This window comes from Mesorhizobium sp. P2_B5 (assembly GCF_056404775.1).
Genome location: NZ_JBFUDJ010000004.1, coordinates 166992 through 221134 on the forward strand (window position 1 = coordinate 166992; position 54143 = coordinate 221134).

General features: G+C 63.7%; 57 protein-coding genes and 2 pseudogenes (1 of these 59 only partly in view). 22 read left to right on the plus strand and 37 right to left on the minus strand.

The annotated features are described in order from the left end of the window. Together AC1D1N_RS16450 and AC1D1N_RS16455 are read right to left on the minus strand one after the other, a co-directional pair. Nucleotides 1–832, minus strand: partial view of a class I SAM-dependent RNA methyltransferase gene (locus AC1D1N_RS16450; protein WP_477349739.1) — the 5' portion only. 404 nt of this gene lie to the left of the window's left edge; only the first 832 of its 1236 coding nucleotides appear in the window; it begins with the start codon at nucleotides 830–832; its stop codon lies beyond the left edge, outside the window. Next, on the minus strand, nucleotides 829–1593 hold the full coding sequence (locus AC1D1N_RS16455) for a TlyA family RNA methyltransferase (protein ID WP_477349741.1): 765 nt from the start codon (nucleotides 1591–1593) through the stop codon (nucleotides 829–831). Before AC1D1N_RS16455 ends, AC1D1N_RS16450 begins: the two co-directional genes overlap by 4 nt. Before the next feature lie 278 nt (nucleotides 1594–1871). Between AC1D1N_RS16455 and AC1D1N_RS16460 the strand changes: the two genes are divergently transcribed. Both AC1D1N_RS16460 and AC1D1N_RS16465 read left to right on the plus strand, forming a co-directional pair. Continuing rightward, nucleotides 1872–2285: a GFA family protein gene (locus tag AC1D1N_RS16460; protein WP_477349743.1), complete on the plus strand. Its 414-nt coding sequence runs from the start codon at nucleotides 1872–1874 to the stop codon at nucleotides 2283–2285. A gap of 43 nt (nucleotides 2286–2328) precedes the next feature. Next, a pseudogene (locus AC1D1N_RS16465) lies at nucleotides 2329–2728 on the plus strand (GFA family protein). Here the strand turns inward: AC1D1N_RS16465 and AC1D1N_RS16470 are convergent. The 8 genes from AC1D1N_RS16470 to AC1D1N_RS16505 all read right to left on the minus strand — a co-directional run bounded on the left by AC1D1N_RS16470 (nucleotide 2725) and on the right by AC1D1N_RS16505 (nucleotide 9418). Next, complete coding sequence (locus AC1D1N_RS16470) at nucleotides 2725–3009, minus strand: hypothetical protein (protein ID WP_112563868.1); 285 nt, start codon at nucleotides 3007–3009, stop codon at nucleotides 2725–2727. The pseudogene AC1D1N_RS16465 and the gene AC1D1N_RS16470 sit on opposite strands and share 4 nt — an antisense overlap. Before the next feature lie 209 nt (nucleotides 3010–3218). After that, a complete protein-coding gene (dxs, locus tag AC1D1N_RS16475) occupies nucleotides 3219–5132 on the minus strand; it encodes a 1-deoxy-D-xylulose-5-phosphate synthase (RefSeq protein ID WP_477349746.1) in 1914 nt (637 codons plus the stop codon). Between the two features lie 109 nt (nucleotides 5133–5241). Beyond that, nucleotides 5242–6162 (minus strand): pirin family protein, encoded by a 921-nt coding sequence (locus AC1D1N_RS16480; protein ID WP_477349748.1) that lies wholly within the window; start codon nucleotides 6160–6162, stop codon nucleotides 5242–5244. A gap of 10 nt (nucleotides 6163–6172) precedes the next feature. Further along, entirely contained in the window at nucleotides 6173–6439 is a 267-nt protein-coding gene (locus AC1D1N_RS16485) for a DUF2277 domain-containing protein (RefSeq protein WP_112563862.1), read from the minus strand. A gap of 45 nt (nucleotides 6440–6484) precedes the next feature. Next, a complete protein-coding gene (locus AC1D1N_RS16490; RefSeq protein ID WP_142866766.1) occupies nucleotides 6485–6736 on the minus strand; it encodes an exodeoxyribonuclease VII small subunit in 252 nt (83 codons plus the stop codon). A 3-nt stretch (nucleotides 6737–6739) separates the two neighbouring features. Continuing rightward, nucleotides 6740–7666 carry a histone deacetylase family protein gene (locus AC1D1N_RS16495; RefSeq protein ID WP_477349750.1) on the minus strand — a complete coding sequence of 309 codons (927 nt, stop codon included), beginning with the start codon at nucleotides 7664–7666 and terminating at the stop codon, nucleotides 6740–6742. A gap of 71 nt (nucleotides 7667–7737) precedes the next feature. Beyond that, nucleotides 7738–8715, minus strand: coding sequence for a hypothetical protein (locus tag AC1D1N_RS16500; RefSeq protein WP_477349752.1), 978 nt, complete (start codon nucleotides 8713–8715; stop codon nucleotides 7738–7740). A gap of 94 nt (nucleotides 8716–8809) precedes the next feature. After that, entirely contained in the window at nucleotides 8810–9418 is a 609-nt protein-coding gene (locus AC1D1N_RS16505) for a TetR/AcrR family transcriptional regulator (RefSeq protein WP_112563854.1), read from the minus strand. A gap of 119 nt (nucleotides 9419–9537) precedes the next feature. On the opposite strand from AC1D1N_RS16505, the gene AC1D1N_RS16510 reads away from it, so the two are divergent. Then, nucleotides 9538–10761, plus strand: coding sequence for an MFS transporter (locus AC1D1N_RS16510; RefSeq protein WP_477349754.1), 1224 nt, complete (start codon nucleotides 9538–9540; stop codon nucleotides 10759–10761). Between the two features lie 336 nt (nucleotides 10762–11097). Here the strand turns inward: AC1D1N_RS16510 and ribB are convergent, their stop codons facing one another. Then, entirely contained in the window at nucleotides 11098–12198 is a 1101-nt protein-coding gene (ribB, locus tag AC1D1N_RS16515) for a 3,4-dihydroxy-2-butanone-4-phosphate synthase (RefSeq protein ID WP_352560106.1), read from the minus strand. 115 nt (nucleotides 12199–12313) lie between these two features. Continuing rightward, complete coding sequence (gene aroC / locus AC1D1N_RS16520; protein WP_477349756.1) at nucleotides 12314–13420, minus strand: chorismate synthase; 1107 nt, start codon at nucleotides 13418–13420, stop codon at nucleotides 12314–12316. Nucleotides 13421–13604: 184 nt separating this feature from the next. On the opposite strand from aroC, the gene AC1D1N_RS16525 reads away from it, so the two are divergent. Next, nucleotides 13605–13859 carry a DUF1344 domain-containing protein gene (locus AC1D1N_RS16525; protein WP_112563844.1) on the plus strand — a complete coding sequence of 85 codons (255 nt, stop codon included), beginning with the start codon at nucleotides 13605–13607 and terminating at the stop codon, nucleotides 13857–13859. A gap of 200 nt (nucleotides 13860–14059) precedes the next feature. On the opposite strand, the gene AC1D1N_RS16530 is transcribed toward AC1D1N_RS16525, so the two are convergent. The 3 genes from AC1D1N_RS16530 to AC1D1N_RS16540 all read right to left on the minus strand — a co-directional run bounded on the left by AC1D1N_RS16530 (nucleotide 14060) and on the right by AC1D1N_RS16540 (nucleotide 16884). Continuing rightward, complete coding sequence (locus tag AC1D1N_RS16530; RefSeq protein ID WP_477349759.1) at nucleotides 14060–14647, minus strand: histidine phosphatase family protein; 588 nt, start codon at nucleotides 14645–14647, stop codon at nucleotides 14060–14062. 46 nt (nucleotides 14648–14693) lie between these two features. Continuing rightward, a complete protein-coding gene (fabI, locus tag AC1D1N_RS16535) occupies nucleotides 14694–15515 on the minus strand; it encodes an enoyl-ACP reductase FabI (protein ID WP_112563840.1) in 822 nt (273 codons plus the stop codon). Nucleotides 15516–15960: 445 nt separating this feature from the next. Then, the gene (locus tag AC1D1N_RS16540; RefSeq protein WP_436258855.1) at nucleotides 15961–16884 is read right to left on the minus strand and encodes a DnaJ C-terminal domain-containing protein; all 924 of its coding nucleotides are present in this window, start codon (nucleotides 16882–16884) and stop codon (nucleotides 15961–15963) included. Between the two features lie 219 nt (nucleotides 16885–17103). On the opposite strand from AC1D1N_RS16540, the gene AC1D1N_RS16545 reads away from it, so the two are divergent. Further along, nucleotides 17104–18531, plus strand: coding sequence for a M20 family metallopeptidase (locus AC1D1N_RS16545; RefSeq protein ID WP_436258854.1), 1428 nt, complete (start codon nucleotides 17104–17106; stop codon nucleotides 18529–18531). A 59-nt stretch (nucleotides 18532–18590) separates the two neighbouring features. Here AC1D1N_RS16545 and AC1D1N_RS16550 read toward each other — a convergent pair whose 3' ends face one another. Next, nucleotides 18591–19052, minus strand: coding sequence for an RT0821/Lpp0805 family surface protein (locus tag AC1D1N_RS16550; RefSeq protein WP_436258853.1), 462 nt, complete (start codon nucleotides 19050–19052; stop codon nucleotides 18591–18593). Nucleotides 19053–19092: 40 nt separating this feature from the next. Here AC1D1N_RS16550 and pdxH point away from each other — a divergent pair, with 40 nt between their 5' ends. Both pdxH and AC1D1N_RS16560 read left to right on the plus strand, forming a co-directional pair. Beyond that, complete coding sequence (gene pdxH / locus AC1D1N_RS16555) at nucleotides 19093–19710, plus strand: pyridoxamine 5'-phosphate oxidase (protein WP_192256275.1); 618 nt, start codon at nucleotides 19093–19095, stop codon at nucleotides 19708–19710. A 56-nt stretch (nucleotides 19711–19766) separates the two neighbouring features. Next, a complete protein-coding gene (locus AC1D1N_RS16560) occupies nucleotides 19767–20399 on the plus strand; it encodes a LysE family translocator (protein WP_436258852.1) in 633 nt (210 codons plus the stop codon). Nucleotides 20400–20495: 96 nt separating this feature from the next. On the opposite strand, the gene AC1D1N_RS16565 is transcribed toward AC1D1N_RS16560, so the two are convergent. From AC1D1N_RS16565 to AC1D1N_RS16590, 6 genes are all read right to left on the minus strand, one after another. After that, nucleotides 20496–21065 (minus strand): hypothetical protein, encoded by a 570-nt coding sequence (locus tag AC1D1N_RS16565; RefSeq protein ID WP_477349762.1) that lies wholly within the window; start codon nucleotides 21063–21065, stop codon nucleotides 20496–20498. After that, a complete protein-coding gene (locus AC1D1N_RS16570) occupies nucleotides 21062–21658 on the minus strand; it encodes a hypothetical protein (protein ID WP_436258850.1) in 597 nt (198 codons plus the stop codon). The genes AC1D1N_RS16565 and AC1D1N_RS16570 overlap by 4 nt, the downstream gene beginning before the upstream one ends. Beyond that, nucleotides 21655–22239 carry a hypothetical protein gene (locus AC1D1N_RS16575; protein WP_477349764.1) on the minus strand — a complete coding sequence of 195 codons (585 nt, stop codon included), beginning with the start codon at nucleotides 22237–22239 and terminating at the stop codon, nucleotides 21655–21657. The genes AC1D1N_RS16570 and AC1D1N_RS16575 overlap by 4 nt, the downstream gene beginning before the upstream one ends. Next, nucleotides 22232–23557 (minus strand): hypothetical protein, encoded by a 1326-nt coding sequence (locus tag AC1D1N_RS16580; protein ID WP_477349766.1) that lies wholly within the window; start codon nucleotides 23555–23557, stop codon nucleotides 22232–22234. Before AC1D1N_RS16580 ends, AC1D1N_RS16575 begins: the two co-directional genes overlap by 8 nt. 208 nt (nucleotides 23558–23765) lie before the next feature. Next, on the minus strand, nucleotides 23766–24521 hold the full coding sequence (locus AC1D1N_RS16585) for a crotonase/enoyl-CoA hydratase family protein (protein WP_477349768.1): 756 nt from the start codon (nucleotides 24519–24521) through the stop codon (nucleotides 23766–23768). A 32-nt stretch (nucleotides 24522–24553) separates the two neighbouring features. Further along, nucleotides 24554–26323 carry an acyl-CoA dehydrogenase family protein gene (locus AC1D1N_RS16590; protein WP_477349770.1) on the minus strand — a complete coding sequence of 590 codons (1770 nt, stop codon included), beginning with the start codon at nucleotides 26321–26323 and terminating at the stop codon, nucleotides 24554–24556. A gap of 437 nt (nucleotides 26324–26760) precedes the next feature. Here AC1D1N_RS16590 and AC1D1N_RS16595 point away from each other — a divergent pair, with 437 nt between their 5' ends. Both AC1D1N_RS16595 and AC1D1N_RS16600 read left to right on the plus strand, forming a co-directional pair. After that, nucleotides 26761–26997 carry a hypothetical protein gene (locus tag AC1D1N_RS16595; protein WP_477349772.1) on the plus strand — a complete coding sequence of 79 codons (237 nt, stop codon included), beginning with the start codon at nucleotides 26761–26763 and terminating at the stop codon, nucleotides 26995–26997. A 183-nt stretch (nucleotides 26998–27180) separates the two neighbouring features. Then, complete coding sequence (locus tag AC1D1N_RS16600) at nucleotides 27181–28293, plus strand: glycoside hydrolase family 25 protein (RefSeq protein WP_477350094.1); 1113 nt, start codon at nucleotides 27181–27183, stop codon at nucleotides 28291–28293. Nucleotides 28294–28305: 12 nt separating this feature from the next. Here AC1D1N_RS16600 and purD read toward each other — a convergent pair whose 3' ends face one another. Further along, nucleotides 28306–29592 carry a phosphoribosylamine--glycine ligase gene (purD, locus tag AC1D1N_RS16605; RefSeq protein ID WP_477349774.1) on the minus strand — a complete coding sequence of 429 codons (1287 nt, stop codon included), beginning with the start codon at nucleotides 29590–29592 and terminating at the stop codon, nucleotides 28306–28308. Nucleotides 29593–29725: 133 nt separating this feature from the next. Continuing rightward, nucleotides 29726–30520: a phytanoyl-CoA dioxygenase family protein gene (locus tag AC1D1N_RS16610; protein ID WP_477349776.1), complete on the minus strand. Its 795-nt coding sequence runs from the start codon at nucleotides 30518–30520 to the stop codon at nucleotides 29726–29728. Between the two features lie 91 nt (nucleotides 30521–30611). Here AC1D1N_RS16610 and AC1D1N_RS16615 point away from each other — a divergent pair, with 91 nt between their 5' ends. Next, complete coding sequence (locus AC1D1N_RS16615) at nucleotides 30612–31523, plus strand: LysR family transcriptional regulator (protein ID WP_112563811.1); 912 nt, start codon at nucleotides 30612–30614, stop codon at nucleotides 31521–31523. Nucleotides 31524–31574: 51 nt separating this feature from the next. Then, nucleotides 31575–32558, plus strand: coding sequence for a 4-hydroxybenzoate octaprenyltransferase (ubiA, locus tag AC1D1N_RS16620; protein ID WP_112563809.1), 984 nt, complete (start codon nucleotides 31575–31577; stop codon nucleotides 32556–32558). Nucleotides 32559–32776: 218 nt separating this feature from the next. Here ubiA and AC1D1N_RS16625 read toward each other — a convergent pair whose 3' ends face one another. From AC1D1N_RS16625 to AC1D1N_RS16635, 3 genes are all read right to left on the minus strand, one after another. Beyond that, on the minus strand, nucleotides 32777–33343 hold the full coding sequence (locus tag AC1D1N_RS16625) for a DUF6101 family protein (protein WP_192256257.1): 567 nt from the start codon (nucleotides 33341–33343) through the stop codon (nucleotides 32777–32779). Nucleotides 33344–33529: 186 nt separating this feature from the next. Beyond that, a complete protein-coding gene (locus tag AC1D1N_RS16630; RefSeq protein ID WP_436258842.1) occupies nucleotides 33530–34960 on the minus strand; it encodes an FAD-binding oxidoreductase in 1431 nt (476 codons plus the stop codon). 9 nt (nucleotides 34961–34969) lie between these two features. Further along, nucleotides 34970–35944 carry an L-threonylcarbamoyladenylate synthase gene (locus AC1D1N_RS16635; RefSeq protein WP_436258841.1) on the minus strand — a complete coding sequence of 325 codons (975 nt, stop codon included), beginning with the start codon at nucleotides 35942–35944 and terminating at the stop codon, nucleotides 34970–34972. Nucleotides 35945–36118: 174 nt separating this feature from the next. Here AC1D1N_RS16635 and AC1D1N_RS16640 point away from each other — a divergent pair, with 174 nt between their 5' ends. Both AC1D1N_RS16640 and AC1D1N_RS16645 read left to right on the plus strand, forming a co-directional pair. Then, complete coding sequence (locus tag AC1D1N_RS16640; RefSeq protein WP_477349779.1) at nucleotides 36119–36592, plus strand: hypothetical protein; 474 nt, start codon at nucleotides 36119–36121, stop codon at nucleotides 36590–36592. A gap of 147 nt (nucleotides 36593–36739) precedes the next feature. After that, the gene (locus AC1D1N_RS16645) at nucleotides 36740–37132 is read left to right on the plus strand and encodes a hypothetical protein (RefSeq protein WP_436258839.1); all 393 of its coding nucleotides are present in this window, start codon (nucleotides 36740–36742) and stop codon (nucleotides 37130–37132) included. 111 nt (nucleotides 37133–37243) lie between these two features. On the opposite strand, the gene AC1D1N_RS16650 is transcribed toward AC1D1N_RS16645, so the two are convergent. From AC1D1N_RS16650 to AC1D1N_RS16660, 3 genes and pseudogenes are all read right to left on the minus strand, one after another. After that, the gene (locus tag AC1D1N_RS16650; protein ID WP_477349781.1) at nucleotides 37244–37585 is read right to left on the minus strand and encodes a hypothetical protein; all 342 of its coding nucleotides are present in this window, start codon (nucleotides 37583–37585) and stop codon (nucleotides 37244–37246) included. Nucleotides 37586–37706: 121 nt separating this feature from the next. After that, entirely contained in the window at nucleotides 37707–40022 is a 2316-nt protein-coding gene (gene glyS, locus AC1D1N_RS16655; protein WP_436258837.1) for a glycine--tRNA ligase subunit beta, read from the minus strand. A 366-nt stretch (nucleotides 40023–40388) separates the two neighbouring features. Next, a pseudogene (locus AC1D1N_RS16660) lies at nucleotides 40389–41326 on the minus strand (IS110 family RNA-guided transposase). 399 nt (nucleotides 41327–41725) lie between these two features. Here AC1D1N_RS16660 and AC1D1N_RS16665 point away from each other — a divergent pair. Continuing rightward, nucleotides 41726–41902 carry a hypothetical protein gene (locus AC1D1N_RS16665; RefSeq protein WP_477349783.1) on the plus strand — a complete coding sequence of 59 codons (177 nt, stop codon included), beginning with the start codon at nucleotides 41726–41728 and terminating at the stop codon, nucleotides 41900–41902. Here the strand turns inward: AC1D1N_RS16665 and AC1D1N_RS16670 are convergent. Beyond that, nucleotides 41899–42819: a glycine--tRNA ligase subunit alpha gene (locus tag AC1D1N_RS16670; protein ID WP_192256837.1), complete on the minus strand. Its 921-nt coding sequence runs from the start codon at nucleotides 42817–42819 to the stop codon at nucleotides 41899–41901. The genes AC1D1N_RS16665 and AC1D1N_RS16670 overlap by 4 nt on opposite strands. A 193-nt stretch (nucleotides 42820–43012) precedes the next feature. Between AC1D1N_RS16670 and AC1D1N_RS16675 the strand changes: the two genes are divergently transcribed. Next, the gene (locus tag AC1D1N_RS16675; RefSeq protein ID WP_477349785.1) at nucleotides 43013–43474 is read left to right on the plus strand and encodes an N-acetyltransferase family protein; all 462 of its coding nucleotides are present in this window, start codon (nucleotides 43013–43015) and stop codon (nucleotides 43472–43474) included. A 51-nt stretch (nucleotides 43475–43525) separates the two neighbouring features. Here AC1D1N_RS16675 and AC1D1N_RS16680 read toward each other — a convergent pair whose 3' ends face one another. The 5 genes from AC1D1N_RS16680 to AC1D1N_RS16700 form a co-directional block, all read right to left on the minus strand. Next, the gene (locus AC1D1N_RS16680) at nucleotides 43526–45304 is read right to left on the minus strand and encodes a tetratricopeptide repeat protein (protein WP_477349787.1); all 1779 of its coding nucleotides are present in this window, start codon (nucleotides 45302–45304) and stop codon (nucleotides 43526–43528) included. A 191-nt stretch (nucleotides 45305–45495) separates the two neighbouring features. Then, nucleotides 45496–45912: a DUF1284 domain-containing protein gene (locus tag AC1D1N_RS16685; RefSeq protein ID WP_477349789.1), complete on the minus strand. Its 417-nt coding sequence runs from the start codon at nucleotides 45910–45912 to the stop codon at nucleotides 45496–45498. Between the two features lie 6 nt (nucleotides 45913–45918). Next, on the minus strand, nucleotides 45919–46518 hold the full coding sequence (locus AC1D1N_RS16690) for a biotin transporter BioY (protein ID WP_477349791.1): 600 nt from the start codon (nucleotides 46516–46518) through the stop codon (nucleotides 45919–45921). A 149-nt stretch (nucleotides 46519–46667) separates the two neighbouring features. Next, nucleotides 46668–47336, minus strand: coding sequence for a GntR family transcriptional regulator (locus AC1D1N_RS16695; RefSeq protein ID WP_477349793.1), 669 nt, complete (start codon nucleotides 47334–47336; stop codon nucleotides 46668–46670). An 88-nt stretch (nucleotides 47337–47424) separates the two neighbouring features. Beyond that, nucleotides 47425–48441: a polyprenyl synthetase family protein gene (locus tag AC1D1N_RS16700; protein WP_112566998.1), complete on the minus strand. Its 1017-nt coding sequence runs from the start codon at nucleotides 48439–48441 to the stop codon at nucleotides 47425–47427. Nucleotides 48442–48663: 222 nt separating this feature from the next. Between AC1D1N_RS16700 and AC1D1N_RS16705 the strand changes: the two genes are divergently transcribed. The 7 genes from AC1D1N_RS16705 (at nucleotide 48664) to AC1D1N_RS16735 (ending at nucleotide 53004) form a co-directional block, all read left to right on the plus strand. Continuing rightward, nucleotides 48664–48888 (plus strand): putative signal transducing protein, encoded by a 225-nt coding sequence (locus AC1D1N_RS16705; protein ID WP_112567065.1) that lies wholly within the window; start codon nucleotides 48664–48666, stop codon nucleotides 48886–48888. After that, complete coding sequence (locus AC1D1N_RS16710; protein ID WP_436258831.1) at nucleotides 48888–49682, plus strand: tRNA1(Val) (adenine(37)-N6)-methyltransferase; 795 nt, start codon at nucleotides 48888–48890, stop codon at nucleotides 49680–49682. Before AC1D1N_RS16705 ends, AC1D1N_RS16710 begins: the two co-directional genes overlap by 1 nt. Before the next feature lie 178 nt (nucleotides 49683–49860). Continuing rightward, complete coding sequence (locus AC1D1N_RS16715) at nucleotides 49861–50718, plus strand: S49 family peptidase (RefSeq protein ID WP_112567001.1); 858 nt, start codon at nucleotides 49861–49863, stop codon at nucleotides 50716–50718. Between the two features lie 82 nt (nucleotides 50719–50800). Then, nucleotides 50801–50986: a hypothetical protein gene (locus AC1D1N_RS16720; RefSeq protein ID WP_112567004.1), complete on the plus strand. Its 186-nt coding sequence runs from the start codon at nucleotides 50801–50803 to the stop codon at nucleotides 50984–50986. Between the two features lie 26 nt (nucleotides 50987–51012). Then, nucleotides 51013–51906 (plus strand): 4-(cytidine 5'-diphospho)-2-C-methyl-D-erythritol kinase, encoded by an 894-nt coding sequence (locus tag AC1D1N_RS16725; protein WP_477349796.1) that lies wholly within the window; start codon nucleotides 51013–51015, stop codon nucleotides 51904–51906. After that, the gene (moaB, locus tag AC1D1N_RS16730; protein WP_112567011.1) at nucleotides 51893–52447 is read left to right on the plus strand and encodes a molybdenum cofactor biosynthesis protein B; all 555 of its coding nucleotides are present in this window, start codon (nucleotides 51893–51895) and stop codon (nucleotides 52445–52447) included. Before AC1D1N_RS16725 ends, moaB begins: the two co-directional genes overlap by 14 nt. 128 nt (nucleotides 52448–52575) lie before the next feature. Continuing rightward, the gene (locus tag AC1D1N_RS16735; protein WP_477349798.1) at nucleotides 52576–53004 is read left to right on the plus strand and encodes a GFA family protein; all 429 of its coding nucleotides are present in this window, start codon (nucleotides 52576–52578) and stop codon (nucleotides 53002–53004) included. Here the strand turns inward: AC1D1N_RS16735 and AC1D1N_RS16740 are convergent. Next, nucleotides 52994–53968 (minus strand): hypothetical protein, encoded by a 975-nt coding sequence (locus AC1D1N_RS16740; RefSeq protein ID WP_436258828.1) that lies wholly within the window; start codon nucleotides 53966–53968, stop codon nucleotides 52994–52996. The two genes, AC1D1N_RS16735 and AC1D1N_RS16740, sit on opposite strands and share 11 nt — an antisense overlap. Nucleotides 53969–54143 lie beyond the last annotated feature (175 nt).

A 54143-nucleotide genomic window follows, 5' to 3' on the forward strand; every position in this document is an offset into this window, starting at 1 on the left:
GCGCAAAGCTGCCGCAGCCGGCGAAGAGATCCGCGACTTTCTTGGCGCGTTTCAGATGTCCGCCAACGATATCGGCCATCGCCTGTTCGGCGGCTCCGGTTGCCTGCAGGAAGGCGCCGGGCGGCACGGCGACAGCGACGGTGCCGAACATGATCACCGGCTTTTTCGGCTCGATGACGATCTCGTCGTCGATCGAAAGCCGGGCAAATCCATTGGCCATGATGAAGTTGGAGGCAACCCGGCGCTGGTTCTCCCCCAGCTTGCCTGACTCATAGACCGCGACGTCGAGGCCCGAACCCGTCACCGTGACCGCCATGCGGAACGACTTGGTGGTGGCGCAAACCAGGTCGGCAACCGATCGCAAGCGATCGAGTGCCGCGACGATCTCCGGCAGCGAGATCGGGCATTCCTCGATGGGGATGATTTCCGGCGACAGATGGCGATGGAAGCCAAGCAGCATACCGGTGTCGGCGCGCCGGGCGGCAAGCACGACGCGGCGGCGTGTGTGTGGTGCACACGGCACCAAGGCGCCGATGTCGCCAGCAATGCCCTTCAAGGCATGCACTACCTTGTCGCGTTTCCACTGGTGGTAGGCGTCGGCTTGCAGATGCTGGACGGCGCAGCCGCCGCATTCTGTGAAATGCCGGCAGGCCGGGTCGATACGCAGCGGCGAGGCTTCCAGCACCGCCATCAGGGTGGCGCGATCCCTTTCGCGCGCCGCGGTGACAGTTTCGCCCGGCAGCGTGAAGGGAATGAACAGCTCGCCGGTTTCCGTCTCGGCGACGCCATCGCCTTGCGAGCCCAATCTCTTGATGGTGAAGCGCGTGCTCATCGGTCCTTGATCCCACCGAGCAGGAATTCGCGGTTGCCGTCGCCGCCTTCAATCGGCGACATGTGCAGACCCAATGTACGCCAGCCAGGGACGCCTTCGAGCCATTCCTGCAGCAGGCCGGCAACGCGGGCGGCGTCATAGGGGTCTTTCAGCAGGCCACCCTTGCCGATCGCCTCGCGGCCGGCCTCGAATTGCGGCTTGACCAGAAACACCGCACGCGCTCCCGGCCTGGCGATGGCAAGCGCCGGCGGCATCGCCAGTTTCAGCGAAATGAAGCTGACGTCGGAAACGATGAAATCCGGGATACGGCCGCCGAGATCAGCGGCCGTGAGCTCGCGGGCGTTCAAGCCCTCGATCACGGTGACGCGCGGGTCGGACGAGACATCGGGATGCATCTGGCCGTGGCCGACATCGATTGCCGTAACGTGGACCGCACCGCGCTCGAGCAGCACTTGGGTGAAGCCGCCGGTCGAGGCGCCGATATCAAGGGCTTCCGAGCCCGAGGGATCAAGAATGAAATGGTCGAGCCCGGCAATCAGCTTCAGCGCCGCGCGCGAGACATAGCCTTGCGCGGGATCGTCGATGACGATGAGGCATTGCGGCAGGACGGTCTGGCCGGGCTTGCGGGCGACCACGCCGTCGACCGTCACGGTTCCGCGCTCGACCGCGTCGCGGGCGCGCGAGCGGCTTGCAAACAGGCCGCGCTGGACGAGCAATTCGTCGAGCCGCTGGCGTGTGCTGGCTGGCAGAGGGGAGTTCATCGGCCTTCATGGCGAAAGCCGGTCACGAAGGCAAGGACATTGGGTGAGCGGGACACTGGAACCGGAGACGCAGATCAGTCCACCGGTTGAATATCGCAGCAAGTCCGGCAAGATGGCCGGGGCGCTCACGCAATGCTGAGGAACACCAATGCTGACGGGAACCTGGCATTTGCGGCTCCGCCCGCTGGACGTTTGAAGGCGACCCCTAACGACGCTTCATACAATGCCCTGTGGGCACGTTTAAAACCACCGTCATTGTAATACAAGGAGACTAAGCCATGGCCAAGAAGTACACTGCGAAGTGCGCCTGCGGCGCCGTCAAGTTCGAGTTTGATACCGATCCCACTTTCATTGCAGTTTGTCACTGCCTCGACTGCAAGAAGGCTTCCGGCGGCGAAGCTGCGACGTTTTTCGCAGTGCCAGAGGATGATTTCACGCTGATCAGCGGCAAACCGAAAGCGTTTCACTATATCGCCAATTCGGGCAACGGGCTCGACCGGAATTACTGCCCGGAATGCGCGGCGCGGGTATTCACGGACAATCTCGACGGCTTCCCCGGCACGGTGTTCGTCCAGCTCGGAAGTCTCGACCGCCCCGAGTTGATCGCCCCGAAACTCGAGATGTTCACCAGGCGTCGTCTCGGATGGGTAAAGCCACTTGACCTCCCCCAGTTCGAGAACATGCCCAGCTGAAGGATGCCCAGGCGGATGGACGAGGCAATGCCGAGGAGGCCGAATGCTGAAGGGAACCTGCCATTGCGGCGCCGCTCACTGGACGCTCGAGGGCGACCCCGGCCCGATCACCGCTTGCAACTGCACGCCTTGCCGCCGCTACGGCACGCTGTGGGCCTATGATTTTGTTGACGAGCGCATCCGCGTTGCGGGACCTCTGCGTTCCTATGCGCGCGCTGGGAAAACGAACCCTCGCTCGAAATCCTGTTCTGCCCGACCTGTGCCTGCGTGCTTGCGTGGCGCGGCCTGCGCACCGGTTCCAGGGGGCGCACGCGGATCGCCGTCAATGTCAGGCTGGCGCCGCCGGAGGCGGTCGCCGACCTGCCGATCGGTCATTTCGTCGGGCTGGACACTTTGACGATCTGCCGCGCGATGGGCGCTGCGTGCGCGACATGTGGTTCTAGAAAATGGTGCGCGAAACCTCACGCTCGACGGCGGGCGTCAGCCCGTCACCGGCGTCGCCGGAAGCCTGCTTGGGCGAGCTCTCGACGGGCGCAGCCGGTACGTCCGGCACGACGACGAGCTGCGGCACCTGCTTGTAGGAAAAGCCGCCCCTGATGTTGCCCATCTTGCCGGCGACGATCTCGACCACCGCCTGTTCGAGCTTGCGGTCGTAGCGGGTTTCGGCCACGGCCGGCGCGGCGATGACAGCCAAAAGGGCCGCGCCGCACAGAAGCGTTCGCATTGTTTTTTAACTCCCTGCCTTGGTCGAGTTTTAGCAGGGCGGCGTTGAAAAACGGCCAAAAGACACGGTAAGCGAAACGCCAAACAGAAGCGTTAACAGAGCGTTACGGCTAGAGCGCTTGACGCAATTCCGGACGGAAAACCGCTTCACACTTTTCCTGGAATTGCTTTAGAAGCCGGCAAACCGCTTCAAAGGCGTGAGATTTTGATTCAGGCGCGTTGCGCGCGAGCGGAATGGCCAAGCGCAACGAACACGGTGCGCACGATGCCGGCGGCGTCTAGCCCGGCGTCTGCATACATTTTCTCCGGCTTGGCATGGTCGGTGAACTCGTCCGGCAGCACCAGCGGCCGCACTTTCAGGCCGCTTTCCAGCAGGCCTTCATGGGCGAGGAACTGCAGCACATGGCTGGCGAACCCGCCGACAGCGCCCTCTTCCACCGTCACCAGCACTTCGTGCGAACGGGCGAGACGGCGGATCAGATCCTCATCGAGCGGCTTGGCGAAACGGGCGTCCACAACCGTCGTCGAAAGTCCGGCAGCACCTAGTTCCTCGGCCGCCAGCAGGCAATCCTGCAGCCTGGTGCCGAAGGACAGGAGCGCCACCTTGGTGCCTTCCCTGACGATGCGGCCCTTGCCGATTTCGAGCACCGAGCCACGCTCCGGCATGTCGACGCCGACACCGTTGCCACGCGGATAACGGAAGGCAATGGGGCCTTCGTCGTAATAGGCGGCGGTGCGCACCATGTGGCGAAGCTCCGCCTCATCGGCGGCCGCCATCACCACAAAGCCCGGCAGCGTCGCCAGGAAGGTGGTGTCGAAGGCGCCGCAATGGGTGGCGCCGTCGGCGCCGACGAAACCGGCGCGGTCGATCGGGAAACGCACCGGCAGTTTCTGGATCGCCACGTCGTGGACGACTTGGTCATAGGCGCGCTGCAGGAAGGTCGAATAGATGGCGGCGAAGGGTTTGTAGCCTTCGGTGGCGAGGCCGGCGGCAAAGGTCACCGCATGTTGCTCGGCGATGCCGACATCGAAGGTCCGGGCGGGAAACGCCTCGCCGAACAGGTCGAGGCCGGTGCCGCTCGGCATGGCGGCGGTGACGGCGACGATGCGGTCGTCGGCGTGCGCTTCCTGGATCAGGCTTTCGGCGAACACCTTGGTGTAGGCCGGCGCGTTGGCCGGCGCCTTGGTCTGCGCGCCGGTGATGACGTCGAACTTGTTGACGCCATGATATTTGTCGGGCGCGGCCTCGGCCGGGCCGTAACCCTTGCCCTTCTGAGTCACGACATGGATCAGCACCGGGCCGTCGGCATTGTCGCGGACATTCTTCAAGACCGGGATCAGATGTTCGAGATTGTGCCCGTCGATCGGCCCGATATGGTAGAAGCCAAGCTCCTCGAACAGCGTGCCGCCGGTGACGTAGCCGCGCGCATGTTCGACCGCCCGCGTGATGGCGCGATCGGCGCGCTTGCCGAGATAGGAGGTCAGTTTCTTGCCGAAATCGCGCAGGCCGAGATAGGTCTTCCCTGAGGCGAGCCGCGCCAGATAGGCGCTCATGGCGCCGGTCGGCGGGGCGATCGACATGTCGTTGTCGTTGAGGATGACGATCAGGCGGGCATCGAGCGCGCCGGCATTGTTCAACGCTTCAAATGCCATGCCGGCCGACATGGCGCCATCGCCGATGACGGCAATGACATTGTTGTGGCCGCCCGAGAGGTCGCGCGCCATGGCCATGCCGAGGCCGGCGGAAATCGAGGTCGAGGAATGCGCGGCGCCGAACGGGTCGTATTCGCTCTCAGTGCGCCGGGTGAAGCCGGACAGGCCGCCCTCCTGGCGCAGCGTGCGGATGCGGTCGCGGCGGCCGGTCAGGATCTTGTGCGGGTAGGCCTGGTGGCCGACATCCCAGATCACCCGGTCTTCCGGCGTGTTGAAAACATAGTGCAGCGCCACGGTCAGTTCGACGACACCGAGGCCGGCGCCGAGATGCCCGCCCGTATGCGAGACGGCATCGATCAGCTCGGCACGCAGCTCCAAGGCCAGCTGCGGCAGCTCGCTTTCGTCAAGCTTCTTCAGGTCGGCTGGAATGCGGACCTTGTCGAGAAGCGGCGTGTGCAGCGTTGCGTTCACTGTTTAGGAGCCTGCCCAGCTATTTTCGTTCATGCGCGTTGATCATGGGCGAAATATGCCTCCGCCCGCAGAATGTAAATGCGTGTCAGTGACGCGGGTGAAGCTGGCGTTAATTGTCCGGTAACGGAATGAACTCTTCCTCATCTCCAGGAACGATATCGAAGCGGCCCGTCTTCCATTCCTGTTTGGCCTGTTCGATACGCTCCTTCGACGACGAGACGAAGTTCCACCAGATATGGCGCGGGGAGCCGAGCGAGGCGCCGCCGAAGAGCATGAAATGAGCGCCGCGTTCGGATGAGACGACCAGTTCGTCGCCGGGCCGGAACACCAGCAGACGCTCGGCCGGAAAGCGGTCCCCCGATATCGAGACATCGCCGTCCAGCGTGTAGATGGCGCGTTCCTCGGCGTCGGCGGGAATTTTCACACTGGCGCCGGGCGCCAGGCGCAGATCGGCGTAGAGCGTCTCGGTGTCGGCTCTTACCGGCGAGCGCAAACCCTGGAAATCGCCGATCACCACGCGACCGCTGACGCCTTCGGCGTCGATTTCGGGCAGATGCAGCGCCGCGGTGTTCTCGAACACCGGCGCCACCTCCTCCTTGCCGTCGGGCAGCGCCAGCCAGGTCTGCAGGCCGGAGACCGACATCGGCGCGCCGCGCAGTTCTTCGGGCGTGCGCTCGGAATGAACGATGCCGCGGCCGGCCGTCATCAAATTCACGTCGCCGGGCTGGATGACCATCTCGGTGCCGAGCGAGTCGCGGTGCCTGATCTTGCCGTCGAACAGATAGGTGACGGTGGAAAGCCCGATATGCGGGTGCGGCCGGACATCGAGCGCCTGGCCGGCGCGCAATATGGCCGGACCCATGCGATCGAAGAAGATGAAGGGACCGACCAGGCGCCGCCTTGCCGTCGGCAGAGCGCGGCGAACCTGAAAACCGTCAATGTCCTTGGCGTTCGGAATGACCATCAGCTCAATCTGGTCGCTGGCGAAGGCGTCACCAGGCTCAGGGTCCCGGCCGGGGAAAAAACTCATCTGGATATCCTCAGGCGAAGCGCAGCGCCGATTTGGCTTTTGCCTTGGCCGCCACCTCTTCGCGATTGCGCGGGTGATGGTTGGTTTCGAGCGAATGCAGCAATTCATGCGCCGATTCAGCGATCGCCTCGACGGCGCGGTCGAAGGCGGCCTGATTGCGCTGCGAAGGGCGCGTCGTTCCGCTCAATTTGCGCACGAACTGAAGGGCGGCGTCGCGGATCTCGTCATGGGTTGCCGGCGGATCGAAATTGAACAGGGTCTTGATGTTTCTGCACATGCTTGAACTCCTTACCTGCTTTCTCTGCCCGCCCCGCTTGACAAATTACTCCGCGTCGAGCGGCTCGGTTCCCACCGGCTTGCCGTCACGCGACAGCCTGATCTTCTCGACCTTGTCTTCGGCCGACTTCAGCAGCCGGTCGCAATGGGCCTTCAGCGCCTCGCCGCGTTCATAGATCCTGATCGACTGATCGAGCGGCACGTCGCCGCGTTCGAGATCATCGACGATCTTTTCGAGCGCGTCGAGTGCCTGCTCGAAGCTCATCGCCTTGACGTCTTCGTTTGCTTCGCCAGCCATACTCTATCCCTTCATCAGCCGCCCGACATGGGCGGCGACCGAAAATGCCAATCCCTGCAGATCGTAGCCGCCCTCGAGCAGGCTGACGAGCCGGTTGCCGCTGTGGCGCCCCGCGCGTTCCAGCAACTGGCCGGTCGCCCAGTCGAAATCGTCCTCGCTGAGGTTGATCTCGGCCAGCGGGTCGCGATGGTGGGCGTCGAAACCGGCGGAAATGATGATCAAATCGGGCGCGAAATTGTCGAGCGCCGGCAGGACGCGCGACAGCAAGGCATCGCGGAACATGTCTGAGCCGGTCTGTGGCGCCAGCGGCGCGTTGACGATGTTGCCGGCGCCGGTTTCGGTCTTGGCGCCCGTGCCAGGATAGAGCGGCATCTGGTGCGTCGAGCAGTAAAGCACCGACGGATCGTCCCAGAAAATGTCCTGCGTGCCGTTGCCGTGGTGCACATCCCAGTCGACGATGGCGACGCGTTCGGCGCCATGTTTCTTCTGCGCATAGCGCGCCGCGATCGCCGCGGTGTTGAACAGGCAAAAGCCCATGGCGGTGGTCTTTTCGGCGTGGTGGCCGGGCGGTCGGGCGGCGACGAAGGCGTTGGCGACACGACCCTCGAAGACGTCGTCGACGGCGGCATTGGCCGCACCGATGGCGGTGACCACCGCTTGCCAACTTTTCGGGCTGGCGCTGGTGTCGGCGTCGATCGGGGCAATGCCACTCTCGGGGATCGCGGCGCGGACGCGGGCGACGAAATCCTCGGGGTGGGCATAGAGAATGGTGGCCTCGTCGCCTTGCGGCGCCGTGACCCGGTCGAGCGCCGCAAAGGCCTCGTCGTCGAGCACGCGCTCGATGGCGCGCAAGCGGTCGGGTCGCTCCGGATGACCGGGCGGCGTCAGATGTTCGAGGAAGATCGGATGGGTGTAGAGCCTTGTGACCATGACCCGATATAGGCGCGCCCGGCCGCTTTGACCATGGTTTGACGCCGCGCCGCCCCGACGTTCAACAGGGTTTAGGTGCTCGGCTGCGTCCAGCGCGAGCCGCCGAAGGAGGCCAGCGCCTTGTCCCTGAGCTCCCGGAACTTGGACGACGCCTCGGCCAGCCGCTGGTCCCATTCGGCGTTCGGCACCTGGCCTTCAATGGTCTTGAAATAGACCTGCATCAGGCAGGCGATGGCGAAGGGTTCGATGAATGCCGCCTTGAAGGCCCAGGCCAGCAGGATCGCCAGCACGAAGGCCCAGCCGCCGAGCTGCCCCGGAATGAACCACATGATGGCGGCGGCCGGCGCCAGCATCAGCAGGAAGATGACGAAGGACACGCTCCACATGATCACCGCCAGCCAGACGGCGTTCTTGACCATGGTCTTGCCGTTCTGGGCATAGAGCACGACGCCTTGCCGCGCCGTCTCGAAGGGCGAGGACGAGTTGATGCGGATGTTGTAGCCGAGGATGATCTCGTCGACATAGGTCAGCGACAGGCGGATGACCGTGTTGATGAAAGCGACCAGGCCGCCGAGGCCCGGAATGGGCAGGAAAGCGGCGATGCCGCCGATCAGGCCGGTGATGGCGCGGATGGCGCCCTTGACCAGCTGGTCGAGCACGAAAAGGATGTTGGCCTCGGCGAAACGCTCCTCCACCACATCCCTGGCGTAGGCGATCTGGTCCTGGCCATTGGGAACGTCGCGACCGTCGATCAAATGGACCATGACGGCGATATGCCCGGCCTTGACGACATAGAGGATGTATTCGCGGATCCAGTAGAGCGCGATCGAAACGACGCCAATGCCGACGATGCCGCCCCAGAGCGCAAAGGAAAGCGGGCCGTCGGGATCGGTGGAGATATGGCCGACGCCGTAGCCGACGGAGGCGCCGCTGCCGGTCGCCACGATATAGGCCAGTGTGATGCCGAAATAGACGATCATGCGAAAGACGATGAACGGCCATGTCCTGATCATGATGGACACCGACCTGCCGATATCAAAGTCCCACATGCGCCCGAATCTCCCCTCAGAGATGGCTGGGGAGGATGAGCCTGCGCCGAAAATTGTCAATCTCGGCAAATGCCGGGTATCGGCCGGTGAGATTTCAGACCGGCTGCGAATCCTGCTTTTTCAGCAGCCCTTCTAGCAGCTGTTTGAAGGCCGCCACCACGGTCTTCGACGTCGCTTCGGGGTCGTTCGAATTAGCGATCCGCTGCGCTGCCTGGCTGCTGGCGCCGTTGATCAGGCGCGCGGCGGTTTCGGGGTCGACGCCGGGGACGACCACCCCCTCCTGCTGCAGACTGGTCAGATGATCGGTCATTGAACCGACGCAGGCATTGGCATTCGGCCATTGCGCCGGATCCCCCAGCACGGCCGGGCCATCCCTGAACATGATGCGCTGGATTTCGGGCTCCAGCGCCATTTCGATATAGGTCGTGCATTCGTCGACGAAATGCTGCCAGCGGGTCGGCGCTTTCGACGCGATCTCATTTATGCGAACCGCCATCTCGCCGTCGATTTCGGCGATGACCGCCTGCAGCAGTCCCCTCTTGTCGCCGAAATGATGGTAGAGCGCGCCGCGCGTCAGCCCGGCCGAGGCGGTGAAGTCGTCCATCGACGCCTCGGCATAGCCGATCGTGCCGAAGGCATGGCGGGCCGCCGTGATCAGCTTGGCGCGCGTCTCGGCGATCATCTCCTTGCGGGGTCTGTGCATGGTTCTGGCCTTACTCACATACGCATCGTATGCCAATTGACATACGTCGCGTATGCACTATCTTACAATCATACGCATCGTATGTAATTGTTGAATTGGCCTTTGTCGAGGAGCCCGCAATGCAAAACCCCTACGCCGAAATCTTTCGTGCCCCCGGAGCCAAGGGCTTTGCCAGCGCCGGCTTCCTGGCGCGCCTGCCGATCGCCATGGCGCCGATCGGAATCGTGGCGATGCTGTCGCAAACGCATGGCGAATACTGGCTGGCCGGCGCCGTCGCGGCGGCCTTCGCGCTGAGCAATGCTTTCGTTGCACCGCAAATCTCACGGCTGGTCGACCGGCTCGGCCAGACGCGCATCGTTGTTCCCACCACCATCGTCACCGTGATCGCCTTTGCGGTGCTGATCGCAGCAGCCAATCAGGACTGGCCGGTATGGACGCTGTTCGTGTCGGCGCTGGCGGCGGCCGCCATGCCCAGCATGCCGGCAATGGTGCGCGCGCGCTGGACCGAGATTTTTCGCGGCCGGCCGCAGATGAACACCGCTTTCGCCTTCGAGTCGGCTGCGGACGAACTCGTCTACATCGCAGGCGCATCGCTGTCGGTGGGCTTGAGCGCCGCGCTCTTCCCCGAAGCTGGTGTTCTGGTGAGCACGCTGTTCCTCGCTATCGGTTCGACAGCCTTCATCCTGCAGCGCTCGACCGAGCCGCAAGTGCGGCCGGTGGATCATGTCACGAGCGGCTCGGCAATCCGCCTGCGGCCGGTGCAGATCATCACTTTTGCCCTGATCTTCATCGGCGCGACCTTCGCCACGACGGAAGTGAGCACGGTGGCGATTACCAAGGAGCTCGGCCAGCCAGGCGCCGCCAGCCTCGTCATCGGCGTCTATGCGCTGGGATCGTTCGTGCTCGGCCTCGTCGTCGGCGCGCTCAACCTGAAAGCACCGCTGCAGCGCCAACTGGCCATCGCGGTCGCCCTCGTCGCGCTCGGCACGCTGCTGCCGCTCACCGCCGGCACCGTGCCGCTCTTGGCGCTGGCCGTGTTCATCAGCGGCGTGGCGATCTCGCCGACCTTCATCACCGCCTTTGGCCTGATCGAGCGGCATGTGCCCGAAGCGATGCTGACCGAGGGGATCACCTGGGTGATGACCGGGATCGGCATCGGCATGGCGCTGGGCTCGTTTGCCGCCGGCGCGGTGGTGGACGAGTTCGGCGCCCGGAACGGGTTCTGGGTTTCGGTGGCGGCTGGCACTATCGCTCTGGTCACGGTGCTCGCCGGCCAGCGCAGCCTGGCCACCCATGAATGCGACCTGGATGGATGCGAGGCTGCCGCCGTTCCCGCGGAGTGACGTGGACAAGCATCCAGCCGTTTGTTTTCGATAGTGACGACGTTCGCGATTGGCTGAAGCCTCTACGCGGTCGTCATCCCAGGGCGAAGCAGGAGCGAAGCTCCGTCGCGGAGACCCTGGGATCCATGCCGCGACCAAAGGCGAAGGGTACAACGGAACAGTATCCTGCACCGTGGCGGCACGTGGAAGTCGCGGCATGGATCCTCGGGTCTGCGCCGCGTCGCTACGCTCCTTGCTTCGCCCGTGGATGACGAAGAGAGGGTGTTTTACGCCAATCTCCAAAGCATGCGATTGCTAGGTGCGGCTGGTTCCGATCCGCCAACCCGAAGCTTGGGATTAGATAATCTCCGTCTTTGCGATGTGTATGCCAAATCCTTCGAGACCGACATAGTGGCGTTCGCGCGAGGCGATCAGATTGATCGAGGAAATGCCGAGATCCTTCAGGATCTGGGCGCCGAGGCCGATTTCGCGCCATTCGTTCTCGCGGCGGCGCGCCTCTTCATGGTCCTCGCGGTCGCCGCTCTGCGGCCGCTTGCGCTCCTGATGGGCGACGCCGACGGAGCCTTCTCTGAGGTAGACGATGACGCCGCGCTTGCGCTCGCCCATCGCCTTCATGATGCCGTCGAGCCGATGGCTGGTGCCGAAGACGTCGGTCACCACATCCTCGGAATGCAGCCGCACCGGGACGTCCTCGCCGTCGCGGATATCGCCGAAGACGATCGCGACATGGTGCATGGAATCCCAGGGCAATGTGTAGGTGAAGACCTGCGCCTTGCCGCCGAGCGTGTCGATTTCGGAGCAGGCGACGCGCTCGACCAGCGTTTCCTTGCGCTGCCGGTAGGCGATGAGGTCGGCAACCGAAACCTGCTTAAGGCCATGTTCTTCGGCAAAGCTTGCCACCTGCGGGCCGCGCTTGACGGTGCCGTCGTCGTTGACCAGTTCCGAAATCACGCCGACCGGCGGCAGGCCGGCGAGCTTGCACAGGTCGACCGCGGCTTCGGTATGGCCCGAGCGCATCAGCACGCCGCCTTCGCGGGCGATCAGCGGAAAGATGTGGCCGGGACGGACGAAATCCGAACCGCCGACATTGCCGTTGGCGAGGTTGCGCACGGTCAGCGTGCGGTCGTCGGCCGAAATGCCGGTCGTGGTGCCATGTTTGAAATCGACGCTGACGGTAAAGGCGGTGGTGTGGGCGGAATCATTGTCGGCGACCATCGGCGACAGGTTCAGGCGCTTCGCCTCCTCGCGCGGCATCGGCGTGCAGACGATGCCGGAGGTGTGGCGGATGATGAAGGCCATCTTCTCCGGCGTGCAATGCACGGCGGCAACGATCAGGTCACCCTCATTCTCGCGTCCGTCATCGTCCATGACGACAACGATCTCACCGCGCTCGAAAGCGCGGAGGGCTTCGACGATTTTCTTCTGGTCGTAAGGCATTGGCTCGCGTCACTCACGGGGCAGGAGGGGAATAGGGCAGTAAGGCAGTAGGGAAAAGGAAAATCTGGCTGTGTTCGGCGGGCTGCGTAACATATTGCCCTACTGCCGTACTGCCCTATTCCCCTCCCTTTCCCGTCTGTCCTCGATGCCGCAGATAATGATCGGCGATCGCGCAGGCAACCATGGCCTCGCCGATCGGCACCGCGCGGATGCCGACGCAGGGGTCGTGGCGGCCCTTGGTCATGACATCGACGTCGTTGCCGTCCTTGTCGATGGATTTGCGCGGCGTCAGGATCGACGAGGTCGGCTTGACGGCGAAACGGGCGATAATCGCCTGACCGGTCGAGATGCCGCCCAAAATGCCGCCGGCATTGTTGGACAGGAAGACAGGCTTGCCGTCATTGCCCATGCGCATCTCGTCGGCGTTCTGTTCGCCCGTGATGCGGGCAGCCTCGAAACCATTGCCGATCTCGACACCCTTGACGGCGTTGATCGACATCAGGCCCGACGCAATGTCCTGGTCGAGCTTGGCGTAGATCGGCGCGCCGAGGCCGGCCGGCACGCCGTCGGCGACGATTTCGATCACCGCTCCGACCGAGGAGCCGGATTTGCGGATGCCGTCGAGATAGCGGGTGAAGACCGGAACGGACGCTGGGTCCGGAGTGAAGAACGGGTTTTCGGCGTCACCGATGAAATTCCAGTTCCAGTTGGCGCGGTCGATCGATTTTTCGCCCATCGAAACCAGCGCGCCACGCACCACCATGCCGGGCACCACTTTGCGGGCAAGCGCGCCGGCAGCCACGCGCGCTGCCGTCTCGCGCGCCGAGGAGCGGCCGCCGCCGCGATGGTCGCGCACGCCGTATTTGACGTCATAGGTGTAGTCGGCATGGCCCGGCCGGTACTGGCGGGCGATCTCGCCATAGTCCTTGGAGCGCTGGTCGACATTCTCGATCAGCATCGAGACCGGCGTGCCGGTGGTGATCATCGTCTCGCCGTCGTCGTCGAGGATGAAGCCGGACAGCACCTTGACTTCATCCGGTTCGCGGCGTTGCGTCACAAAACGTGACTGGCCGGGGCGGCGCTTGTCGAGTTCGGCCTGGATTTCGGCCCGCGTGAAGCGGATGCCGGGCGGGCAGCCGTCGACGACGCAGCCGAGCGACGGGCCATGGCTTTCGCCCCAGGTGGTGACGCGGAACAGATGGCCGAACGTGTTGTGAGACATGGAATTTTGCCCTGCCCGGCAGCGGAACCGGATCAAGGGTGCCTTCTATTGGCGTTTTCCACAGCGGTCAAACTGTGATCCGGCGGTTTTAGTTTTGACACATTCGGTTGGTTTCTGCTCTCTTCCATCCGCCCGTTGAAAGCTCGCCGCCACCTGTGCAGGCGCAATGACAAAGAGGACGACGATGCGTACCCTGATCGGCGCTGCTGCCGCCATATTGCTGATTTCCACCGCCGCCTATGCCGGCCAGACCGAAGGCCTGATCAAGAACGTCGACAAGGACGCGCTGACGCTGACGCTGGAGGACGGAAAGTCCTACAAGCTCAACGCCGAGACCGATCTCGACTCGCTGAAGCCCGGCATGGATATCGTGATCGCCTATGACGTGACGAATGGCGAGAACGTCGTCACCGACATGGAACTGCCTGATACCGAGTAAGGCGAACTGCCTGATACCGAGTAAGGCCGGCACCGAGTAAGGCCGACACCGAATAGGACCAGCATCGAACAGGGTTTTTCGCCCTGCGGACAAACAGGACGGACGTCCTGTTTGTTCGCCGCTCGATGCTCCGGCTATCTCTTTGATTCACGCAATTCCGGACGGAAAACCGTTTCACACTTTTCCTGGAATTGCTTAGTCTAAAGCCACTCTAGGCGCCCGTCCTGCAGCCTGAGCACGCGGTCCTGCGGCACGTCCAGCCTCGCCGCTTCGTCTTCGGAAACGCCTTCCACCATCCGAAACAGGGTCCGCACCACGCCGCCATGCGTGACGCAGACCGTCTGGCGGTCCAGCGCGTCGAACCACGGCTTCACCCGTTCGAGCAGCATCTGGTAGCTTTCGGCGCCCTCGCCCGGCGGCTGAAAATTCCATTTGTTGCGCCGGCGCGGCTTGACCGAGCCTGGGCTGCGCGCCTCGAGTTCGGCAAAGGTGTACCCCTGCCAGTCGCCGAAATGCACCTCGACCAGGCGCGGGTCGGTACGAAAGGCGTCGGGATCGAGCCGCATTGCCAAGCGTACCCGCTGCATCGTCTCGCGCGTCCGCTTCATCGGGCTGGCGACAAAGTCGAAATCTTCGGGCTTCTGGATCAGTTCGGCCAGGCGTCGTCCGTTGCGGGTCGCCTGCTCGCGGCCGAGTTCATTGAGATCGGTGTCGGCCTGCCCTTGCAGCCGGAACTCGGCATTCCACTGCGTCTGGCCGTGGCGCACGATGTAGACGAGCGGAACCATCAGGTCTTCCGGAAAGCAGGACAGACGGGCAGAGATTGTGGCAGGACTATTCCTTGACGGTCGAAATATCCGGCGCGTCGACCGCTTTCATGCCGACGACGTGGTAGCCAGAATCGACATGGTGGACTTCGCCGGTGACGCCACGCGACAGATCCGACAGGAAATAGACACCGGAATCGCCGACTTCTTCCTGGGTGACCGTCTGCTTCAGCGGCGAATTGTACTCGTTCCACTTCAGGATGTAGCGGAAATCGCCAATACCCGAAGCAGCCAAGGTCTTGATCGGCCCGGCCGAGATGGCATTGACGCGGATCTTCTTGCCGCCGAGATCGACGGCGAGATAGCGCACGCTGGCTTCGAGCGCGGCCTTGGCGACACCCATGACGTTGTAGTGCGGCATCACTTTTTCGGCGCCGTAATAGGTCAGCGTCAGCAGCGAGCCGCCATCGGTCATCAGCGCCTCGGCACGCTTGGCGATGGTGGTGAAGGAATAGACCGAAATGTCCATGGTGCGCAGAAAGTTGTCGCGAGTCGTCTCGACATAGCGGCCGGTCAGCTCGTCCTTGTCGGAAAAGGCGATGGCATGGACGAGGAAGTCGAGCTTGCCACCCCAATGCTTGGCGACATTGGCAAAAACCTCGTCGAGGCTCGCCGGGTCGGTGACATCGCAATGGCCGGCGACAAAGGCGCCCAGTTCCGCCGCCAGCGGCTCGACGCGCTTCTTGAACGCTTCGCCCTGATAGGTCAGCGCGATCTCGGCGCCGTGGTCGACGCAGGCCTTGGCGATGCCGTAGGCGATCGATCTGTTGTTGGCGATGCCCAGTATAAGCCCGCGCTTGCCGGCCATAAGGCCCTGTCCACCCGCCATGTCAGCGCTCTCCGAAAGATTTTCTGCTTTGGAGTGCCTATCGCACAGGCAGAAAGGCGCATCAAGCGCAGACGGGGTGCGCGTTCAATTCAGACACTCGGCAAACAGCGATTAGGGGTGTGTAACGTGTTTGTGAGCTTCAAATGGCTCAGGCCAGCGCGTCTTGACGGCCCAGGCCCGCGACCGACCAGCCGAATCGGCCGGTCGGCATCGGATCGAGAGCCCGCATGTCCCGGTGCGGCAGGCGTTGCGCCGATTCGGCGAAACCATCCGGCGCATGGAGGAAGCGGCGCCCGACTCCTAGAGCATTTCACCGTTTCACGGAACCGGCGAACCGCTCTATCTCTTTGTTTTTACGCAATTCCCAAGGGAAAGCGCTGCGCTTTTCCCGGGAAAACCGCTCACACTTTTCCTGGAATGCTCTAGCAGGCGAAATGCAGCCGCGTCAGCCCTTGCGGCCGCGCATCAGCGCTTCGAGCTCGCTGTCGCCACCTTCCGGCAGCATGATGCGGACATGGGCATAGAGATCGCCATGGCCGCCGGCCTTTTCCGGCAAGCCCCTGCCCTTCAGCCGCAGAACCTTGTCCGAACTCGACCAGGCCGGAACATTGACCGCCAGCCTGCCGGTCGGCGTGTCGACCGGTACCTTGGCGCCCAGCACCGCATCGGCCAACGCTACCTCCAGATCGGCATGCAGGTCGCGACCCTCGATGCGGTAGCGCGGATGCCTGCGGATGTGGATCTTGACCAGTGCATCGCCCGGCTGTCCCGGTCCTTGCTCGCCCTGGCCCTTCAGCCGGATGGTCTGGCCCTCCTCGACATAGGCCGGCAGCTTGACCGCGATCTTGCGGCCGTCTGGGAACATCGCCGTCACCTTCTCGGCGGTCGCCATCTCCTCGATGGTGACGTCGAGCGTCACGTTGAGGTCCGCTGCCTGCACCGGCTGGCGGCGGTCGCCGGCGCCGCGCGCGCCGGAAAAAGCGTCGCCAAAGATCTGGCTGAAAATGTCGCTGTTGCCGTCGAACGGATCGCCACCCGGACGGCCCGAGCGGAATTCGAAGCGCGAGCCGCCGGCGCCCTGCTGGCGGCGAAAGCCGCCAAACGGATCGCCGCCACCGGCTGCGCCCTCAAAACCCTGGAATTTCGGCTTGCCGTCGGCGTCGATCTCGCCGCGGTCGAACGCCGCACGATTCTTCTCGTCGCCGATCACCTCATAGGCCTGGTTGGCCGCGGCAAACCGGTCCTTCGCCTTGGGATCATTCGGATTCTGGTCCGGATGATGCTTCTTGGCGAGTTTGCGGTACGCCGATTTTATGTCCTTGGCCGATGCGTTCTTGGCAACGCCCAGCACCTCATAGGGGTCGCGCATGCTTCCTGCCTGCAAGAAGGGGTGAATCTACAGTTGCCTTCTATATGCGCTCGCATAGGAAGAAATTCCAGTGCTGCACAGCCATATTGACGGCGGAATTAGAGCCCGATGAGATCATTGAGCGGGCGATGGTTTGAGACAAGTGGGATTTGGCGACGGACGTATGGCGCGGCGGGATGGACACTGGCCGTCCAAAACCATCGATGCTAGGCTGAAGGCATGACGCGTGAGGCTGCGATAGCCCGGTCGGAGGCATACTTCGATTCCGGCGCCTTTCGGGAGGATTTGGCCCGTCGGATCAGCATGCCGACAGAGAGCCAGAACCCTGATCGCGAACATGTGCTGGTCGAGTACATCGAGGCTGAGATAAGGCCGGCATTCGAAGTGCTTGGCTTTGCCTGCCGAACGCTTAACCAGGACGGCTGGCCATTCTTTTTCGCCGAACGCACAGAGGACGCGGCACGTCCGACGGTACTTGGCTATGGCCACGGCGACGTGATCCGCGGGTTGGATGACGAGTGGGATGAGGGTCTTTCACCGTGGCGTCTGACCGAACGTGACGACAGATGGTACGGTCGCGGCGTCGCCGACAACAAGGGCCAGCATTCGATAAATGTCGGCGCTCTTCGAGCCGTGATCGAGACACGCGGAAAGCTCGGCTTCAATGCCAAGTATCTGATCGAAATGGGGGAAGAACGGGTCTCGCCCGGCCTGCGGGAACTGGCCAAGACCCACAAGGAACTATTCCGATCGGATGTGCTGATCGCCTCGGACGGCCCTCGCCTCTCCGTCGAAAGGCCGACCGTGTTTTTGGGTTCGCGCGGCTCTATCTCCTTCGACATCTGGATTGATGCGCGCAAGGGCGGCCATCATTCGGGAAACTGGGGCGGTCTGCTCTCGGATCCAGCCATTCAACTTGCCCATGCTATTGCGAGCATCACCGAACCGACCGGAAAAATTCGGATTCCGGAGTGGCTTCCGACAAGCATTCCCGAGGATGTGCGACACGTTCTTGCTGACTGTGAGGTGGAAAGCGGCACGGACGAGCCCAAGATCGATCCCGATTGGGGCGAGCCTGGCCTGACCTCCGCGGAGAAGGTTTTTGCGTGGAGCTCATTTTCGGTGCTGGCCTTGGAGGCGGGGAATCCGAGGATGCCTGTTGGTGCCATCCCGCCCCGAGCCTGGGCGCGTTGCCAGCTTCGCTTCGTCATCGGGGTGGACGTGCAGGACGTCCTCCCTGCCTTGCGCCGCCATCTGGACCGCAACGGATTTTCGACCGTGCAGATTGCCAAAGCACGCGACGAAGTTTTTCACGCGACGCGACTGGATACGAGGCACCCATGGGTCAGTTGGGTGGTGGATTCGATCGCCCGCACGACGGGAAAGAAACCCGCTATTCTGCCGAGCCTCGGCGGGTCACTTCCGAACGACATCTTCTCCGAAATTCTTGAAATGCCTACCATTTGGGTCCCGCATTCTTATCCCGGGTGTTCGCAGCACGCGCCCAATGAGCATCTGCCGGTTGCCATTGCCCGAGAAGGGTTGGGGCTGATGGCAGGACTTTACTGGGATTTGGGCGAGCCGAACGGACAGCCAATGACTCGCTCAGGCCTTCGGAAAGCAGACATTGATGTCGAGGCTACTTGAGGTCGGCTCTTGGCGCATAGTCGCCTATCGATGTGGGCCAAACATGCAGTCTGGAACACTTAAAGCGCCTTGAAATCCTGCATGTGCCAGCCGCCGGCGCCGGCCATGCACAATTCACCCTTGAACAAAGCGACGCCGTCGAAGCTTTCGCGCGAGGCGGTGAAGCTGCGGCAGGTCTGGCCATTGTCCTGCAGCTCGGCGAGTTCCGTGATGGAGCCGCGTGAACCGGTGCCGGCATTCGCCCACGGCACAGCCTGGCCGCGAAGCTCCTCGATGTCGGCAGAAGAGACCGCATTGCCGATCGTGGTCTGGTCGGAAGCGTCATCGGCGTCCGTCGATGTCGCCTGCGCCGGCGCGCTCGAGGTGACGATGGAACGGTCGACCTCGGCTTTTTCCAGGCTGAAGCCGCCGGCGCCGCAGGCGGCAAGCGGCAAGGCGACGATCACGATCACGGCTTTCGAACTGGCCGAAGCGATAGCGCTCCATTGCCCGCTGTCAAAAGCTTGCGCGATACGCGACAATCGGCAACCTCCTGAGATTCGAGACAATTTGAGAAAAACTATGAGTGACACCGAGTTAACAACTGGTGACTTTACCGAGGCCGCCGAGCCGTTCCGGCTCTTTGCCGCCTGGCTGGAGGACGCCAAAAAAAGCGAAATCAACGATGCCAACGGTGTCGCGCTGGCAACCGTCGATGCCGACGGCATGCCGGATGTGCGTATGGTGCTGCTCAAGGGGTTCGATGAAAGCGGTTTTGTCTTCTACACGAATTTCGAGAGCGCCAAGGGCCGCGAGATTCTTGGCAGCATGAAGGCGGCGATGTGCTTTCACTGGAAATCGCTGCGGCGCCAGGTGCGCATCCGCGGGCCGGTGGAGATCGTCAGCGACGCCGAAGCGGACGCCTACTACGCGACGCGGCCGCGCGGCAGCCGCATCGGCGCCTGGGCTTCGAAACAGTCGCGGCCGCTGGAAAGCCGCTTCGCGCTCGAGAAAGCGGTGGCCGAATACACGGCGCGCTACCCGATCGGCGAAATTCCACGGCCAAAGCACTGGTCGGGCTTCCGCATCGTGCCACAGGCGATCGAGTTCTGGCACGACCGGCCGTTCCGGCTGCACGACCGCCTGCTCTTTTCGCGCAATGCCGAAGGCGGCTGGGACAAGACGCGGCTTTACCCCTGACGCTTGTGAAATGGCGCAGCGATCCTAAGCTGATCTGGCTGCAAAGGGAGAATCCAATGAGCCTGTTCATGGCCTTTCTCGGTGTCTCTTTCATTGTGCTTGCGACGCCCGGTCCCGACACCGCCATCACCATCCGCAACACGCTGCTTGGCGGGCGTGCGGCCGGCGTCTTCACCGCGCTCGGCATCTCCAGCGGCCAAACGATCTGGGCGCTGGCCACCAGCGCCGGTATCGTCGCCCTGCTGGTCGCTTCGGAGCCGCTATTCCTTGCGGTCAAATATGCGGGTGCCGCCTATCTCGTCTATCTCGGCTTCAAGGCGCTGCAGGAGGCGCTTTGGCCCTCCCGTCAGCAGGACATGGCTGAAGTCACGAGGCCGGCACGGCGGCTGACGGCGGCGACCGCCTACCGCCAGGGACTGATCAGCGATCTCGGCAATCCCAAAATGGCAGTGTTCTTCGCCAGCCTACTGCCGCAATTCGTACCGCCCGGCGGGGAAAGCTTCGCGGCGCTGCTCGGTCTCGGCGTGGTTTTCGCCGTCATGACCTTCGCGTGGCTGGCGCTCTACGCCACGGTCGTCGCCAAAGCGGGGGATTTCCTGCGCCGGCCATCGATCCGCCGTACCATCGAAGGCGTGACCGGAATTGTGCTGATCGGCTTGGGCATCCGCATCGCGGCCGAACACCGGTAGCGGCTCATCCTTCCAGGCGGCATCAGACGCCAATGACCATGCCGCCATCTGCGGTGGGTTGAATGGTGTGATGATCTTGCGGCGACAGCGCTGGGATCAGTCCTTTTCCAGCTGGAACAGCAGGAAATGCGGCCGCTCGCTGGCAACGCCGAGCGCCGGCCTGATCGACTTGGTCGCCTCCTTCGGCACCAGGAACGTCTCGCGCAGATTGAGCGTGTCGCCGGTCTTGGCGCCGGAGAAGATCGCCGAAATGCAGGTCTGCACATTGTCCGGCGTTCTCAGCGAGACAATGGACGTCGGCGACCAGCGCCGTCCCTCGGCATCGATCAGCATGACCTTGCAGCCAAGCCATAGCTTCTGCAGGTCGGGATCGCCGACGGTCACCGAAAAATCAGCCAGCACCGGTACGGAATCGGTCGGCAGATTCTTCATGCCGAAGGCGCCGCGCAGATCGGTCAATTTCCAGTCGCTGCCGCCGAAATGCGCGCTCTGGCCCCAGGCGACGCGGCGCTCAAACAAGTCATTGTCAGCGAGCAACTGCTTGACGCTGTCATAGGCTTCGACAGCCAAGGTCAGAGGGATGAGCACAAGCAGCGCCCAAAGGCTGCGGCGGCGCCATTTCCGCTCGCCGAGGCCATTGTCCTGAGCCAGATCCCGCGCCGTCATTTCGGAAGCCCGCCAATCGCCTGGGTCAGATCGAGCGTGTCGATGGTGCCGGCAGCCATGCCGTCGGACAAGGCAGCGACCGGCCCAATCGAAATCTCGGCCTGCGAATCGAGGGCCGCCATCAGCTTGCTCGAGATGAGTACCGTCGCGTTGCCGACCTCCTCCGGCCTCACCTCGAAGACCAGCCTTGCCTTCCTCGGCAGGCCGGGATCGACAGTTATCGGGAGAAGGCCGTTGTTGATGAAGGACAGCCGCTCGGTGTGGTCATAGATCAATCCCGTCGATCCGCGCCAGGACGCGATCGCGACAGTTGTCGACGCAGCCCTGGCCGCGAATTCGACCGTCACCACCGCCCAGACGCCGCCGGTGGTCAGCACCTTCGTCTCGCCGAACCGGTCCGTCTTGAGCTTGCGCGCAAACTCCAGCTTTTCGGCGCGAACCTCGAAGCTGCGGCCAACGATTGTATCTCCCACCTTGCCCCGTACGGGAATGGGGCCGATCAGGTCGGCATAGTGCGGCTTCGATATCTGCAAGCCGTAGCAGAACGCCACGGCGACAAGCAGCAAAACCAGATCGGCCAGTCTGCGCATCATGGCTGGCCTCCAGTGTCGGACGCGACAGGAATCGTCAGCGTGCCGACCGGGCTCGGATTGAACCAGCCGGGCAGGCCGTAAAGGTTGTCGCGCTGTTTGTAGGTCTTGCGGATGACCGTCAGGCCGAGGCTTGCCGGGGCTGCCGCACCATCCGGCAGCTCCCAGATATAGGCCATGCGTTCCGTCATGCCGGGGTGCAGTTCCGGCGACAGTGTCTCGTCGCGCGTCAACACGATGTACGGTTTTGTTGCCGGGTCGAGCAGCGGCCGGGTCGCCTGGAGGAGCTCGAAATAATCCTTCGTCGATTGGGCCGTGCGGTTGGTCATGTCGACCTCGAAGACCAGCGCCTTCGTCCCCGGCTTTCGCAAGGTGCCATAGACATATTTTTCTGCGCTGACATAGGCCTTCACCGGCCGCAGCAGCCATTGCCCGGTTTCGATCGGATTGGCAGGAGTCAGAACCGGCACTTGCGCATGCCTTGCCTCGAAGGCACCCAGCACGCCGGCAACGGCAATCGCCGCCGCCGTGCCGATGCCGGCGGCGAGCCATGCTTTCAGCCGCGAGCGGGCGGTCTCAAGCATCCTGCGCCGCCCCCGCCGGACCGGCCTGTTGCGCACTTTCGATGGACTGGCGCTTGGGCAGCGCGAAGGCTGTTTCGAGGATCGCGGCGAGGAAGCAGATCCGCAGCGGCTCGACCAGAATGCCGGTCGAAGAGTCCTGGAAAGCACTGCCGAACAGCAGCGAGACACCTTCGGACAGCACCTGCCAGGTGTCGAGGTCGTGCGGGCCGATGATGCGGGTCATGCCCAGCCACGCCCAGGCCGCCAGCCAATCGATCAGCCGATACCCGACGATCAGTGTGACGATGAGCACGAGGCCGGAGTTCAGCGTCAAGCGCACGCCATTGGCGATCGGCAGATAGCGCGAGCGATAGCCCGAGATGAAGTGCTCGACGAAGTCGCGCATGAACTTCGGAATGGTGCGATAGCGGGCGCCAAGGCGTTCGACCCGTTCGTGCACGCGCAAGAGCTCCTTATCGTCGCGCACGTCGTAGCCATAGATCAGTGCGGTCATGACCAGCCAGATCACCGGCAGCAGCATGAAGAAGAACAGCGCGACGAGCTTCGTTGTCGTGTCGATGGAGGTGACCTCGACCGGGACCATCGGATCGGCAAAGGCTTTTGCGACAGGGTTGGCCACGCCGTCGGCCGCAGCCTGCAGGACGGAAAAAATGTTGCGGCTCATGATCCAGCCGACGATGTCGTCCTTCCAGCGCGAGATGACGTAGAGACCGACGAAGATCCAGTTGGTTTCGCAGATCACCACGACGATCTGCCAGAAGGACCGGGCGCCGCCGCGCTTCTGCATCGCCTGGGCCAAACGCCGGACCAGCCAGGAGATGACAACGGAAAACACCAGCCAGTGCGAATCGAGCACATCCAGCACATTGCCGGCGCCTTCGCCGAACGGCGCCATGTCGAGGGTGACGCGCGAATATTGCCGCACCGTGTCGCCGAGAAAGCCCCAGGCGGCGTAGTAGGCGAAGAACGGCAGCAGCGCGACGGTGACCATGCGCGCCAGCCGCGAAGCACCGCTGCTCGTTTGGGCATCTGTCTCGCCGGGCGCCTGCCCACGCGCCGCCTGCTGCGCGGCACGGATCGCCGGCAGGCCGGGAAGCAGCGTCTGGAACATGGCGACGGTGACGATGAGCTGCGTCAGCGCCACCAGCGTCAGCAGCGCCAGCCCGGCCATGTGGTTGAGCAAGGCGGTGCGCGCGGCGATCTGCATGAACAGATCGCTGCCGACAATGCCCAAAAGCGCCATGGCGACCAGTTGCGGCCAGAAGGGCCACCAGAGCCTGAACGTCAGGCCGAGCGGCTTCACAACATCGGCAAGCATCGGACGCTCAACCCGTCAATGCAGGCCTCTTGGCATCTCGTAGGGTTGCTTGCTTGCAGCGACGTTGCGGGCCATGTCCTCTCCACTGACTAGGCCCCGCCCGCCGGATTTGTGAGATAGGGCGTGAAAACCGCAGTGTACAGATCAAAAAAATCGCGTCTGACGCGCGTTTCGCTCGAAGCTGCCACAAGCTGACAGTGCCGTGAGATCAGCTCGCCTTCTTGCGCGTCATGAACGCGGTGAGCGCGGCGCGCGCTTCATCGGACTTCAGCCGGTCGCGGAAATGCGCGCTTTCCTCGCCGATGCGGGCGACCAAGTCCTCACGCGAGCCGCGCATCAGGTCACGGGCGATCTTCAGCGCCTGCGGCGGCTTCGCCGCGATCGCGCCGGCAGCAGCCAGCACCGCGGTTTCCAGCCCGTCCTCCTCGACCACCTCGTAGATCAGGCCGGCAGTCTTGGCGCGCTCGGCGGAAAAGCCTTCGCCGAGGCCAAGCAGCGCGAAGGCGCCCTGACGGCCGAGGATGAGCGGCGCCAGCAGGCTGGAGCCCGCCTCCGGCACCAGGCCGAGATCGACGAAGGGCGTGCGGAAGACGGTGCGCGGCGTGGCAAAGGTCAGGTCGCAATGCAAATTGAGCGTAGTGCCGATGCCGACCGCAATGCCGTCGACGCCCGAGACGATGGGTTTCTCGGTTTTGGCCAGCGCCATCAGGAAGTCCCAGACTTCGTTGCCGCCCTCGCCGCCGGTGGCGATGACCAGGAAGTCGGCGAGGTCGTTGCCGGCCGAGAAGGCGCCGGGCACGCCGAGGAAGACGTGGACGCGGACCGCCGGATCGGCGTCGCCTTCTGCCAGAGCCCTGGACATCGTCGCGTACATGGCGCGCGTCAGCGCGTTCTTCTTGTCCGGGCGGTTCATGCGGATAATCTGAATGGCGCCCTGGCGCTCGACGAGAATATGGTCTGTCACGGTCATCTTTCCCTGGTGAGCGCCTTAAGTATTCAGGCTGATATCAGCGTCTTGCCGGCGGCGGCGAGGCTTTCGGCGCCACCGATGACGCGTTCCTTCAAGGCGCTGACTTCGCCAAGCAGGTTTTCGGCAAAGAAGCGGCAAAGGGCGACGCGGTTTTGCTCGGCAAGTCCGCCACGCGCCAGATAGGCGCCGCCGGCGGCAAGCGAGATCAGCCTGAGATAGGGCGTCGCGCCGGCCTGCGCTTCGTCCAGACGGCCGTCGGCCAGCAGATTCTGCAGGAAGCGCGTTGCTTCGGTCAGATCGTCGAGAGCGCGGTCGAGGGTCTCGGCGGTGCGGCCGAACCCTTGCAGGTTCGAGGTCCGCACCTCATCGGCGATGATCTTCAGTTCGCCGATGTAGCCATGCACATGCTCGCCGCCGCCAAGCGGCAATTTGCGTACCACGAGGTCAATCGCCTGGATGCCGTTGGTGCCCTCATAGATCGGCGCGATGCGGGCATCACGATAGAGCGCTGCCGCCCCCGTCTCCTCGATGAAGCCCATGCCGCCATGCACCTGGACGCCGAGCGAAGCGACGTCGACGCCGACATCGGTGGAGAACGCCTTGGCCAACGGCGTCAGCAGATTGGCGCGGTCGCGCCAATGCGCGGTCTGATCGCCGGCCGAGACCCGCGCCAGGTCGATGGCGTGGGCGCAGGAATAGGAGATGGCGCGGGCGATCTGGGTCAGCGCCTTCATGGTCAAGAGATTGCGCTGCACGTCCGGGTGATGGACGATCAGCGCCATGCCGGCGCCGGCATAGCCCGACGCCTTGCCCTGGCGGCGCTCATTGGCATAGGCGACCGCTTTCTGCGTCGCGGCTTCGGCCACTGCCACGCCCTGCATGCCGACGCAAAGCCGGGCGTTGTTCATCATGGTGAACATGCAGGCGAGCCCCTTGTTCTCCTCGCCGATCAGCCAGCCGATGGCGCCCGGCGTCGTGCCGCCAAAACCGTCGCCATAGATCATGGTGCAGGTCGGCGAGGCATGGATGCCGAGCTTGTGCTCGAGGCCGGAACAGAAGACGTCGTTGCGAGCGCCGAGCGACCCGTCATCATTGACCAGGAATTTCGGCACCAGGAACAGCGAGATGCCCCGGGTGCCGGCCGGTGCGTCGGGCAGCCGCGCCAGCACAAGATGGACGATGTTGTCGGTGAAATCGTGCTCGCCATAGGTGATGAAGATTTTCTGGCCAAAAATGCGATAGGTACCGTCGCCGGCAGGTTCGGCGCGGGTGCGCAGTGCTGCGAGATCGGAACCGGCCTGCGGTTCGGTGAGGTTCATCGTCCCCATCCATTCGCCGGAGACGAGCTTTGCCAGATATTTGGCCTTGAGCGTCTGGGAGGCGTGCTTGTCGAGTGCCTCGACGGCGCCCATTGTCAGCGTGGGGCCGATGCCGAAGGCCATGGCGGCGGAGTTCCACATTTCGAGCGCCGCGACGCCGAGCATGGTCGGCAGGCCCTGGCCGCCGAACTCTTCCGGTCCCGCCAGCGCGTTCCAGCCGCCGTCGGTCCAGCTGCGGTAGAGCGCCTTCCAGCCGGGCGGCGTGGTGACGGCTGCATCCTTCAGCACCGCGCCGTGCTCGTCGCCGATCTTGTAGAGCGGCGCGACCTCTTCGCTGGCGAAGCGGCCGGCCTCGGACAGGATGGCATCGACAAGGTCTTCGCCGAGATCGCCGAACGCGCCGCCATCAAGCGCCGGTTTGAGGCCGGCAACATGCTTCAGCGTGAACGAAATATCCTCGACCGGCGCCTTGTACATGCCGCTTTCTCCTCCGCTGCTCGCCCTCCTCAATCCTAGGACCCGGGACGACGCAAAACCATCCACCTTTGGGCGGCCTCCGATCTTCTTTTTACGTAAACGTCAAACTTTGTCACGCGGATTTTGCATAACCGTACCGACTTCGTCATCCACGGGCGAAGCGGACGCGCAGACCCGAGGATCCATGCCGCGACCTCGCGCGCAGGGTGCAACGGTACAGAATTCTGGACCGTGGCAACGCTTCGAAGTCGCGGCATGGATTCTATGGTCTGCGCCGCGTCGCTTCGCTCCTTGCTTCGCCATAGAATGACGAAACGCGCGAAAGCTTCGGCCAATTTTCAAGACCGGTATTACGCATCAAAATTTCTGCAGCAAGGAATGACATCCTGCTGTTATGATCTTTCCGGGCAGACCATAGACAGATTGGACCGGGCAACATGCTTGCCAGACCCGAGACATACCGTTGCATCGAATGCGGCCTGCCGTATCAGGCAAACGGCTTCTCGTATTATCACGGCGAGCTCGAACGAGGCCCCGCCTACTGGACCGATCGCGGCATATTGTGCTCGCCCGAATGCTCGCTTGCCCATCACCGCAAGCGCGCCGCCGAAGGCACACTGCAGCAGGAGCCCGCGCCGGATCCGTTCGAGGTGCAGCCGATCACGCGTCGCTGAACTGCGGAGTGGCAATCTCCCCCCTCGTGGGGGAGATCGGATGTCACGTCCGTTTTCGCCAATACAATCCCGAAAGCATTTCCTTAACCATAGCAGTTCACCATCGGTGTTTGGTCAGCGGGGACTCCCTGTTTGAAAACGCCGGCGCATCTTCTTCGCCGCTCAGCGATCGCTCTCGCGGCGATGATGGCGCTGATATCTGCGGCACAAGCTTCCGACTTCTCGGAGCCTTGGCGGGATGGCGATCGCGCGCTTGTCGTCGACGCCTATGAATATAATTCCATCGACTGGGCGCAGCTTGCCACCGACAAGCGCATCGTCGGCTTCATCAACAAGGCCTCGGACGGGCTGCCGCCGCCCTATTTCTGCTATGGCGACGAAACTACGGTCAAACTCTGCAAGACGTTGTGGAAACGCTATGCGGTGACGCGCGAGTTGTTCCAGACGCGCAAGGTGGTGGCCAAGGCGCTCGGCCTGAAATGGGGCGCCTATCATCTTGCCCGCCCCGGCAATCCGGTCGAGCAGGCGAACAATTTCATCGATTTTGCCGAACCGGCGCCGGACGATCTCATGGCCCTCGACCTCGAAGGCAATGATCCGACACAGTGGATGTCGCTGGACGATGCAGAGGAATTCGTGCGCCAGGTGCACCGGCGGCTCGGCCGGTTCCCGATACTCTACTCCAATGGCAAGACCGCCCAATACATCGCCGACAACCGCTATCAATATCGGCTCTTGTCGCGGCTGCCGCTCTGGTATGCGCGCTACAAGCCCGACATCGACGTGCATTTTCCGATGGGCAATTGGCAGGGCTATGCGCTGTGGCAGTTTTCGGCGCAGGCCAATTGCGGCCGCCTGCGCTGTCCCTACCGGGTCGCCGGCACGCCCAACGACATCGATGTCAACGTCGCGCCGATGGATGCAGCCACGCTGCGCCAGCAATGGCCGTTCGGCGGCCTGATCAACGTGCCGCCCGACTATCTCGCCTCGATCCCGGTGCCGGTTTCGCGCGCGGCGGGGCTGGCCGGTAAAGTCACCATCACCTACGCCGATGTGGCGACGCCACCGACAGTCGAGGAGATGGTGACGGTGCTCGGCGCGCGCTGGCAGACATTCCGCGCCGCCTTCCGCATGCCGGTGGTGAAGACGGTGCCGCGCCGCGCGCGCTTCGGCATTGCCGAGTATGTCGCCTGGAAGCGGACCGCGTATCGTTCGGAGGCTCTGCTCGAGGCCGCCTTCTCCCAGGCTGCCGACCCGGTCAGCACCGCTTCGACGGAACTCGTTCGCGAGCGCTGATGCCTCCCGACATTAACCGGCAGCGCTTGCCTTTTCACGCGCCACTGCCTGCCAGCCTATGTCGCGGCGGCAAAAGCCTTGCGGCCAGTCGATGCGGTCGAGCGCGGCGTAGGCGCGGCTCTGCGCTTCACCGACCGTCTTGCCTGATGCGGTGACGTTGAGCACGCGGCCGCCATTGGCGACCAGCGCGCCGCCATTGATGGCGGTTCCGGCGTGGAATATCTGGACGCCGTCGCCGGCGGCTTCTTCGAGGCCGCGGATGACCGAACCTTTTTCCGGCGTGCCGGGATAACCCCGCGCCGCCATCACCACGGTCAGCGCCGCCTCGTCGCGCCAGCGCACCGAGCTGTGTGCAAGCTGGCCGTCGACGGCGGCGTTGAGCAGCACCAGAAGGTCGTCCTTCAGCCGCATCATCAGCACCTGGCATTCGGGATCGCCGAAGCGGGTGTTGTATTCGATCAGCTTCGGCCCCTTGTCGGTGATCATCAGCCCGGCGAACAGAATGCCGGCGAACGGCGCGCCAAGCTCGGCCATGCCACGCATGGTCGGCTCGACGATCTCGCGCATGGTGCGCTCGACCATCTCAGGCGCCATCACCGGCGCCGGCGAATAGGCGCCCATGCCGCCGGTGTTGGGGCCGATGTCGCCGTCGCCGACGCGCTTGTGATCCTGCGCTGTGCCGAAGGGAAGTGCTGTCGTGCCGTCGCACAGGCAGAAGAAACTCGCCTCTTCGCCGGTCATGAATTCCTCGACCACCACTTCGGCGCCGGCATCGCCAAAGGCGCCATCGAAACAGGCGTCCAATGCGGCTCGTGCCTCGTCCAGCGTCATGGCGATGGTGACGCCCTTGCCGGCGGCGAGCCCGTCGGCCTTGATGACGATCGGCGCACCGACCCTTTCGACATAGGCCTTGGCAGCAGTGAGATCCGTAAAGCGGCCATAGGCGGCGGTCGGGATGTCGTATTTGGCGCAGAGGTCCTTGGTGAAACCTTTCGAGCCTTCGAGCCTTGCCGCCCGCTTCGACGGGCCGAAGACGCGGATGCCCTGATCGCGCAGATCGTCGGCAATGCCGGCCACCAGCGGGCCTTCCGGCCCGACGACGACGAGGTCGATCGCGTTGTCCTTGCAGAAGACGGTGACAGCGGCATGGTCGCCAATGTCGAGCTTGACCAATTCGGCATCGCGGGCGATGCCCGGATTGCCGGGCGCGGCATAGAGCTTGGTCAACAGCGGCGAGGCCGCGAGCTTCCAGGCCAGGGCATGTTCGCGGCCGCCGGAGCCGATCAACAAAACGCGCATGCCAATGTCCCTTGTCATTTCACGACAGGGACTGCGCTATTGCGCCAAGCGCAGCGGGTCAAGAGTTTTACCTTGCGCGATGCCGGTTGCGCACGGGAACGTCGCGCGGAGGGCACAACGTTCCCGGTTAGACTCAGCTCTGGAAGACGATGGGGAACCAGTCCTCGCGCAGTTTCTGGCCGGGCTTCATGTCATGGCCGGGATAGGGCGGCGAGGTGCGGCCGGGGCGCTCGACATAGCGCGCGTCATCGCCGACCCAGCGCAGCGACAGCGCCCGGCGCCGCGCTGTGGTCGGATTGCCGCGCGCGCCATGCGCGGTGCGGAAGTCGAACAGAATGGCGTCGCCCGGCTCCATCTGCCATTCCAGCACCTTCAGCGACGGGTCCTTGTCGGGATCCGGCACCGGCAGATAGTCGCCTTCGCCGGCATAGAAATTGCTGTCGTCGAGCCAACGCACCGGCAGGATCATCTTGTCCCATTTGTGCGAGCCGGCGATCAGCCGCAGCGTCGCTTCCTTCACCGGATCGATCGGGATCCAGAAGCTGACGGTCTGGCTGCCATCGACGAAATAGTACGGGATGTCCTGGTGCCAGGGCGTCGGCTTTTGCGTGCCGGGTTCTTTGACCAGCACATGGTCGTGGAAGAACTGCGCGCTGCGCGACTGCATCGCGGCTGCCGCCAGTTCGGCGGCCGGCGAATTGCGCACGACATCGACGAATTCCGGAATGCGCTCCCAGTTGCAATAATCGTCGAAGAAGCTGCCCTTGCCATTGGCGATGTCGGACGCCGTGGCACTGCGATTTTGCATGTTGCGCTCGATGCCGGCGGCGATGGTGCCGACCCAGTCCTTGAAGGCGCCGCGTATGCAGACCGCGCCATCGCGCTGGTAATCGGCAATCGCTGCGGCATCGATATATCTGGCGGCCATCTCATGTCTCCCCTGTTTGGATGACCGACTATCGCAGCCGCCGCACATCGCGTAAAATAATAACTTCTCATCTCACTTATAGTTCTGACCTATGAACCTAACTCTCACTCAGCTGCGCTATCTCGTTGCCGTCGCCCGCCACGGCAGCGTCACCGCTGCCGCCCGGATGCTGAACGTCTCACAGCCTTCGATTTCGGTGGCGATCGACAATGTCGAGGCCACGCTCGGCCAGAAACTGTTCGTGCGCCAGCGCGGCAGCGGCATCGCGCTGACCTCGTTCGGCCGCGGCGCGGTGGCGAAGGCGAAGCAGGTGCTGGCCGAGGCGGACGAACTGGTTGGGCTGGGGACGCGCGACGCCGATGTCGGCGGCGAGCTGGTGCTCGGCTGTTTCGAGGACCTCGCGCCCTATTTCGCGCCGGCGCTGATCCGCGCGTTTTCGCAACGCTGCCCGGCGGTCGCTGTCATCGTGCGCGACGAGACCTTCGAGACGCTGGGCCGGCGGCTCGGCGATTCCGCCATCGATCTCGGCCTGACCTACGATCTCGGCCTGCCCTCGCACTTCGCCCGCATCCTGCTGCATGAGCTGCGGCCGCATGCGCTTTTGCCGCAAGGCCACGCGCTGGCCAGCCAGGCCAGCGTCAGCCTGGCGGAACTGGCGACCCATCCACTTGTTACCACCGACCAGCCGCACAGCTGGCAGCATATGCTGGACCTGTTTCTCAGCCGCGGCCTGTCGCCGGTCTCGCAATCGACGACGAGTTCGTTCGAACTGCAGCGCAGCATGGTCGCCAACGGCTTCGGCGTCGCAGTGAGCTACACAAGGCCATATGGCGACAGGAGTTATGACGGCCTGCCGCTGGTGTGCAAGCCGCTGTCGGATCCGCTGCCGATGCAGCGCATCATCCTCACCCATGACACAAGGCAAAGGCTGTCGAAGGCGGCACTGGCCTTCATCGAAGTGGCGAAGGAATGGTTTGCCAGCCACGATGTTTTCACCGCCTGAGCGACAATGCGGCCGCTTGACGGCGCCTGCTGCTGCTGCCACTCCAGCACGATGGAAACCATCCAGTCGAAAGCGGCCCAGGGCCGCGTCGCCGACGCGCCGAGCGGCCATTGGGTCTACAAGATATTGCCGCGCTGGCTATGGCCCTATGCGCAGCTTGCCCGCTGGGACCGGCCGATCGGCTGGCAATTGTTGCTGTGGCCCTGCTGGTGGTCGGCAGCGCTTGCGGCCAGCGCCTATCCGCGCCCCAGCGACCCGCTGCTGACGCTGCTGCCGTCGCCGTGGTTCCTGTTCCTGTTCTTTGTCGGCGCCGTCGCCATGCGCGGCGCCGGCTGCACCTACAACGACATTGTCGACCAGGACATCGACAACAAGGTCGAGCGCACGCGCTCGCGGCCGCTGCCGGCCGGCAAGGTGACCCGCCGCCAGGCCTGGGTATTCCTGGTCATCCAGGCCTTGCTGGGCCTTGTCGTGCTGTTGCAGTTCAACGACTTCGCCATTCCGCTCGGCATCGTCTCGCTGGTGATCGTCGCCGTCTATCCTTTCATGAAGCGCTTCACCAACTGGCCGCAATTCGTGCTTGGGCTGGCCTTCTCCTGGGGCGCGCTGATGGGCTGGGCGGTCGAGTTCGGCGATCTCGATGGCCCGGCCATCATGCTCTATATCGGCTCGATCCTGTGGGTGATCGGCTATGACACGATCTATGCGCACCAGGACAAGGAAGACGACGCCATTGTCGGCGTACGCTCGACGGCGCGGCTGTTCGGCGACAACACCAAGACCTGGCTGGTCGGGCTTTATGGCGGCACGCTGGTCTGCTTTGCCATCGCCTTTGCCGCGGCGCAAGCGCCGGTGGTGGCACTGGCCGGGCTGATCGCCGCCGGCGCCCATATGGCGCGGCAGATCGCGGTTCTGGATATCAACGATCCCGACCAGTGCCTGCGACTGTTCAAATCGAACAACCAGGTCGGCTGGCTGATCTTCCTGGGCCTGATCGGCGGATCGCTGTGGGTGGCGCTGAAGCCGCTGGTGTAGACTCCCTTCTCCCCGTCACTATACGGGGAGAAGGTGGCGGCAGCCGGATGAGGGGCAGCGCCAACCTTCGAGGCAAGGTGAAATTCGTTGAAGTAGAAAACCAGCTTGGTCAGCGCCGCCCCTCATCGCCCTGCCGGGCACTTCTCCCCGTATAGTGACGGGGGAGAAGAAGGCTGTCATTGGCGGTTTCGCCAATCGCCGGCGCGTGTGAAGAGAAACTACTCCCGCGAAATGATCTCTTCGCCGTCGATGACCAGTCGCAGGCCGAGATCGCCGGCCCTGCGGCGGGCGAGGAAGCGCGGACGGCGCGTGGTCGAGACCCGGCCCTTGCGGCGATCCTTAGCCGGCAACGCCTTGATGGCGGCGCCGAGCGATTCTTCCAGTGTGCGGGCAATGCCGTCGGATTCGATCAGCAGCATCTGCAGCCGATAGGCATCGGCCCAGGCGCGCCAGTCGGCGGCGACGTCGTCGAGATCGTCGGCCACCAGCAGTGGCACCGACAGCATCGGGTCGTTGTGCAGGAGTTCCAGGGTTACCGTGACATTGCCTTCCGGATCCTCCATCGCGCGGGCGGCGACGCCGCGAAACGCATTGGCGGGCAGCGCGATGATCGCCGGCACGCCGCTCATCTCGAGCGTGCGGCGAATGACGGCGCCTCGTTGGTCGATGGTGAAGGTAACGTCGCCATAGTCGTCGCGCGTGGCATAACTCACCACTTGCGGCAGGCGGAATGGGTCAAGACGCATGTTGCGCCCGGCCCAGACGGGCTTCAGTACACTGTTCATCTACTGCCTTCCTGTGTTTCTCCTGAGAGCCCGTTTTCACGGATCCCACCGGGCCAGTTTTCCCGGCCTCGTTATGCGAAACAGTAGCGCCGGCTCCTTACCGCTGCGCTTAAGAAAGTCGGTTAAATTTTGCTGATCTCAGGGGATGGTTATCGGAATGAGACCAGCCACAAGATGCTGAAAGGATCAGATAACCTTACCGGGATTCATGATCCCGGCCGGGTCGAAGGCTTTCTTCACCCGGCGCATCAGTTCGATCGCCATTGGCGGCGCGGTGGCGATCAGTTCGTCGCGCTTCAACTGGCCGATGCCGTGCTCGGCCGAGATCGAGCCGTGGAAGGAACGCACGACATCGTGCACGGCATGGTTCATGGCGTGATAGAGGCCGAGAAACGCTTCATCGTCACCTCCCTCCGGCCGGGAAATGTTGTAGTGGAGATTGCCGTCGCCCATGTGGCCGAAGCAGACGACGCGCGCCTGCGGGCTGACCGAGGCGACAGCGCCGGCAGCCTTGGCGATGAACGCCGGTATGGATGCCACCGGCACCGAAATATCGTGCTTGATCGAGGCGCCTTCGGGTTTCTGCGAGTCCGGCAGCACTTCGCGGAAATTCCAGAAGGCGTCGCCCTGCGCCAGGCTTGCGGCGATCACCGCGTCGCCGACAATGCCTTGCTCGAGGCCTTCCGACAGCACCTCCTCGATCAGCCCCCTGGCGTCCTCGGCCGAGCGGCCCGATGAGACCTGCATCAGCACGTACCAGGGCCAGTCCTCGGCCAGCGGCCGGGTGACGCCCTGCGCGTGGCGCAGCGTGAAATCATAAGGGCGCTGGCCGATCAGTTCGAAGGCGGTGAGTGCGGCCCCTGCCCGGTCCATGGCCAGGCTGAACAATGAAAGCGCCGCCTCCGGCGACGACAGGCCGGCAAAAGCCACCTCGCGGCCTTTCGGCTTGGGAAACAGTTTCAGCACCGCCGCTGTGATGATGCCGAGCGTGCCTTCGGCGCCGACGAACAGGTTCTTCAGATCGTAGCCGGTGTTGTCCTTCTTCAATTTGCGCAGATCGTCGAACACCTCGCCGGTCGGCAGCACCACTTCAACGCCGAGGCAAAGTTCGCGCGCATTGCCATAGGCAAGCACCCCGGTGCCGCCGGCGTTGGAGGACAGATTGCCGCCGATCTGGCAGGACCCTTGCGCGGCAAGCGACAGCGGAAACAGACGATCGGCGGCGTCGGCCGCTTCCTGCAGCGCCTGCAGGATGACGCCGGCCTCGACGGTCACCGTGTTGGAGAACACGTCGATCTCGCGGATGCGGTTCAGCCGCGACAGCGACAGCACGATCTCGCGGCCGGACGCGTCGGGCACCTGGGCGCCGACCAGCCCGGTGTTGCCGCTCTGCGGCACGACAGGCGTTCCCGTCTCGCTCGCCAGCCGCATGATCTGGCTGACCTCGTCGACGCTGCCGGGCCGCAGCACCAGCCCTGTCCTGCCGTGCCACAGCCCGCGACGCTCGGTAAGGTAGGGCGCGATATCGGCCTGGTCGCGGAGCGCATATTTGTCGCCGACGATTGCAGCGAAGCGGTCGATGAGGGCGGGGTCGAGATCGAAGGGTGCGTCGTTCATGGGCAGAAACTATGGCGCTCTGCCGACCTTGTCACGTGGGGCAGCGGCACGAAACAGCCGATCGTTGATCGCCTCGCCCAGCCCATCGACCGGGATCGGCTCGACGGCGATCGTCGCCGCACCACTGCGGTCGAGCTCCTGCAGATGGGCGAACAGGTTGCTTGCGGCTTCGCGCAGGTCGCCTGACGCGGACAGGTTGAGCAAGGCGACGGCCGCTTGCCAGCCGTCGGCGCGGTCACCACCAAAGGCCAGCAAGGCCTCGCCTTCGGCCACGCTTTGCGCATTGAGGCGCACCGATGCGCCCGGCGCATAGTGCGACGCCAGCATGCCTGGCGCCTCGATGCCTGATATGGCGCCGCGCAGCAACTTGGTACCGACGGCCGCCTCGATGTCGGCGGCGGCAATGCCGCCCGGCCTCAGCAGCCGCACTGTCCCGCCTTCGACCTTGACGATGGTCGATTCCAGCCCGACCGGAGTGGCGCCGCCATCGACGACAAGCTGGATTTTCGCACCGAGATCGGCCGCTACGGCTTGCGCCGTCGTTGCGCTGATCTTGCCCGAAGAGTTCGCGCTGGGCGCCGCCAGCGGCCGGCCGAGTCTTGCGATCAGCTCGCCGCCGAATCCCCTGGGCATGCGCAGCGCGATCGTATCCAGGCCGGCGGTGACCAGCGGATGGATGCCGTTACCGGCTTGCTGCGGCAACACCAGCGTCAGCGGCCCCGGCCAGAACATCTCGGCCAGGCGTTTCGACATCGGATCGAAGATCGCAATGCGCTCGGCCATCGCGAGATCGGCGACATGGGCAATCAGCGGGTTGAAACGCGGCCGGCCCTTGGCTTCGAAGATGCGGGCGACGCCGACGCCATTGGTCGCATCGCCGGCCAGTCCGTAGACGGTTTCCGTCGGGATGGCGACGACGTCGCCGCCCTCGAGCAGCGCCAGCGCCCGCTCCATCGCTTCGCCGACGGGTAATATCTCAGCCACTTGCATCACCTCACAGGGGCCGGACCTAGTACGGCAGTGATTTTCGGGCAAGCCGGCGTTGGTGAATTATCAATGCCTAAAATGCTATGTTTCCCTGCAAGCCGGCATCAATCCACTGGGGGTAAGGCTTTCTGGGTCAAGGCTGGCGGCTTGTTGGGCAAGGGGATGGTTTCGATGTCGATGCGTGTGCTTGGAGCGCTTGGTTTCACCCTGGCGGCGATGACCGGTGGGGCACAGGCCTCGTCGATCGTTTTCCTCGGTGTCTCGAAATCCACGCCATCGGTCATCAAGGTCGGCGGCCCCGAACCGATGAAGATCGCCTCGTCGCCATCGATCGTCGCGCTCGGCGATGCCCAACCCGACGTCACCTATGAAAAGGTCGCGGCGATTCCCGAGAAGCCCAGGCACGGCAGCCAGAACCCGATGATCATTCGCGGCGGCGTTGTCGGCAGCGCCTTCGCCGCGCCGGCTCCCGCCAAAGCAAGTCCTGCCGCAGCACCAGAGGCGGATACGAAGCCCGCGGCAGAGACCGCACCAGCAGGAACTGCGACGGCGTCGAACGGCAAGCCCGACTCGCAGCCTGCGGCAACGCCGCAGCCGGCGGCAACGCCGCAGCAGCCGATCCAGGGCGTCGGCAAAGCCGAGTAGGCCATTCAGCCAAAGGCAGTCGGCCAGTCCATCCCGCTTGACGCCGATCGACGCCCTGGCGCACGATCGGCCTGGCGGCGGCGGCCCCAATTTCGCCCATCGGTTTTGGCATGTGCGTGCCGGGTTTCAAGTGAGCAAGGGGGTATCATGAACAAGGCGAAATCATTGACCGTGGCCGGCCTGTTGCTGGCGTCATTTCTGGGCATTGGCAGCGCGCAGGCCGGTGACGACATGCTGGGGTCCTATGTCGCGCGCATTTCCGATCGCGACCACCATGCCAGCGACGGCTACGAGCTGAGCAGCGCGGCGCAGATGGTGCGGCAGGACCGCGCCAACTGGCACAAGTTCCACCGGCGCGATGCCGACGACCAGGGCGACGACTGGTTCGGGAGCAATGAAGACCGCGCGTATCTGGAGCGCATGCTGAAGCGCGGCGGCGCCATGAGTTCCTCGACACGGCGCGCCATCGTCAACGGCGAGCCGCTGATCCAGGTCGACGTCTATTCAGACAGCGTGCATGTCAGCATTTTGGAGGACTGACAAAGTCAGCCTCGGGAGGATTGACAAAGTCAGTTTCCGGGAGGCCTAGAAACAGGAAGGGGGCGGCCTGTGGACGCCGCCCTTCTCGTTTGATGTCAGTCGCCTGAAAGCTCAGGCCGCTTCTTCCTTGTCGTCGCCGTCTTCGGACTCTTCCTTGTCGTCGTCCTCGTCGTCGGATTCCTCGGTCTCGTCAGCGCCGCCGGCTTCAGCCTTCACGCTGTCGTCGTCGTCTTCCTCGTCCTCATCGTCGTCGGAAGAAGCGGTGGTTTCGTCACCTTCTTCCTCGTCCGATTCGTCGCTGTCTTCGTCGTCGCCTTCTTCGTCATCCGACAGGTCGGCGGCCTCGACCGCCGTGGCGGCGGCATGGTCGAGAATGTTTTCGGAAGCGGATTCAAGCGCCTCGGGAGTGCCCGAGGTTTCTTCTGTCACTTCGATGTCGTGAGCGGAATTCATGGAAGCCTCCGTGGGGGTTGGGAACATGTCCTTTTTGCCACGGAGAGATCATCGTCATATGACTGTAAGCCGGCTCGAACGGCCGGCCGGGAAGAAAATTTTCTGAGCTTTTTCCCGCCCCTTAGCCAGCTATTCTGGAGAAGTCCGCGACCTGGTCGGTGGCCGCGCGGATGCGGGCGAGCAGCGCCAGGCGGTTGGCGCGCACGGCCTGGTCCTCATCATTTACGAGAACGCGTTCAAAGAATGAATCAACCGGTTCACGCAACACGCTAAGCGCCAGCATGGCGGCGGAAAAGTCTTCGTTTTGAATCGCTTCACCGGCTTGCTTCTCAGCCTGATTCACCGCCGCAAACAACGATTTCTCGGCCTCCTCGCGAAACAGCGCCGGCTCAACAGTCTCGGCGATGGCCGTTTTCTTCTTCTCCTCGGCGGCCAGAATGTTGGCCGCGCGCTTGGTGCCGGCAAGCAGGTTCTTGCCGTCCTCGGTGTCGAGGAAGGAGCCGAGTGCTTCGACCCGGCGCACGATCTGCAGCAGATCGTCCGACTGTGGCGTGATGACCGCGTCGATAAGATCGTGGCGGGCGCCCTGATCGCGCAGATAGACCTTCAGGCGGTCGTGGAAGAAAGCGAGGAGATCGGTCGACTGGCCTGCACCGCTGTCGTTGAAATTGGCGGCAGCGCGATCGAAAATGGACGACAGGGCCAGACGGATGCCGTTCTCGACCAGCATCCTCACCACACCCAAAGCCGCTCTCCGTAGCGCATAAGGATCCTTCGACCCCGTCGGCTTTTCGTCGATCGCCCAGAAGCCCACCAGCGTATCGATTTTGTCGGCCAGCGCGACGGCAATCGACACGGGATCGGTCGGCACGCGGTCTGACGGACCTTGCGGCTTGTAGTGCTCCTCAATGGCGGATGCGACCGAAGGATGCTCGCCCTGCAGCAATGCATATTTGCGGCCCATCGCGCCTTGCAGTTCGGGAAACTCGCCCACTGCTTCGGTGGTGAGATCAGCCTTGGCCAGCACGGAGGCACGCCCGGCGCGCGCGGTAATCTCCCCCCTCGAGGGGGAGATGTCGCCGAAGGCGACAGAGGGGGTCGCCGCGCGTGGAGTGCCGACTCCCTCTTTCTTCGAGAGGCCAGATAGCGTCGCGGCAGCCGAAGCGACCCCCTCTGGCCTGCCGGCCATCTCCCCCTCAAGGGGGGAGATCGACTGCGCCACTGTTGGCGCCAGCTCTTCGGCCAGCCGCTTGATGCGCTCCACCCGCTCGCCTTGCGTACCGAGCTTGGCGTGGAAGGTGACATTGAGATGGTCGAGGCGGGCCATGCGCTGATCGAGCGGCTTTTTCAGATCGAGCCCGAACTTTTTCGCCGATGCCTCGAGCTGCTCCAGATCGGGCAGGTCGCCCTGGTCCGTCTTCCAGAAATAGAGCGCGTCCGACAGGCGCGCGCGCACCACCTTGCCGTTGCCGTGGGCAATCTCCTTGCCGCCATCCTTCGCCTCGATGTTGGCGGTGAGAATGAAGCGGTTGGAGAGGTTTTCGCCATCGCCTTGCGGGCGGGTGACAAAGCATTTCTGGTTGGCGCGGATGGTCAGCCGGACAACTTCAGGCGGAATGGCGAGAAAGGCCTGCTCGAATTCGCCCATCAGCACCACCGGCCATTCGACAAGGCCCGACACTTCTTCCAGCAGCCCTTCGTCCTCGACCAGGTCGAGCCCGTTGGCGAAGGCGAGATTGCGGGCGTCGGCCAGGATGATCTCCTTGCGGCGATCGCCATCGAGCACGACCTTGGCCGCTTCCAGCTTGATCACGTAATCATCAAAGCGGCGCACGGTGATCTCACCCGGCGCCATGAAGCGGTGGCCATAGGTGACGTTGCCGGAGCGGATGCCGTCGATCTCGAAATCGACCACGACCGGCTCCTCGGTCTCGGGGCCGAAGGTGCACAGGATCGTCTGCAGCGGCCGCACCCAGCGCAGCGAGCCGGGCTTGGCCGAAGCCGGCCCCCAGCGCATCGATGTCGGCCAGGGGAAGCTGCGGATGATGGCCGGCACCAGTTCGGCGATGATCGCTTCCGCCGCCCTGCCCGGCTTGGAGATATGGGCGACGTAGAAATCGCCCTTCTTCGGGTCGGAATGGACATGGGCCTCGGTAACCGAGGCCAGGCCTGCCTTGCGCAGAAAGCCCTGCACCGCCTGTTCCGGCGCCGTCGTCGACGGCCCCTTGATCTCCTCGTGAATATCCTTCGAACGCGCGGTCAGGCCCCTGATGTCGAGCGTGAGGCGCCGTGGCGTCCAGTATTCGCGCGCGGCGTCATAAGTCAGACCCGCCTCGACCAGGCCGTCGGTCAGCATCTTCCTGAGATCGCCCGCCGCCTTGCGCTGCATGCGGGCTGGTATCTCCTCGGAGCGAAGTTCCAGCAACAAATCCGGCATCAGAGTTTCTCCACCCGCATGCCGTTTTCCTGTTTGCGCGTCCTCGCGCCTTCGGCGCTGCGGTTGCGCGGCTGGGCGGGAATCTCTTCCGAGCGGAGTTCTAGAAGCAGGTCAGGCATGGATGGGGCTCACGCGACAATGGTCCGCGCGGGGCATAGCAACTCGGCTGGCCGCTGTCACCCTCTACCCCACAATCGCAGGCCAATCACACATGGCAGCGCCAAGCCCCCTCTCCGTCTCGGCATCGCCGAGCCACCTCTCCCCCACTTTGTGGGGGCGAGGAACCGGAGCTTTTCAAGATCGCAGACCTCCGAGATTAGCTTTTCCTCGCCCCCACGGAGTGGGGGAGAGCGACTGTCTGGGGTGTCAAGTTGCATTTGCGAACTCGCTTCTCGCGTCGCGTGCTTTTGCATTGAGGATGACGAGAAGTTTTCTCGCGAGCGCGATGCGTATGAGCATTTTGGGCTTTCCCGCCTGCTGCAACCGTTGAGCGAACGCTTTGAGGTGGGGATCGAACTTGGCCACGATGGCTGCGACGATGAAGAGGATGCCACGCGGCCCGGCGCGCCCGCCGCGCACATGCCTGTTGCCGGCGCGCCTGCCACTGTCGTTGGCGATGGGGGCGAGGCCTGCCAGCTTGGCGATGGCCTTGTTGGAGATGAGGCCGATCTCGGGCAGTTCGGCCATCAGGCGTGCGACGGTGCGGCCGGCCACGCCCTTGAGCGAGCAGAAGGTCGATCCCAGCCTGGCCCACAGCGGATCGTCGTCGATCATCGAGGCGATCTCGCCTTCCAGGCGCCGCTCCTCGCGCTTGAGGAAAGCCAGCATGGCCTCGATGCTGGCGCATGCCTCGGCATCGCGTGCGGCACTTTTGCGCTGCTTGTTGATGATGGCATCGCCGACAACCTGGCAAAGCCGCCCAACCAGCGCAGAAAGGCGCTGCTGGGCAGTGCTGGGTGGTGGCGTCGGGACCGTCTTCTTGACTGCGCCGTAATGGGCGATGACGGCAGCGTCGATCCGGTCGGTCTTCTCCAGATAGCCCATCGCTTCGGCGAAGCGGCGCACGCTTCTGGCATTGACCAGAGCGCACGCCATGCCGTGCGCCCACAAAAGCATGAAGCTCAGCCGCTCGTAGCCGCCCGACGCTTCCATCACCGCGTGGTCTGCGCCATGGCTGCGGCAGAACAGGCAAAGAGCTGCAATCCCGTCGCGTCGTTGGCGAAGCGCTCTGCTGCCCCACTCGGCCAGATATGTGCGTCCAGCCAATCCTTAGAAACATCAACTCCACAAATGATCCTGTTCACGGTAACCTGCCTTGTGCGTACGGTTGGAACCAAGCGACTGTTCGGTCGTGCGTGACGAAGGCGAAGATCCCAAGCTCTCCCGCGGCTGTAACCTCAGGTGGTACGGGCGACTTCGCCAAGCCAAGGTCCGGGCGGCCGCCCGGACCTTGGCTCAATCGCTTCAATCCCACGAAATCTCTCTCGTGTAGATACAAGGTGGCTCGGGCGAAGCCCGAGACGGAGAGGGGGAGCGCCATATGCGATAGCCCTGCCCGCAATCGGCGCCACTACCATCCAGAAATTCTGACCGCCCTGTCGGGGCAACCCGACCCCACCCGTCCTTGGATCAAAGATTTCCATGAACCAAACGCAGCGCTGAAGCGACCAACGCTCAGGCAGGGACCTATTGGCTGAACGACCATGAAAACGGCATCGAGACTTCTTCAGATCATCGCGCTCAGCGCCTGTTTCACCGCGCAGGCCCACGGCGCCTTCTCGATGCCGGGCGTGCGACAGGCCATGCGGACGATCGATAGCGCAAGCGCTCAAGGCGCAAAGCCGAGCGCCGCCACCATCCAAATCGCAGCCTTGAGCTAGGCCGCCAGTCCGCCGGCTTGAGTCAGCAAAAACGCCTCGCCGCAGGCTTTCGCCAGATTGCGTACGCGCAGGATGTAGCTCTGCCGCTCGGTCACCGAAATCACGCCGCGCGCATCGAGCAGGTTGAAGACATGGCTGGCCTTGATGCACTGGTCGTAGGCCGGGAAGACCATGCGGTGCATCGGCAGATTGTCGTTCGAGGCCGGAGCGCCGGCCGCCAGCAGCGCCTTGCATTCGGCTTCGGCGTCCTCGAAGTGCCTGAGCAGCATGGCGGTGTTGGCATATTCGAAATTGTGCCTGGAATATTCCTGTTCGGCCTGCAGGAAGACCTCGCCGTAGGTGACTTTTTCAGCACCTTCGCGACCGTTGAAATTGAGGTCGTAGACATTGTCGACGCCCTGCACATACATGGCCAGCCGCTCCAGGCCGTAGGTCAGTTCTCCCGCCACCGGCGCGCATTCGATGCCGCAGACCTGCTGGAAATAGGTGAACTGCGACACTTCCATGCCGTCGCACCAGCACTCCCAGCCGAGCCCCCAGGCGCCCAGCGTAGGGCTTGCCCAGTCGTCCTCGACGAAGCGGATGTCGTGCAGGAGCGGATCGACGCCGATCGCCTCGAGCGAGCCGAGATAGAGTTCCTGCAGATTCGGCGGGTTAGGCTTCAGGATCACCTGATACTGGTAATAATGCTGCAGCCGGTTGGGGTTTTCACCATAGCGGCCGTCCTTGGGCCGGCGCGAGGGCTGGACATAAGCGGCGTTCCAGCCGCGGGGTCCGAGCGCGCGCAACGTGGTTGCCGGATGAAAGGTGCCGGCGCCGACTTCCATGTCGTAGGGCTGCAGGATGACGCAACCATAGGCGGCCCAGTAATTGTGCAGGGTCAGGATCAGCCCCTGGAACGAGCGGCTGGGATGCATATGGTCTGACGTCACGGCGGCCTCGCAAAGCGCGAAAAAGAAGACATTCCCTAGTTGCCGGGCCGGCAAGCGTCAAGGCAGCGCCTTGCGCCGCCTTGCCAGAGAGGTTGAACGCTTTGCTTCTCGCTGGCCCATTGCCGGACGGCGCCGGCGGCAGTCTGCTGAGCTCAGTTCCACCGACAAAGGTTCAGCCATGCAAGGCCAGTCCATCGTGCGCCCCGTCACGCGGCAGGATTACGAGCAATGGCTGCCGCTGTGGGACGGATACAACGCTTTTTACGGCCGCTCGGGAGAAACCGCCCTGCCCGGCGACATCACCGCAATGACCTGGTCGCGCTTCTTCGATGCCTATGAGCCAATGCATGCGCTGGTGGCCGAGAGCGAAGGCAAGCTTCTCGGCCTTGTGCACTATCTCTACCACCGCACCACCACGGCGATTTCGCCGAACTGCTATCTGCAGGACCTTTTCACCACCGAAGCGTCGCGCGGCAAAGGCGTTGGCCGGGCGCTGATCGAAGGCGTGTACGAGCGGGCGCAAGCCGCAACCTCGGGCCGCGTCTACTGGCTGACGCACGAGACCAATCACACGGCGATGAAGCTTTACGACAAGATCGGGGAGCTCTCGGGGTTTGTCGTCTATCGAAAAATGTTCTGAAAATAAAAACGCGGCCTAGCGAGCCCCGTTTAATCAGACGTATGACTTGCCTCATCCCTTCGGTGCAGGCGCCGGTGCGACCGGCTTGACCTTCGGGGTTTCCTGCGCGGTGTTGGATTCGATCGGCGGCAGCCCCTTCATCAGCTTCTGCTGCAAGGTGGCAAGCACATCGGGATCCGGCTTCAGATCACGCGCCTGGTTCCACTGGAAGGTGGCTTCGAGCTTGCGGCCGACGCGCCAGTAGGCATCGCCGAGATGGTCGTTGAGCACCGGATCTTCCGGCTTCAGCGACACGGCGCGCTCCATTTCGCGCACGGCGTCGTCGAACCGGCCCATGCGGAAATAGGCCCAGCCCAGCGAATCGACGATGTAGCCATCGCTCGGCCTGAGGTCGACGGCCTTCTGGATCATCGCCAGGCCTTCCTTGAGGTTCATGTTCATGTCGACCCAGGAATAGCCGAGATAGTTCAACACCTGCGGCTGGTCGGGGAACAGTTCCAGCGCCTTGCGGAAATTCGGTTCGGCCTTCGGCCATTCCTTCAGCCGCTCATAGGCGATGCCGCGCTGGTAATAGATGTTCCAGTTGGCATTGGTCGGCGTCTTCAGCACCTCAACCGCCTTGTCGTAGAGGGTGGCCGCGGAGCGGAAATCCTCCTTCGAGGCATAGACTCCGCCCAGCGCGAGATAGGCACGCATGTCGTCGGGGTGGGCGTCGACGAAGGCCTTCAGATGGGCGATCGCCTCATCGTGACGGTTGAGATCGGCAAGGTTGAGGCCGAGCTGCAGGTCGGAGAGCTCCTTCAGCGGCGAGGAGGCCGGAATACGGCGGTAGAGCGCAATGGCGCCTTCGCCGTCTTTCAGCTGCTCCGCAACGGCGGCAAGCTGTACCAAAGCGGCGTCGCTGTCGGGCTTCAGCGCCAGCGCATATTGCAGATAAAGGCGCACGAACGGCTCGCCGCCGCCGCGATTGAGCGCGATGGCGAGGTCAAGCAGGATTTCGGAGGCGCCTTCCGACGGGCTGGAGACGAAGGGCTCGATCTTGTCGCCCTTGCTGATCCTGTCGCGAAGCGCCTGGATGTCCAGCTTGCCGGGCGCGAACGCCTCGGCCTTGTCGAGCACGTAGAGCGCCTTGTTCTTGTCGCCCTTGCGCGCCAGGAAAGACGCATAGGCCTGGGCGTTGCGCATCCATGTCTCGGGCGCAGCACCGCCGGCCGTGGTGTCGGTCAGGGTCGCGTCATAGAGCGCATCGGCCTTCTCCGACATGCCTGAGGCATCGGCGATCAGCGCACGGTGGAAGGACTTGAACAGGCCGAACCAGTCCGGCCCCTGCAGCTTGTCGATGGAGGCCATCGCCTCGGTGGCATCGCCGGCACCCTCTTGTGCCCAGCCGGACATGACGCCCGAAATCAGGCGATCGAGATCGGATTCGAGCGACAGCTTGAGCCAGTACTGCGCCTTGGTGAAATCCTTCTTGTGGAAGGAGTCGATCGCCAGCGCCAGCCGCGAGAAGCGCTCGACATCGGGAACTTCCTTGAGCTTGTCGGCATAGACAAGCGATTCCTCGAAGCGCCCCTGCGCGATCAGCGACAGCATCAGGCTCTGCTGCAGCGAGGTGTCGCCGGGATTGAAAGCCAGCGCCTGCTTGTAATAGGCGATGGCATTGTCGAGGTCGTTGTCGCCTTCGGCGATGCGGGCGGCGAGATAGGCGCCCGAGAAGGATGTGATCTTGACCGGGTCGGTCGATTCCTTGGCGTAGGCGGGAAGCGGAGAAATCGCCATGCCTGCCACAATTGCCAGCCCCGCGAGCCAGCGCGCACGTCCTTGCTGCATCGTATCCCTTTCAGCCAGACGCGACCCGCACACAGGCGGGACCGCCATAGACTCGATGTTTCCGGAAAAAGCATGGCCTTTTTGGGGTCAGGCTTCAATCCGGGCCGAATTCACAATCGGGTCACCCGATTAACAAACCATGGCGACGCACACACTGTCGGTTCGGGATAATAGCAGATCGGGGTTGGGAGCTACAGCCTGACATCGCGATATCCGCCTGCCGCGACAGTGCTGCACAGGCCGGCCCACTCGCAACCCTGGCAGGCCTCACGCGTCACGCCGGTTGAAAAGGCCGAGCGCAGGCTGGCGAGCGTTGCCGCGTCGAGGCTGAAGCGGGCGCCGGCCTGGATCGGCCGGGCCAGCAGTTTGCCGACGTCGCGTGCCGCCAGCTCGTCCCGGCCGGCGGCGCTTTCCCCCGAACAGTGGGATTCGGCCTCGCCGAGCATCGGCTGGCAGATGTCGTCTGGGCCGGAGACGATCAGAACATCCTCGCCCCGGCCAAGACGTTTCGCGATCGCGTCATAATTGGCGATGAAAGCTGCGCTGTACCCTTTGCCGACATAGGTCAGCAGGCAAAGCAGATGATGGGAGCGCAGTCTGACGGTCATCGGTCTTTATGATGCCTTCCCAGCCGGTTCGGTCTTGTTGCCGGAGAAGAGCTTGAGTGTCGCGGCGCCGAGCGCCGATTTCAGCAAGCCGCCGACCAGGAAGGGCAGGAAGCCGAAGGTGATGGCCTGTTCGAGGCCGATCATGACGGCGAGCCAGGCGGTGCCAAGAACCAGACAGGCGAGGTTGCCGAGGACCATGGCGGCGAAGGCGAGCAGCACGCGGCTGCCATTCCAGCCGCGTTCGGCCAGCCAACCGACAAGCGCGCCAACAAGCGGGAAAGCGAAGAGATAGCCACCGGTCGGCCCGACGAAATGCGACGCACCCGCTGCCCCTCCGGCCAGAACCGGAAAGCCTACGGCGCCCTCGACGAGCCAGGCCGCAATGGTGATGGCGCCAAGCCGCCAGCCATAAAGTGCGCCGATCAGGGTCACGGCGAAGGTCTGCATGGTTACCGGGACCGGCACCATCGGCACTTCGATGTAGGACGACAGCGCCAGAAACAGCGTGCCGAGGACGACGGCTCCGACCCGCCAGCCAAGCGAGCGGGTCTGCAGGCGCAACGGGCTGAAGGAGGGCTTGGCGGGCGAAAAAGCGATGTCGGTCATGGCGGTTTCCCTGGCTGGTTTCAAATTATAGATAATTTTGTTGTTCGATCTATTATCGAATCCATATTTGCACGGGGATGGCAACCCCTCGCCCTGAAAAAGGCTGGCCCATCCGAAATAGCGATGATCGTAGATCGCGTCTCGCGCGGCTAGCCGACGATGGCGAAGGCTTCGCGCATCTTGCCGGAGGCGGTCTTGACCGGTTTCTGGCCGATCCACTGCACGTGCCGGCCAAGGGTGGCAGCGGCCGATTCGATGTTGCCTTGCCTGAGTGCGCTGAGAATTGCGCGGTGATCCTGGTCGGTGCGGATTTCCCATTCCGAGCGCCAGGCGGCGAACAGGAAGCGCGCGCTTGCCGCATGCAAATCGTCGATGGTGGCGATGAGCCGCGGCATGCCGCAGGGCGCCAGGATCAGCCGGTGGAAAGTGCGGTTGGCCTCCTCCCAGGAGCGGACATCGCGGGATTTGTCGCCGGCCTTTGTGGCTTCTTCGGCAAGGTTGAGAATGGCCGCCGTCAGGTGCGGCGCGGCGTTGCGCAGCGCCAGAACTTCGAGCGCCGCCCGCATTTCGGCGACTTCCCTGACCTCGCCGAGATCGAAAGCGGCAACGCGCACGCCTCGCCTGGGCTCGCCGATCGCCAGCCCTTGCGCCTCCAGGCGCCGGAAGGCCTCGCGCACCGGCACATGGCTGGTCTGGAACTCCTCGGCGATGTGATCCTGCCGCAGCCAGGCCCCCGGCTCGATCGCGCCCGATATGATGCGATCGGCGAGCACCTTGCTGATGCGCACGGCTATGGTGTCGTCTGCGGTCTTTGCCATGTTTTATAGATAATTTGCGCCGTGCCGCTTTGTCGAGCCGGCCGCTGTGCGATTTCGCGGCAAAATCGCTCGGCGCGCCAGGCGCCGGTCAGTTCACCCGGCTGATGCAGAAGTCGATGACGTCGATCAGCGCCGATTTCTGCGGCGTCGCTTCCAGCGGCGCCAGCGCGTCGCGGGCGATCTCGCCGAAATGGCGGGCTCGCCCGATCGTGTCGGCAATCGCGCCATGGCGGGTCATCAGGCCGATCGCCTTTTCCAGCCCGGCATCGTCGGTGACATTGTCCTCGATGGCGCGCTTCCAGAAGGTACGTTCGGCCTTGGTGCCACGCCGGTAGGCGAGGATCACCGGCAGCGTCACCTTGCCCTCGCGGAAATCGTCGCCGACATTCTTGCCCAGCTCCTGGCTGGAGCCGCCATAATCCAGCGCATCGTCGATAAGCTGGAAGGCAAGGCCGAGATTCATGCCGTAGGAGCGTAATGCCGCGCGATCGTTGCGCGTCGCCAGCGCGATGACTGGGCCAACCTCGGCGGCGGCCGAGAACAGTGCGGCGGTCTTGGCTTTGATGACGGCGAAATGCTCGTCCTCGGTGGTGTCGAGGTTCTTGGCGGCGGCCAGCTGCATCACCTCGCCCTCGGCGATGATGGAGGCGGCGCTGGACAGGATGTCGAGCGCTTCGAGCGAGCCGACATCGACCATCATGCGGAAAGCCTGGCCGAGCAGGAAATCGCCGACCAGCACGCTGGCCTGGTTGCCCCAGATCATGCGGGCGGTCTTCTTGCCGCGGCGCATGCCGCTCTCGTCGACGACATCGTCATGGAGCAGCGTGGCGGTGTGCATGAACTCGACCGAGGTGGCGAGCTTGACGTGGCCCTCGCCGGAATAGCCGAACATCTGGGCGGCGGCGAGCGTGAGCATGGGACGCAGCCTTTTGCCACCCGACGAGATCAGATGGTTGGCGACCTCCGGGATCATCTCGACGTCGGAGCCAGCCTTGGACAGGATCAATTCGTTGACGCGGCCCATATCGGCTGATGTCAGCTCGATGAGATCCTTGATGGAAGCGGGTTCCCGCTTCCCGTTTTCGATGTTGAGAACGACACCCACCAACAAACACTCCCGTCTTGATCACGTGTGCGACGGCACCCTGGTCCCACCCCGGACTCTAGGGCGGCACATACCGGCACGGCAAGAGGCGAATTGGCGCGGCCGCGGTGACGACGTGTCAACATTCGAGATAGAGCATGGCGCTGCCAGAAAACCGCTTCACACTTTTCGGCACCATGCTCCAGCGTTTACATCAACGATGCAACCTGCGAACTTCGTCCGATGATAGAACTCGTCCGCACCAACGATGCCGTGATCATCTCCTTTGTCGAATCGCTGATGCGCGATGCCGGCATTGCCTGCTTCGTCGCCGATCAGAATATGAGCATTCTCGAAGGGTCGATCGGTCTTTTGCAGAAGCGCGTCATGGTCGACGCCGACCAGGCCGATCAGGCGCGGCGTATCCTGAAAGACGCCGGCATCGAGAACGAAATCCGCCAGAAATAATGGCTGAAGCGAGCGCCCTCGCCGGTGACACGCCGGCACACACGGTCGATGCCTTCCATCGCGGGCGCTTCTGGCTGGTGCAGCCCACGACCGGGCATCGCGCCGGCATGGATGCCATGATGCTGGCGGCGGCGGTGCCGTCCGCCTTTGCCGGACGGTTGGCCGATTTCGGCGCCGGCGCGGGTGCGGCGGGCCTGGCCGTGCTGTCTCGCTGCCCAGCGGCTGAGGTCGTGCTTGTCGAACGCTCGACCGAGATGGCGGGGTTCGCCGCGACGACACTCGCCCATCCCGGCAATGCGCATCTCGGCAACCGCGCCTCGGTGCTGACAGCCGATGTCACGCTGTCGGGCCGGGCGCGAACGCAGGCCGGCCTTGCCGACAATTCCTTCGATTTCATCATCATGAACCCGCCCTTCAACGCCTCCGAGGACCGCGCCACACCTGACCCGCTGCGCAGGCAGGCGCATGTCATGGAAGACGGACTGTTCGAAAGCTGGATCAGAAGTGCGGCCGCCGTCGCAAAACCCCGCGGTGGCCTGGCCGTCATCGCGCGGCCTGAACAGCTCCGCGATCTCCTCGATGCCTTGTCGGGCCGCTTCGGCGACGCCGAGATGCTGGCCGTCCACCCTCGCCCCGAAGCAGCGGCAATCCGCATTGTCGTGCGGGCAGCACTCGGCGCGCGTGGAAAACTGTCGATCCGCCCGCCTTTGATGCTGCATGCCGAGACGGGCGACGGCCCGTCGGAACAGACCGAGATGATCAACAACGGACTGGCATCGCTGTTCAGCGATTGATTTAGGGCTGAGCATGCCGTTGCCGCAAAGCGGCAGCGCGACATGCATTCGCCCCAAAACCGCGGCATTGCCGTTGGCCAGCAAATCCCTACATGCCCAGAGCAAGATCCGCGCCGCCCGAGGAATTTCTTCCAAAACTGATCTATCTTGCTCTTTTGCCACTGGAGACAGCCACCTCGTGAAACGCCTTTTCAACCGCCTGCTGCCGAAATCCTGGCGATCCAGCGTCGTCACCATTCCCGTCATCAGGCTGCACGGCACCATCATGCCCGGCGGCGGCCAGTTCCGGCCGAGCCTGTCGCTCGCCTCCACGGCCGCCCTTATCGAAAAGGCGTTCCTGTTCGACGCGCCGGCCGTCGCCATCTCGATCAATTCGCCCGGCGGCTCGCCGGTGCAGTCGCGGCTGATCTTCAAGCGCATCCGTGATCTCGCCGTCGAGAAGAACAAAAAGGTGCTGGTCTTCGTCGAGGATGTGGCGGCCTCGGGCGGCTATATGATCGCGGTCGCCGGCGACGAGATCTTTGCCGATCCGTCCTCCATCGTCGGATCGATCGGCGTGGTCTCGGCCTCGTTCGGTTTTCCCGAGCTGATGAAGAAGATCGGCGTTGAACGCCGCGTCCACACCGCCGGCCAGAACAAGGCGGTGCTCGATCCGTTCAAGCCGGAGAAGAAGGAAGATATCGAGCGCCTGAAGGCGCTGCAGCTCGAAGTGCACGAGACCTTCATCGACCTGGTCAAGGAGCGCCGCGGCACCAAGCTGAAGGATGATCCGGACCTGTTCACCGGCCTGTTCTGGACCGGCAAGAAGGGGCTGGAGCTTGGCCTTGTCGATGCGTTGAACGATATGCGAACCGTGCTCAAGACCCGTTTCGGGGCGAAAACCCAGCTTCGGCTGATCACGGCCCCGCGCGGCCTGTTCGGCCGCATCGGCCTGTTCGGCTCGAACTTTTCGGCGCCCGATATCGCCGCCGCTGCCGCCAGCGGCGTGATCGATGCGGCGGAAGAGCGCGCATTGTGGGCGCGCTTCGGGCTTTGAAAAAGCAGGGAAACCGTCTAGCATAACAAGCTGACCGACCCGATCGGCCGCCTTTGCCGCCTTGCGAGGGAGGAGTTTTGAGATGCCGCAGATCATTTTCTTCGCGATTGTCGGCGCCGCCGCCTATTTCGGCTACCGCACCTTCATCCGCGAAGCCGAGCGCGTGACGGCCAAGGTGCGGCGCACCGAAAAGCAGGCGGCCAACGGCGCCAACGGCACACTGGTCAAGGATCCCAAGACCGGCGAATACCGCCTGGCCAAGGACTGAGCATCATCCCGTCAACAGCCGACACTGTGGATGCCGCAGCCCGGACATGGCTGGCACCCGCCAAGATAAATCTGGCGCTGCATGTCACCGGCAGGCGTGCCGACGGCTATCATCTGCTTGAGAGCCTGGTCGTTTTCACCCGCTTCGGCGACAGGGTCGAGATCGAGCCTGCCGAAAGCGACCGGTTCTCCGTAGCGGGCCGCTACGCGACTTGTGTGCCGATAGACAACAGCAATCTGGTGGTGAAGGCGCGCGAGGCGCTGCGCAGCCGGGCAGGCCAGCAGAGCACGCCGCCGGTTGCCATCCGGCTGGAAAAGAACCTGCCGGCCGCCTCCGGCGTCGGCGGCGGTTCGAGTGACGCCGCGGCGGTGCTGCGCGGTCTCGTCCGGACCTGGGAACTCGACATCGACGAGGCCGAACTGATGCGGATTGGTCTCACGCTCGGTGCCGATGTGCCGATGTGTCTTTCCGCAAAACCGCTTGTCGCGCGCGGTGTCGGCGACGAGCTGTCACAGGTGCCGGATTTTCCCGCGCTCGCTTTGGTGCTGGTCAATCCCGCCGTCGCCGTCTCCACGCTTGATGTCTTCAACGCGCTCGAGAAACGCGACAATGAAGGATTGCCGCCGTTGCCGCGCAGCTTCGACTTCCACAGTATGCGCAACTGGCTGGAGATCACCCGCAACGATCTCGAGGCCCCGGCGCAGGCGATACAGCCGCCCATCGGCAGGGCGCTTTCCCTGCTGAACAGGGCCGGGTCAGGATTCTCGCGTATGTCGGGGTCCGGCGCGACATGCTTCGGGCTGTTCGAGACCGGCAATGTCGCCAAGCGCGCCGCGGCCGAGATCCGCAGCCGCGAACCGGACTGGTTTGTCGCAGCGACGCGCAGCATCGCATCGGAGGGGGCCGATGGCCAAAATTGACGAGAGCCGCCCCTTCATCCCGGTGCGCATCGCGGTGCTGACGGTTTCCGATACGCGCAGCCTCGCCGACGACAAATCCGGCCAGACGCTGGCCGATCGCATCACCGAGGCCGGCCATGTGCTGGCCGCCCGCGACATCGTCACCGACGATCGTGAAAAGATCCGCGATACGGTCCTGGCATGGTCCCGGGACAAGGAGATCGATGTCGTCATCACCACCGGCGGCACCGGCTTCACCGGCCGCGACGTGACGCCGGAGGCGCTGGAGCCGATCTTCGAAAAGCGCATGGACGGCTTTTCCGAAGTGTTCCACCGCATTTCCTACGACAAGATCGGCACCTCCACCGTCCAGAGCCGGGCGACAGGCGGCGTCGTCAACGCCACCTTCGTCTTCGTGCTGCCGGGCTCGCCCGGCGCCTGCAAGGACGCCTGGGATGGCATTTTGAAGCCGCAGCTCGACTACCGCCACATGCCCTGCAACTTCGTCGAGATCATGCCGCGCCTGGACGAGCATTTGCGCCGCGGCAAGGCCGGCTCGTAAAGCAAGGCGGTTAGCGGTTCAGCGCTGCCTTTGTCAGGCGGAAAGGCAGCTACGCCTTCGAGAGGTCATTTCCTGCGAGTTGCCTAAGGCGTAGTCTGCAGCCAAGTCACTCAAGGCGGAATGATCCGATGAGAACGTATCGCGGCGGCTGCCATTGCGGCGCCATCCACCTGACATTCGAAACTGGCATCGAACCATCCGAGATGGAGATCCGCGCCTGCCAATGCGCTTTCTGTGTCCGGCATGGCTCGCGCGCTGCCGCTGACCCGCAGGGACGATTGATCGTCTCCGTCGAGGATGAAGCCCGACTGCACCGATACCGGTTCGGATTGCGCACCGCCGACTATCTCGTCTGCCGCGACTGCGGCGTCTATGTCGCGGCTGTGACCACCGACGGCGGCGACCCCAAAGCGATCGTCATCGTCAATGCGCTGGACGACCGACTGCGGTTCGGCCGCGAGCCGGTTCCAATGGACTATGATGCCGAGAGCCGCGACGGCCGCATGGCCCGGCGGCAGTCGCGCTGGATGCCGGTGGAGATCAAGGTCAGCGGATGACCGGTTCGCCGTGGAAGCGGCGGCGCGAGGGCGGCGACACACCGAAGCCGACCTCCATCATCAGCCGTGGCGTGCGCGACGGCACGGTGCCCATGTGGAAGCCGAACGGGTCCTCGACAAAGCCGAGACCTGCCTCGCCGGTCAGCGTGACCGGGCTGTCGTCGCCATAGACCTTGAGCACCTCTTCCGCCGGATGGCCGACCAGCAGCGTCAGCTGGTGCTTGAGGCTACGCCTGTTGTGGCTGCCCCTGACGTACACATGCGGGCCGGTGCCGGCATCGCAAGGCTTCAGGTAGAAGAAGAATTTCAGCATCCGCCAGTCGTCGAGATCGAAATGGTATTTGCCGAGGGAGGCAAGGTTCTTGTCGGCATCGGAGGCCTCGCCGGTCGGAAAGCTCCACCAGACGCGCGTGGTGATCAGCTTTGCCTGCCCGCCGAGATAGTGCTGGGCGATGTCGAGCAGAAGCGGATCGTTCTGGATGGCGAGCGCCGCCTTGCAGCCGAGGATGCGCTCGAAATAGTGGCCGCTGAGCAAGGACCGGCCGAAACGCTTCTCGGCCTCGGCATGATCCCCAGGCATGAATTCGAGCCGGCGATCGAAATTGCCGAAGCATGGCGTGCTTTGCGCGAAGCTGGCGATCTCCTCATGGATCGCCTGCGGCAGCACCAGACCAGAGAACAACCCATCGCTGCGCAGCGTTTCGACGATCGAGTTGAGCTCGACGCCCTTGAACATCGTAGCTCCGACACTCTGCGCCGGGCGCGCGGCTTTGGCGCCCAGCCAGTGCAGCTTGCGCGCCGGCATGGTGCGGGCAAGCATGAACATTGGCAGCCAGGCCGGGTTCTCGCGCATATCCTTGAGATATGTCGGGATGCGCACAGCGATGCGGCGGAGCAGGCTGCCATTGCGAGCGATGGCTTCCAGGCTGGCGGCGCCGGATTTGTCAGGGGTCGAAAGGTTCATCGGGGTCCTCAGGTATGAACGGCAGCCGACACAGCGTCGGTTGCTCACCGCTCCGGCAATACCCAAACCCAATTGTCCCGTACTGAGGGGAATGCTACCCCCGTGTCATATTTTGTGCAATGCACAACAGACAACGCACCCGCAAAATTCACGCGGGCTAATGAATGGGCAAAGC

Bases quoted from the DNA above. Each gene is read 5' to 3' on its own strand.
- AC1D1N_RS16460 (WP_477349743.1), top strand. From the start codon at position 1,872: ATGGCCAAGAAGTACACTGCGAAGTGCGCCTGCGGCGCCGTCAAGTTC.
- AC1D1N_RS16720 (WP_112567004.1), top strand. From the start codon at position 50,801: ATGCCGCAGATCATTTTCTTCGCGATTGTCGGCGCCGCCGCCTATTTC.
- fabI (WP_112563840.1), bottom strand. From the start codon at position 15,515: ATGGCGGGTGGACAGGGCCTTATGGCCGGCAAGCGCGGGCTTATACTG.
- AC1D1N_RS16500 (WP_477349752.1), bottom strand. From the start codon at position 8,715: ATGTGGGACTTTGATATCGGCAGGTCGGTGTCCATCATGATCAGGACA.
- purD (WP_477349774.1), bottom strand. From the start codon at position 29,592: ATGCGCGTTTTGTTGATCGGCTCCGGCGGCCGCGAACATGCCCTGGCC.
- AC1D1N_RS16680 (WP_477349787.1), bottom strand. From the start codon at position 45,304: ATGCAGCAAGGACGTGCGCGCTGGCTCGCGGGGCTGGCAATTGTGGCA.
- AC1D1N_RS16615 (WP_112563811.1), top strand. From the start codon at position 30,612: ATGAACCTAACTCTCACTCAGCTGCGCTATCTCGTTGCCGTCGCCCGC.
- AC1D1N_RS16610 (WP_477349776.1), bottom strand. From the start codon at position 30,520: ATGGCCGCCAGATATATCGATGCCGCAGCGATTGCCGATTACCAGCGC.
- AC1D1N_RS16510 (WP_477349754.1), top strand. From the start codon at position 9,538: ATGCAAAACCCCTACGCCGAAATCTTTCGTGCCCCCGGAGCCAAGGGC.
- glyS (WP_436258837.1), bottom strand. From the start codon at position 40,022: ATGCCGGATTTGTTGCTGGAACTTCGCTCCGAGGAGATACCAGCCCGC.
- ribB (WP_352560106.1), bottom strand. From the start codon at position 12,198: ATGCCTTACGACCAGAAGAAAATCGTCGAAGCCCTCCGCGCTTTCGAG.
- moaB (WP_112567011.1), top strand. From the start codon at position 51,893: ATGGCCAAAATTGACGAGAGCCGCCCCTTCATCCCGGTGCGCATCGCG.
- ubiA (WP_112563809.1), top strand. From the start codon at position 31,575: ATGGAAACCATCCAGTCGAAAGCGGCCCAGGGCCGCGTCGCCGACGCG.
- AC1D1N_RS16590 (WP_477349770.1), bottom strand. From the start codon at position 26,323: ATGTACAAGGCGCCGGTCGAGGATATTTCGTTCACGCTGAAGCATGTT.
- AC1D1N_RS16625 (WP_192256257.1), bottom strand. From the start codon at position 33,343: ATGAACAGTGTACTGAAGCCCGTCTGGGCCGGGCGCAACATGCGTCTT.
- AC1D1N_RS16485 (WP_112563862.1), bottom strand. From the start codon at position 6,439: ATGTGCAGAAACATCAAGACCCTGTTCAATTTCGATCCGCCGGCAACC.
- AC1D1N_RS16665 (WP_477349783.1), top strand. From the start codon at position 41,726: ATGAAAACGGCATCGAGACTTCTTCAGATCATCGCGCTCAGCGCCTGT.
- AC1D1N_RS16455 (WP_477349741.1), bottom strand. From the start codon at position 1,593: ATGAACTCCCCTCTGCCAGCCAGCACACGCCAGCGGCTCGACGAATTG.
- AC1D1N_RS16490 (WP_142866766.1), bottom strand. From the start codon at position 6,736: ATGGCTGGCGAAGCAAACGAAGACGTCAAGGCGATGAGCTTCGAGCAG.
- AC1D1N_RS16525 (WP_112563844.1), top strand. From the start codon at position 13,605: ATGCGTACCCTGATCGGCGCTGCTGCCGCCATATTGCTGATTTCCACC.
- AC1D1N_RS16600 (WP_477350094.1), top strand. From the start codon at position 27,181: ATGATGGCGCTGATATCTGCGGCACAAGCTTCCGACTTCTCGGAGCCT.
- AC1D1N_RS16595 (WP_477349772.1), top strand. From the start codon at position 26,761: ATGCTTGCCAGACCCGAGACATACCGTTGCATCGAATGCGGCCTGCCG.
- AC1D1N_RS16470 (WP_112563868.1), bottom strand. From the start codon at position 3,009: ATGCGAACGCTTCTGTGCGGCGCGGCCCTTTTGGCTGTCATCGCCGCG.
- AC1D1N_RS16540 (WP_436258855.1), bottom strand. From the start codon at position 16,884: ATGCGCGACCCCTATGAGGTGCTGGGCGTTGCCAAGAACGCATCGGCC.
- AC1D1N_RS16630 (WP_436258842.1), bottom strand. From the start codon at position 34,960: ATGAACGACGCACCCTTCGATCTCGACCCCGCCCTCATCGACCGCTTC.
- AC1D1N_RS16650 (WP_477349781.1), bottom strand. From the start codon at position 37,585: ATGAATTCCGCTCACGACATCGAAGTGACAGAAGAAACCTCGGGCACT.
- AC1D1N_RS16640 (WP_477349779.1), top strand. From the start codon at position 36,119: ATGTCGATGCGTGTGCTTGGAGCGCTTGGTTTCACCCTGGCGGCGATG.
- AC1D1N_RS16545 (WP_436258854.1), top strand. From the start codon at position 17,104: ATGACGCGTGAGGCTGCGATAGCCCGGTCGGAGGCATACTTCGATTCC.
- AC1D1N_RS16705 (WP_112567065.1), top strand. From the start codon at position 48,664: ATGATAGAACTCGTCCGCACCAACGATGCCGTGATCATCTCCTTTGTC.
- aroC (WP_477349756.1), bottom strand. From the start codon at position 13,420: ATGTCTCACAACACGTTCGGCCATCTGTTCCGCGTCACCACCTGGGGC.
- AC1D1N_RS16530 (WP_477349759.1), bottom strand. From the start codon at position 14,647: ATGGTTCCGCTCGTCTACATCGTGCGCCACGGCCAGACGCAGTGGAAT.
- AC1D1N_RS16565 (WP_477349762.1), bottom strand. From the start codon at position 21,065: ATGACGGCGCGGGATCTGGCTCAGGACAATGGCCTCGGCGAGCGGAAA.
- AC1D1N_RS16580 (WP_477349766.1), bottom strand. From the start codon at position 23,557: ATGCTTGCCGATGTTGTGAAGCCGCTCGGCCTGACGTTCAGGCTCTGG.
- AC1D1N_RS16735 (WP_477349798.1), top strand. From the start codon at position 52,576: ATGAGAACGTATCGCGGCGGCTGCCATTGCGGCGCCATCCACCTGACA.
- AC1D1N_RS16645 (WP_436258839.1), top strand. From the start codon at position 36,740: ATGAACAAGGCGAAATCATTGACCGTGGCCGGCCTGTTGCTGGCGTCA.
- AC1D1N_RS16685 (WP_477349789.1), bottom strand. From the start codon at position 45,912: ATGACCGTCAGACTGCGCTCCCATCATCTGCTTTGCCTGCTGACCTAT.
- AC1D1N_RS16505 (WP_112563854.1), bottom strand. From the start codon at position 9,418: ATGCACAGACCCCGCAAGGAGATGATCGCCGAGACGCGCGCCAAGCTG.
- AC1D1N_RS16560 (WP_436258852.1), top strand. From the start codon at position 19,767: ATGAGCCTGTTCATGGCCTTTCTCGGTGTCTCTTTCATTGTGCTTGCG.
- AC1D1N_RS16710 (WP_436258831.1), top strand. From the start codon at position 48,888: ATGGCTGAAGCGAGCGCCCTCGCCGGTGACACGCCGGCACACACGGTC.
- AC1D1N_RS16670 (WP_192256837.1), bottom strand. From the start codon at position 42,819: ATGCATCCCAGCCGCTCGTTCCAGGGGCTGATCCTGACCCTGCACAAT.
- AC1D1N_RS16480 (WP_477349748.1), bottom strand. From the start codon at position 6,162: ATGAGTTTTTTCCCCGGCCGGGACCCTGAGCCTGGTGACGCCTTCGCC.
- AC1D1N_RS16575 (WP_477349764.1), bottom strand. From the start codon at position 22,239: ATGCTTGAGACCGCCCGCTCGCGGCTGAAAGCATGGCTCGCCGCCGGC.
- AC1D1N_RS16695 (WP_477349793.1), bottom strand. From the start codon at position 47,336: ATGGCAAAGACCGCAGACGACACCATAGCCGTGCGCATCAGCAAGGTG.
- AC1D1N_RS16740 (WP_436258828.1), bottom strand. From the start codon at position 53,968: ATGAACCTTTCGACCCCTGACAAATCCGGCGCCGCCAGCCTGGAAGCC.
- pdxH (WP_192256275.1), top strand. From the start codon at position 19,093: ATGAGTGACACCGAGTTAACAACTGGTGACTTTACCGAGGCCGCCGAG.
- AC1D1N_RS16690 (WP_477349791.1), bottom strand. From the start codon at position 46,518: ATGACCGACATCGCTTTTTCGCCCGCCAAGCCCTCCTTCAGCCCGTTG.
- AC1D1N_RS16495 (WP_477349750.1), bottom strand. From the start codon at position 7,666: ATGGTCACAAGGCTCTACACCCATCCGATCTTCCTCGAACATCTGACG.
- AC1D1N_RS16570 (WP_436258850.1), bottom strand. From the start codon at position 21,658: ATGATGCGCAGACTGGCCGATCTGGTTTTGCTGCTTGTCGCCGTGGCG.
- AC1D1N_RS16675 (WP_477349785.1), top strand. From the start codon at position 43,013: ATGCAAGGCCAGTCCATCGTGCGCCCCGTCACGCGGCAGGATTACGAG.